The sequence below is a fragment of the Rhizobium sp. CECT 9324 genome (assembly GCF_918741265.1).
GTDB lineage: Bacteria > Pseudomonadota > Alphaproteobacteria > Rhizobiales > Rhizobiaceae > Allorhizobium.
The window spans coordinates 1-44,908 of record NZ_CAKKMZ010000005.1 but is presented as its reverse complement, the minus strand read 5'-3'; the positions used below and the strand labels follow the sequence as shown (position 1 = coordinate 44,908).

Annotated in this window: 56 protein-coding genes, 1 tRNA gene and 1 pseudogene; 57 read left to right on the top strand and 1 reads right to left on the bottom strand. The window is 59.1% G+C overall.

All coding sequences use genetic code 11. The features are described 5' to 3' along the window. From LQ231_RS27180 to LQ231_RS27070, 23 genes are all read left to right on the top strand, one after another. The coding region (locus tag LQ231_RS27180; protein WP_230175456.1) for a hypothetical protein at positions 1-3,134 on the top strand (3,134 nt) is incomplete at its 5' end. A gap of 9 nt (positions 3,135-3,143) precedes the next feature. Next, positions 3,144-4,397 (top strand): tail fiber protein, encoded by a 1,254-nt coding sequence (locus tag LQ231_RS27175; RefSeq protein ID WP_230175454.1) that lies wholly within the window; start codon positions 3,144-3,146, stop codon positions 4,395-4,397. Between the two features lie 9 nt (positions 4,398-4,406). Continuing rightward, a complete protein-coding gene (locus tag LQ231_RS27170) occupies positions 4,407-4,913 on the top strand; it encodes a hypothetical protein (RefSeq protein ID WP_230175452.1) in 507 nt (168 codons plus the stop codon). After that, positions 4,913-5,260 (top strand): hypothetical protein, encoded by a 348-nt coding sequence (locus LQ231_RS27165; protein WP_230175450.1) that lies wholly within the window; start codon positions 4,913-4,915, stop codon positions 5,258-5,260. The genes LQ231_RS27170 and LQ231_RS27165 overlap by 1 nt, the downstream gene beginning before the upstream one ends. Positions 5,261-5,421: 161 nt before the next feature. After that, positions 5,422-5,661: a hypothetical protein gene (locus LQ231_RS27160; RefSeq protein WP_230175448.1), complete on the top strand. Its 240-nt coding sequence runs from the start codon at positions 5,422-5,424 to the stop codon at positions 5,659-5,661. Continuing rightward, positions 5,658-6,002 carry a hypothetical protein gene (locus LQ231_RS27155; protein WP_230175447.1) on the top strand — a complete coding sequence of 115 codons (345 nt, stop codon included), beginning with the start codon at positions 5,658-5,660 and terminating at the stop codon, positions 6,000-6,002. The genes LQ231_RS27160 and LQ231_RS27155 overlap by 4 nt, the downstream gene beginning before the upstream one ends. Next, positions 5,963-6,421: an NUDIX domain-containing protein gene (locus LQ231_RS27150; RefSeq protein WP_230175446.1), complete on the top strand. Its 459-nt coding sequence runs from the start codon at positions 5,963-5,965 to the stop codon at positions 6,419-6,421. Before LQ231_RS27155 ends, LQ231_RS27150 begins: the two co-directional genes overlap by 40 nt. After that, on the top strand, positions 6,421-6,945 hold the full coding sequence (locus LQ231_RS27145) for an AAA family ATPase (RefSeq protein ID WP_230175445.1): 525 nt from the start codon (positions 6,421-6,423) through the stop codon (positions 6,943-6,945). Before LQ231_RS27150 ends, LQ231_RS27145 begins: the two co-directional genes overlap by 1 nt. Next, positions 6,938-8,932, top strand: a complete 1,995-nt coding sequence (terL, locus tag LQ231_RS27140; protein ID WP_230175444.1) for a phage terminase large subunit — start codon at positions 6,938-6,940, stop codon at positions 8,930-8,932. Before LQ231_RS27145 ends, terL begins: the two co-directional genes overlap by 8 nt. Before the next feature lie 260 nt (positions 8,933-9,192). Beyond that, positions 9,193-9,357 carry a hypothetical protein gene (locus LQ231_RS27135; protein WP_230175443.1) on the top strand — a complete coding sequence of 55 codons (165 nt, stop codon included), beginning with the start codon at positions 9,193-9,195 and terminating at the stop codon, positions 9,355-9,357. A 1,420-nt stretch (positions 9,358-10,777) separates the two neighbouring features. After that, the gene (locus LQ231_RS27130) at positions 10,778-10,927 is read left to right on the top strand and encodes a hypothetical protein (RefSeq protein WP_230173185.1); all 150 of its coding nucleotides are present in this window, start codon (positions 10,778-10,780) and stop codon (positions 10,925-10,927) included. 44 nt (positions 10,928-10,971) lie between these two features. Next, positions 10,972-11,277, top strand: coding sequence for a hypothetical protein (locus tag LQ231_RS27125; RefSeq protein ID WP_230173183.1), 306 nt, complete (start codon positions 10,972-10,974; stop codon positions 11,275-11,277). Beyond that, entirely contained in the window at positions 11,274-11,579 is a 306-nt protein-coding gene (locus LQ231_RS27120) for a hypothetical protein (RefSeq protein ID WP_230175442.1), read from the top strand. Before LQ231_RS27125 ends, LQ231_RS27120 begins: the two co-directional genes overlap by 4 nt. 9 nt (positions 11,580-11,588) lie before the next feature. After that, entirely contained in the window at positions 11,589-11,810 is a 222-nt protein-coding gene (locus LQ231_RS27115) for a hypothetical protein (protein ID WP_230173181.1), read from the top strand. After that, positions 11,807-12,133, top strand: a complete 327-nt coding sequence (locus LQ231_RS27110; protein ID WP_230173180.1) for a hypothetical protein — start codon at positions 11,807-11,809, stop codon at positions 12,131-12,133. The genes LQ231_RS27115 and LQ231_RS27110 overlap by 4 nt, the downstream gene beginning before the upstream one ends. Then, positions 12,130-12,489: a hypothetical protein gene (locus LQ231_RS27105; protein WP_230173179.1), complete on the top strand. Its 360-nt coding sequence runs from the start codon at positions 12,130-12,132 to the stop codon at positions 12,487-12,489. Before LQ231_RS27110 ends, LQ231_RS27105 begins: the two co-directional genes overlap by 4 nt. Before the next feature lie 48 nt (positions 12,490-12,537). Further along, positions 12,538-13,446, top strand: a complete 909-nt coding sequence (locus tag LQ231_RS27100; protein ID WP_230175440.1) for a hypothetical protein — start codon at positions 12,538-12,540, stop codon at positions 13,444-13,446. 584 nt (positions 13,447-14,030) lie between these two features. Next, positions 14,031-14,240 carry a hypothetical protein gene (locus LQ231_RS27095; RefSeq protein WP_230173177.1) on the top strand — a complete coding sequence of 70 codons (210 nt, stop codon included), beginning with the start codon at positions 14,031-14,033 and terminating at the stop codon, positions 14,238-14,240. A 36-nt stretch (positions 14,241-14,276) separates the two neighbouring features. After that, the gene (locus tag LQ231_RS27090; RefSeq protein ID WP_230173176.1) at positions 14,277-14,630 is read left to right on the top strand and encodes a hypothetical protein; all 354 of its coding nucleotides are present in this window, start codon (positions 14,277-14,279) and stop codon (positions 14,628-14,630) included. Between the two features lie 177 nt (positions 14,631-14,807). Next, positions 14,808-15,275: a hypothetical protein gene (locus LQ231_RS27085; protein ID WP_230173175.1), complete on the top strand. Its 468-nt coding sequence runs from the start codon at positions 14,808-14,810 to the stop codon at positions 15,273-15,275. A gap of 310 nt (positions 15,276-15,585) precedes the next feature. After that, complete coding sequence (locus tag LQ231_RS27080) at positions 15,586-16,002, top strand: hypothetical protein (RefSeq protein WP_230173174.1); 417 nt, start codon at positions 15,586-15,588, stop codon at positions 16,000-16,002. Further along, positions 15,971-17,227 carry a site-specific integrase gene (locus LQ231_RS27075; RefSeq protein ID WP_230173173.1) on the top strand — a complete coding sequence of 419 codons (1,257 nt, stop codon included), beginning with the start codon at positions 15,971-15,973 and terminating at the stop codon, positions 17,225-17,227. Before LQ231_RS27080 ends, LQ231_RS27075 begins: the two co-directional genes overlap by 32 nt. After that, positions 17,224-17,664 (top strand): hypothetical protein, encoded by a 441-nt coding sequence (locus LQ231_RS27070; RefSeq protein ID WP_230173171.1) that lies wholly within the window; start codon positions 17,224-17,226, stop codon positions 17,662-17,664. The genes LQ231_RS27075 and LQ231_RS27070 overlap by 4 nt, the downstream gene beginning before the upstream one ends. Here the strand turns inward: LQ231_RS27070 and LQ231_RS27065 are convergent. Further along, positions 17,628-17,712 (bottom strand) — tRNA-Leu (locus LQ231_RS27065). The two genes, LQ231_RS27070 and LQ231_RS27065, sit on opposite strands and share 37 nt — an antisense overlap. A gap of 823 nt (positions 17,713-18,535) precedes the next feature. Here LQ231_RS27065 and LQ231_RS27060 point away from each other — a divergent pair. The 34 genes and pseudogenes from LQ231_RS27060 to LQ231_RS26895 all read left to right on the top strand — a co-directional run. After that, positions 18,536-18,739 (top strand): hypothetical protein, encoded by a 204-nt coding sequence (locus tag LQ231_RS27060; protein WP_230169817.1) that lies wholly within the window; start codon positions 18,536-18,538, stop codon positions 18,737-18,739. 46 nt (positions 18,740-18,785) lie between these two features. Then, positions 18,786-21,305, top strand: coding sequence for a DNA-directed RNA polymerase (locus tag LQ231_RS27055; RefSeq protein WP_230169816.1), 2,520 nt, complete (start codon positions 18,786-18,788; stop codon positions 21,303-21,305). A gap of 131 nt (positions 21,306-21,436) precedes the next feature. Further along, positions 21,437-21,745, top strand: coding sequence for a hypothetical protein (locus tag LQ231_RS27050; RefSeq protein ID WP_230169815.1), 309 nt, complete (start codon positions 21,437-21,439; stop codon positions 21,743-21,745). Positions 21,746-21,761: 16 nt separating this feature from the next. After that, on the top strand, positions 21,762-22,382 hold the full coding sequence (locus tag LQ231_RS27045; protein WP_230169814.1) for a hypothetical protein: 621 nt from the start codon (positions 21,762-21,764) through the stop codon (positions 22,380-22,382). Continuing rightward, a complete protein-coding gene (locus LQ231_RS27040; RefSeq protein WP_230169813.1) occupies positions 22,382-22,618 on the top strand; it encodes a hypothetical protein in 237 nt (78 codons plus the stop codon). Before LQ231_RS27045 ends, LQ231_RS27040 begins: the two co-directional genes overlap by 1 nt. 86 nt (positions 22,619-22,704) lie before the next feature. Next, the gene (locus LQ231_RS27035; protein WP_230169812.1) at positions 22,705-23,190 is read left to right on the top strand and encodes a hypothetical protein; all 486 of its coding nucleotides are present in this window, start codon (positions 22,705-22,707) and stop codon (positions 23,188-23,190) included. A 73-nt stretch (positions 23,191-23,263) separates the two neighbouring features. Further along, positions 23,264-23,470, top strand: coding sequence for a hypothetical protein (locus tag LQ231_RS27030; RefSeq protein ID WP_230169811.1), 207 nt, complete (start codon positions 23,264-23,266; stop codon positions 23,468-23,470). Then, complete coding sequence (locus LQ231_RS27025) at positions 23,467-23,970, top strand: N-acetylmuramoyl-L-alanine amidase (protein WP_230169810.1); 504 nt, start codon at positions 23,467-23,469, stop codon at positions 23,968-23,970. Before LQ231_RS27030 ends, LQ231_RS27025 begins: the two co-directional genes overlap by 4 nt. 27 nt (positions 23,971-23,997) lie before the next feature. Next, positions 23,998-24,243 (top strand): helix-turn-helix domain-containing protein, encoded by a 246-nt coding sequence (locus tag LQ231_RS27020; protein WP_230169809.1) that lies wholly within the window; start codon positions 23,998-24,000, stop codon positions 24,241-24,243. A 91-nt stretch (positions 24,244-24,334) separates the two neighbouring features. Further along, positions 24,335-24,514, top strand: a complete 180-nt coding sequence (locus LQ231_RS27015; protein WP_230175438.1) for a hypothetical protein — start codon at positions 24,335-24,337, stop codon at positions 24,512-24,514. Further along, positions 24,511-24,723 (top strand): hypothetical protein, encoded by a 213-nt coding sequence (locus LQ231_RS27010; protein WP_230175436.1) that lies wholly within the window; start codon positions 24,511-24,513, stop codon positions 24,721-24,723. The genes LQ231_RS27015 and LQ231_RS27010 overlap by 4 nt, the downstream gene beginning before the upstream one ends. Further along, positions 24,716-24,958: a hypothetical protein gene (locus LQ231_RS27005; RefSeq protein WP_230175435.1), complete on the top strand. Its 243-nt coding sequence runs from the start codon at positions 24,716-24,718 to the stop codon at positions 24,956-24,958. Before LQ231_RS27010 ends, LQ231_RS27005 begins: the two co-directional genes overlap by 8 nt. Further along, positions 24,955-25,323 carry a hypothetical protein gene (locus LQ231_RS27000; protein WP_230175433.1) on the top strand — a complete coding sequence of 123 codons (369 nt, stop codon included), beginning with the start codon at positions 24,955-24,957 and terminating at the stop codon, positions 25,321-25,323. Before LQ231_RS27005 ends, LQ231_RS27000 begins: the two co-directional genes overlap by 4 nt. 3 nt (positions 25,324-25,326) lie before the next feature. Next, positions 25,327-27,003: a toprim domain-containing protein gene (locus LQ231_RS26995; protein WP_230175431.1), complete on the top strand. Its 1,677-nt coding sequence runs from the start codon at positions 25,327-25,329 to the stop codon at positions 27,001-27,003. A 1-nt stretch (position 27,004) separates the two neighbouring features. Then, entirely contained in the window at positions 27,005-27,313 is a 309-nt protein-coding gene (locus LQ231_RS26990; RefSeq protein WP_230175429.1) for a hypothetical protein, read from the top strand. Between the two features lie 319 nt (positions 27,314-27,632). Beyond that, positions 27,633-27,845, top strand: coding sequence for a hypothetical protein (locus LQ231_RS26985; RefSeq protein WP_230175427.1), 213 nt, complete (start codon positions 27,633-27,635; stop codon positions 27,843-27,845). Next, on the top strand, positions 27,842-30,058 hold the full coding sequence (locus tag LQ231_RS26980; protein ID WP_230175425.1) for a DNA polymerase: 2,217 nt from the start codon (positions 27,842-27,844) through the stop codon (positions 30,056-30,058). Before LQ231_RS26985 ends, LQ231_RS26980 begins: the two co-directional genes overlap by 4 nt. 255 nt (positions 30,059-30,313) lie before the next feature. Continuing rightward, complete coding sequence (locus LQ231_RS26975; protein WP_230175423.1) at positions 30,314-30,589, top strand: hypothetical protein; 276 nt, start codon at positions 30,314-30,316, stop codon at positions 30,587-30,589. Then, positions 30,589-31,452: a hypothetical protein gene (locus LQ231_RS26970; RefSeq protein WP_230175421.1), complete on the top strand. Its 864-nt coding sequence runs from the start codon at positions 30,589-30,591 to the stop codon at positions 31,450-31,452. The genes LQ231_RS26975 and LQ231_RS26970 overlap by 1 nt, the downstream gene beginning before the upstream one ends. Beyond that, a complete protein-coding gene (locus LQ231_RS26965) occupies positions 31,445-31,636 on the top strand; it encodes a hypothetical protein (RefSeq protein WP_230175419.1) in 192 nt (63 codons plus the stop codon). Before LQ231_RS26970 ends, LQ231_RS26965 begins: the two co-directional genes overlap by 8 nt. Before the next feature lie 11 nt (positions 31,637-31,647). Further along, positions 31,648-32,106, top strand: coding sequence for a DUF3310 domain-containing protein (locus LQ231_RS26960; protein ID WP_230175417.1), 459 nt, complete (start codon positions 31,648-31,650; stop codon positions 32,104-32,106). After that, a complete protein-coding gene (locus LQ231_RS26955) occupies positions 32,106-32,345 on the top strand; it encodes a hypothetical protein (protein WP_230175416.1) in 240 nt (79 codons plus the stop codon). Before LQ231_RS26960 ends, LQ231_RS26955 begins: the two co-directional genes overlap by 1 nt. A 2-nt stretch (positions 32,346-32,347) precedes the next feature. Next, entirely contained in the window at positions 32,348-32,551 is a 204-nt protein-coding gene (locus tag LQ231_RS26950; RefSeq protein ID WP_230175414.1) for a hypothetical protein, read from the top strand. A gap of 221 nt (positions 32,552-32,772) precedes the next feature. Next, positions 32,773-34,410, top strand: coding sequence for a portal protein (locus LQ231_RS26945; RefSeq protein WP_230175411.1), 1,638 nt, complete (start codon positions 32,773-32,775; stop codon positions 34,408-34,410). Beyond that, positions 34,403-35,305 (top strand): hypothetical protein, encoded by a 903-nt coding sequence (locus LQ231_RS26940; protein WP_230175409.1) that lies wholly within the window; start codon positions 34,403-34,405, stop codon positions 35,303-35,305. Before LQ231_RS26945 ends, LQ231_RS26940 begins: the two co-directional genes overlap by 8 nt. Before the next feature lie 10 nt (positions 35,306-35,315). Next, a complete protein-coding gene (locus LQ231_RS26935; RefSeq protein ID WP_230175407.1) occupies positions 35,316-35,846 on the top strand; it encodes a hypothetical protein in 531 nt (176 codons plus the stop codon). A 60-nt stretch (positions 35,847-35,906) separates the two neighbouring features. Continuing rightward, positions 35,907-36,878, top strand: a complete 972-nt coding sequence (locus LQ231_RS26930) for a hypothetical protein (protein WP_230175405.1) — start codon at positions 35,907-35,909, stop codon at positions 36,876-36,878. Positions 36,879-36,941: 63 nt separating this feature from the next. Beyond that, the gene (locus LQ231_RS26925) at positions 36,942-37,538 is read left to right on the top strand and encodes a hypothetical protein (protein WP_230175403.1); all 597 of its coding nucleotides are present in this window, start codon (positions 36,942-36,944) and stop codon (positions 37,536-37,538) included. Continuing rightward, positions 37,538-39,919 carry a hypothetical protein gene (locus tag LQ231_RS26920; protein ID WP_230175401.1) on the top strand — a complete coding sequence of 794 codons (2,382 nt, stop codon included), beginning with the start codon at positions 37,538-37,540 and terminating at the stop codon, positions 39,917-39,919. Before LQ231_RS26925 ends, LQ231_RS26920 begins: the two co-directional genes overlap by 1 nt. Then, positions 39,916-40,401: a hypothetical protein gene (locus tag LQ231_RS26915; protein ID WP_230175399.1), complete on the top strand. Its 486-nt coding sequence runs from the start codon at positions 39,916-39,918 to the stop codon at positions 40,399-40,401. The genes LQ231_RS26920 and LQ231_RS26915 overlap by 4 nt, the downstream gene beginning before the upstream one ends. After that, positions 40,380-40,868 (top strand): hypothetical protein, encoded by a 489-nt coding sequence (locus LQ231_RS26910; protein WP_230175397.1) that lies wholly within the window; start codon positions 40,380-40,382, stop codon positions 40,866-40,868. The genes LQ231_RS26915 and LQ231_RS26910 overlap by 22 nt, the downstream gene beginning before the upstream one ends. A 9-nt stretch (positions 40,869-40,877) precedes the next feature. After that, the gene (locus LQ231_RS26905; protein ID WP_230175395.1) at positions 40,878-43,823 is read left to right on the top strand and encodes a M15 family metallopeptidase; all 2,946 of its coding nucleotides are present in this window, start codon (positions 40,878-40,880) and stop codon (positions 43,821-43,823) included. A gap of 4 nt (positions 43,824-43,827) precedes the next feature. Further along, the gene (locus LQ231_RS26900; RefSeq protein ID WP_230175393.1) at positions 43,828-44,463 is read left to right on the top strand and encodes a hypothetical protein; all 636 of its coding nucleotides are present in this window, start codon (positions 43,828-43,830) and stop codon (positions 44,461-44,463) included. A 9-nt stretch (positions 44,464-44,472) separates the two neighbouring features. Then, a pseudogene (locus tag LQ231_RS26895) lies at positions 44,473-44,908 on the top strand (hypothetical protein); the annotation flags it as partial.

Here is a 44,908-nt window from a genome sequence, read left to right as displayed (position 1 = left end):
GCAAGGGGGCTCTGGCTTCCACCGTCGTCCTCGATCCCCATGAGGAGCGTCTGTCAGACATCATCGAAGAGTTCCCGACGCTCCAGAACCCGGTGACCGACTATCTGGCTTCCGACCCGGAGGACTCCACCGCCGAGGGCCGCTTCAAGAATGCCATCGAGTCCATCGGCCTGGACTTCGCCCTGGTGGGTGCCGTGAAGGTGGTCAAGCTCCTGAGGGCGGGGAAGCAGGATGAGGCCCTGAAGGAAATCAAGAAGCTGGAGGCCAATGATGTCGATCCTCTACGGCCAGATCCTATGGTCAACGTGGCAGATGAAGCCTCGCCGGTCGCCGCCGATGGTGAAGCCCCCGTACGAGCCGACGCTGAAGATCCAGGTGTACCGACCACCGGCAAGCTTGATCCCCAGGCCGCGCCGAAAGAAGACGTAACCGAGCAGATCGGCATGGGTCAGCCCATTGGTCCCAACGGCCAGCGGATCATCCCGACCGACGTCAAGGAGCCGGGTGTACTCCGCGTAAAGGAGGTCACCGACAAGGAACTGGACGACATCATCCGGGGTAGTCAGGCAGACACCCGTGCCATCAAGAAGTACGGATCGTTGTCTGAAGCCCGCGCCAACGGTTACAAGTTCGGAGCCAACACAAAGCTCCCGTGGCAGAAGCTCCGGGGTACCACTGAGGTCATGACGTTCGTGCGTCAGACGGCCAAGGTCCTGAAAGGACGCTATGATGTGGCTAAGGGTGGAGCCCGCCTGGGAGACGCCCGCGTCCGTGACGTAACCAATGAGCTTGCCGAAGCCTTCAATGAAGACCCAGCAGTAATCCTGGGACAGATCACGGAGATGGGTGAGAAAGCCGCCCAGGTGGTCCCCTACATGGAAGCCTCACTCCGTATTGGCAACAAGATGTTCCTGGATGCAGACCGTTTGGCTTCTGACATCCGCATGGGCAACCTCGACTCCTTCGCGGGGAACGCCGAGGCGGCACAGGTTGAACTCAAGGCGAGGATCGCAGCGGCGGTTGACGTCATGGCGAATGCCAACTCGATGCTGGCGAACTCAGGCCGTGCTCTACGCCGCGCCCGCAAGCAGTTCCGGGTGAGGGACGCAGACCTTGCCTCCATCAAGAACCTGGACCCGGCGAAGCTGGCGATCATCATGGAGAAGGCAGAGGGTGACCCGCGCAAGATCATGATGCTGGCAAACCGGAAGTGGTCTGACAGGGTGATGGATAACGCGACGTGGCACCTGACCAACGGTCTCCTCTGGCTCTGGCCTACCCACCTCGTCAACATGACCACCAACGCGGCGATGCTTGTCGCACGTCCCACGGAGAAACTCTTCGGGTCTACGGCACTCCGCCTGATCACTAAGGACGCAGGCAAGCGGGCAGAACTCTCGTCGGTCTCTAGGCAGGCACTTCGGGAGTATACCTATACGATGACCTCCCTGGCTGACGGGTGGTTTGCAGCCGTGGAGGCGTTCCGTCGAGGTGACTCCATCCTCTCTCCACACAACACGGAGTACTTCCAGGGTGGTACCAACACCATTGGAACTGAGGTGCTTCCGTGGCGTCCGGTGAAGAGTATCTGGGACCTCACCTACAATGCGTGGGTATCCGCCAACTACCGAAACATCGTGGGTCTCCCTACACGGGCTCTCGGTGGTGCCGACGAGATGTTCAAGACCATGCGGTACCGTGCAGTGGTACAGTCGAAGGCCGCGCTCGATGCCGCCGATATGAACCTGAGTGCGGCAGACGCCAAGGCCTACATCCAGAAGGCCCTCGACATGGCCATTGATCCTGACACTGGTCGGGCTCTCGATGCCAAGGCCCTGAGGGAGTCACAGATGGTCGGCTTCCAGCAGGATCTCGACTATGATGTGACCATCGGCGGCAGCTTGGGACGCTCCCTGGTTAGTGCTCGCCGCGTGGCTCCGGCACTCTCCCTTGTGCTGCCCTTTGTGAAGACCCCGGTGAATGTCATCCGGTACGGCATCAAGATGACTCCAGGCCTCAACTTGGCCCAGAAGGAGTTCCGCGATGCTCTGCGTGGAGTGGCCGGTACGGAGGCACAGGCCCATGCCAACGGTCAGATGATCCTCGGAAGCATGTTCGCAAGTCTGGCAGCAGGACTGGCACTCAGCGGCAAGTTCACTGGATCTGGCCCAAGCGACTTCAAGCTCAAGCAGGAGCTTATGGCTACTGGATGGCGTCCATATTCCTACGTCTATGAGGATGAGGACGGCAACACCAAGTACTTCCAGGCAGGCCGCTTTGATCCCGCTGGCATGGTGATGGGTATGGTGGCCGACGTGGTCTACCAGTCTCAGATCGATCCTGACCGGGACATGACTGAGGCGGCTGGCGCAATCGTCATCGCCCTCGCTAAGAACCTGGGGGAGAAGACCTTCCTTCTCAACCTCAACACGGCCATCCAGGCGGCTCTGGAACCGGACAAGAACCTCGCGAAGTGGGCAGGCAGAACGGCGGGCTCGATGCTCCCTGCAAGCTCTCTCATCCGAGGTCACAATCCGGACCCGTACCTCCGTGAGGCGAGGGGCTTCGTAGACAGTATGATGCGTGGGGTACCAGGACTCAGTGAGACCCTCCCCAAGAACTATGACGTCTTCGGAGACCCGGTGGAGAGAACTGTAGGCCTCATCGGCTCTCAGAACTCAGACATCGTGGAAGCGGAACACAACCGCATCATGCTCCAGACCAGCAAGGGTCTCGGGAAGCCGGACCCCAAGTTCGAAGGTGTGGATCTCCGGGACATCACCCTCAATGACGGTCTCAATGCCTACGAGGCGTTCCAGCAACTCAGCGGCCACCTCCCAGGACGGAAGTCCCTTAGACAGGTGCTTGAGCAAGAGATCAGAAAGGCCGGGTACCAGGATCTTCCGGATGGAGAAGCAGGGATCAAGGGTACCCGCCTGAACCGTCTCGGGGCGCTCGCCCAGAAGTACCGTGAGGCCGCTCGCAAGGAGCTTGTCCGCAAGTATCCGGAACTGAAGCCGTACATCAAACAGCGTCAGAAGGAGGCCCGTGGTGCCCTCATCACGAACCGTCAGACACGCCTCAATGGCGAACCTGGGGCCAGGGATCTCCTGGAGGCCCTGACACCAAGATAAGGATACAAAATGGCGTATAGCTACAATGAGGTCGGGGCAGTCAGCCCCGGCCAGGGCATAGCCGTGCCCTTTAAGTTCATCGACCGGGACCATGTGAGCGTCCTGGTGGATGGGGTGGTCACGGACAAGTACTCGTGGCTGAACAACGGAATGCTCCAAGCAACTGTTGGCTTCCCTTCTGGACAGGTTACCCGCGTCGAGCGAAACACTCCGGTGGCAATTCTCCAGGCGGTCCTCGAAGGCACAGCCGTCTTCGACTTTGAGGGGACCAACAACAACTTCAGCCTCCTTCTTTTCGTTCTCCAGGAGTACGCCGACAAGGAGACAACGCGAAACGAATTGGTCCAGGAACTCTTTGAGGGATTTGACCTCGTTGCCGAAGCCGTCCAGGAGGCGAAAGATGCGGCAGACCGTGCAGCCGACGAGGCCGCACAAAGTGCGCTGGCGACGATCCAGTCCGTAATCAACCAGATCCAGCAGACCGCAACCGCTGCACAACTGGCGGCAGATAATGCCACCTTGGCGGCTGAGAGTGCATCACTCCTTGCTCAACAGGCGGCGGAGAGCGCGGAACAAGCTGCATCCTTTGATCCAAACTTCTATTACAAGAAGACCGAAACCTACGCCAAGTCGGAGACATACTCCAAGGCCGAGACGTACTCCAAGTCAGAGACCGACACTGCCATCGCGGCGGCAGGGGTCCCAATTGGCGCATCCATCTATTGGAACAGTCCGACACTACCAAACGGATTCCTCAAGGAGAACGGCGCTGCCATCTCCCGCACGGTGTACCCGGAACTCTTCGCGAAGATCGGGATAACGTTTGGTGCCGGTGACGGGTCCACCACGTTCAACCTTCCGGACAGTCGGGCAGAGTTCATTCGCGGACTTGATGATGGTCGCGGGGTGGACGCAGGACGTGTTCTTGGCTCCTGGCAGGCCAGTCAGAACCTAAGCCACAATCACACGGGTACGACCGACACCCAAGGTTGGCACGGACACACTGGCTCGACCACGGCAAGCGGGGATCACACACACGGTGTTCCATCAAATGGCGCTGACTCCAATGCTGCATATGCTGACCGTGGTACCTCTGCCAGTAATGAGGCTTGGATCACCACGTCCCCAGCGGGCAACCACGCGCACTCTCTCTACATCGACGGTAACGGCAACCACGCGCACAACCTCACCATTGCGGCCAGCGGTGGGGCAGAGGCACGCCCGCGCAACGTGGCGAAACTCGTCCTGATCCGCGCTTTCTAAGGAAACCACATGAAGGTCTACAATTACGACCCTGACACCAGGGAATACGTCGGCTGGAGTGAAGCCGATGAGAGCCCGAGGCAACCGGGGGTATGGCTCATTCCTGCCTTCTCCACCGACACTCCACCTCCTGACCAGAAGTCGGGTTTCGTACGGAAGTTTGTGAATGGGGCCTGGATCTATTCACTGATCGAGCCCGAAGAGACAGACCCGGAGACGCCGCCTGATCCTGAACCGATCGATCCACTCACTCTCCCGATGGACCGTCTGACGTTCTGGTTGGTCGCAGCTTCGGCAGGGGTCTCGAAGTGGTCTGTTCGCGACCGCGTTGCAGGACTCCCGGAGGAGACGGTGGTCCAGAGGCGGGACAAATACGAGGCTATCGCATGGCTCGAAGAGGCCAAGCAGTACCGCCGCTATGACCTACTCCTCATGACCTTCGCCGAGGCTGAGGGCATCACGTCCGACATGCTGGACACTCTTTGGAAATGGGGCATCCACCAACAGGAGACATAATGGAAGACGATGAAGAAGACCTTGGTGCCCTGTTCGACCAGACGGGGAACGCCAGGGATGACGAGGCGCGTCCGACCGCAGGCCATAATCGAGGTCAGGCCGAGGACGATGCACTCGACGAGCTGGACCTAGAGGACATCATGAAGGAGGCACGACGTGACCTCCTCAAGGACCTCCTAAGGGCCGTCCGTGGTGGGTACGCAAGCCCCGCCGAGAAGAACACCCTCCGACAGATGCTCAAGGATAACGGCATGGTCATGGGTGACCCAATGGAAGGAGCCACTGGTGGCGAGAACAAGAAGAAAGCGGATCTCCCAACCTTCGACACTCCCGACTACGACCGATGAGCTACTCCCGCACTTCAAGTCCCTCCAGCGGCAGCACCAGATCACCATCCGAAGGATCGAGAACATTCAGAGGCAACTCGACGCGCTTCCCGAAGAAGCACCCGAGGAGCCAGCGAGACGGTCCCTGGTGGTCTGGTTCCGCGATCTCATAAGGATCTGACATGGCCGATGAGAGCCTACTCCGAGACCTCTACGCGGGGATCGCAGTCCTGAAGTCCCAGCAGTCAGAGATCAACCGTCGTCTGGGCAGCATCGAGAAGAAACTGGAAGAGGAAGAGGATGCGGCAGGCGAGAGTCTCGTGAGTTGGAAGACCTGGGCACTACAGACGGTAGGACAGGTACTCATGGTCACGGCTCTCGTCGCCATCGGAAAGGCAATAGGCGTGGAGTTCTCCTGGTGACACCGAAGCAGCGAGCCCAGTACATGTGGTCCTGCATCGAGAAGAACCGGGACGCCTACGTCTCATGGTACCTGATGCTCTCGTACCTCTACTACCAGTTGGACATCACGATCCTCCCTGACGAGGACTACAACACGCTGTGCGTCAAGCTCATCAAAGAGCTTCCCAGCATCGCCCACAGACACAGACACCTAGTCGATGAAGACAGCCTCAGGGCCGGTACCGGGTACTCCATAACGGAGTATCCGACCATCGCCATGAGCGCCGCTATCCGACTGGCGAAAGAGGACAGATACCTACAGTGGAACAAGAAGAGAAGAATCTGGGAGAAGCGAACGTAGTTTACGACAACACTCCCACAGTCGTCGCCGTGATCGTCCCGAAGGGATACAAGACGATCCTCATGGTGCGCCGTGGGAACGAGCCGAAGAAGGGCCTCCTGGGTCTGCCCGGTGGCTATCACATGCGCGGTGAAACGTGGCAGATGGCAGGAGCCCGAGAGGTCTACGAAGAGACCGGCTACGTCCTGACAAATCCCGAAGCCTACATGAAGCTCCTGAGTATGGAGACTGACGAGTACGGGAACAATCTGGTTATCGCGCTCTGGGAGGGACCAACCTTCCTCGATAGCACCTGGAGCCCCGACCCGGCTGAGACCCAGGAAGTTGTTTTCCAGGACTACCACATCCGGGACACCGAGTTCGCCTTCCCGCGTCACTGGTTGGCAGTCAAAGAGTACTTCGCGCCGGGGGCAGTCTGATGGAGGTGACCAAGGTCATTAATCTGTTCGCTGGTCCTGGGGCAGGGAAGTCCACAACGGCGGCAGGCCTATTCAACGTCATGAAGATGAAGGGCCACAAGGTGGAACTCGTTATGGAGTACGCCAAGGACCTCACCTACGAGCGCAATACGTCCCGCCTTGGGAACCAGATGACGATCCTGGGCGAGCAGTTCAACAGGCTTCACCGTCTGGTCGGACAGGTGGAGTGGATCATAACCGACTCCCCGCTTCTGCTAGGCACGATGTACGCCCAAGGTCCATTCAAGTCGGCTGGCTTCACTGGGACGGTCCTCTGGGCCTTCGAGACTTTCAACAACCAGAACTTCGTCATCAAGCGGACCAAGGAGTATCACCCGTGGGGCCGCAATCAGACTGAGGAGGAGGCCAGGGTAATCGACGCCAAGGTCACAGCCCTCCTGGACGGCCTGGGGATGCCATACGAGATGGTCGAGGGGGACGGCGAAGCCCCGATGGAAATCTATCGGAGGATCATGGATGTCTGATCTGCCCGAGCCATCGCCAGAGGTGAAGAAGGCCCTCAAGAAGTTCGTCCAGGTCCAGAAGCGGAAGCTGGGGAAGGATTGGAAGGAGAAGCTCTCTGCCGAGTTGACCGAGGAGACCACCAAGGCCCTCGCTCCGATCTTGAACATAAAGGACCCCCTGAAGGAGCCCCGCAAGGAGCGCCTCAAGTCCACCACCACTCACCACAACGTCGAGATTTTCAATGACCCCGTCAAGGATGACTTCCGCGTCTTCCTGACAATCCTCTGGCGGCACCTGAAGCTTCCTGACCCGACGCCGCTTCAGTTGGACATCGCCTACTACATGCAGCACCACCCCCGATCCGGGGAGATCGACCACCTGATCATCATGGCGTTCCGTGGTGCGGCCAAGTCGTGGATCACGGGTGCATACGTTCTATGGACGCTCCTCCGGGACCCCCAGAAGAAGGTCCTGGTCGCGTCAGGTTCCGCACGTCGTTCCGTGGCGTTCGTCAACTGGTGTCTCAACCTCATTGCCGAGATGCCGATCCTCCAGCACCTCCGTCCCAAGCCAAACCAGCGGCAGTCCTCCCAGGCGTTCGACGTGGGGCCTGCACGTCCTGACCAGACTCCCTCAGTGTTCGCTGTAGGTGTCACGGCGCAGATCGTCGGCTTCCGTGGTGACTTGATCGTCGGGGATGACGTGGAGACGAACACCAACTCCATGACCCCCGACATGCGGGAGAAGCTGGCAGACTCCGTCCGAGAGTTCGACGCCATCATCAAGCCGGGTGGACAGATCATCTTCCTGGGTACCCCCCAGACGGAAGCCTCGATCTACAACGTCCTTGAGAAGGAGCGCGGGTACGTCATCAAGATCTGGCCTGCACGTTACCCCAACGGCAAGCAGCGTCGATCATACGGCTCCAGGCTGGCCCGCTGGGTTAGCTGGATGTTGGAGAAGGACCCAACTCTACCCGGCACCTCAACCGAGCCTACGCGCTTCAGTGACGAGGATCTGAGGGCACGAGAAATGTCCTGGGGCAAGGCGGGCTTCGCCCTCCAGTTCATGCTTGATACGAGCCTTAGCGACGTCGAGCGGTACCCCCTCCGACTTGGCGATATCATGTGCATGTCTCTGGATCGCAGGACCGGGCCAGACCTCGTCTCCTGGGGCTCTGGGGACCACCTGGCACTCAAGGACGTCCAGACGATCAGCTTCGATGGGGACCGCGTCCACAGGCCTGCCAGCGTCTCTGACAGCTTCTCCAAGTGGGAGCAAATCGTTGCCTTCATCGACCCCTCAGGCAAGGGCAAGGATGAGACCACGCTTACGATTGTCGCCGTGCTGCACTCCACCGCGTACTGCCTCAAGCAGGCGGGCTGGCTGGACGGTCACGGGGAGAAGACCCTGAAGGAGATCGCCAACCTCCTGGTCCAGTTCAACGTGATGACTTGTCGCGTCGAGGAGGACTTCGGCCAGGGCATGTTCGCCCAGCTTCTCCAGCCCCACGTCAAGAAGGCCTGGGAGGAGACCCTGAAGCAGCAGCCCCGGCACCCCGAGGACAAGCGGAAGGCGACAGAGATCGTCACCGAGCGGGCCAAGAAGCAGCAGAAAGAACTCCGCATCATCCAGACCCTGGAGCCCGTCTTCGCGGCCCATCGTCTCGTGGTGGCCAAGGAGGTCTTCCTGGAGGACTACGCCACTACCCAGTCCCGTGACGGAACCGAGCTTCGGGACCGCTACAGCCTCATGTACCAGATCACACGTCTGGCCCGTGAGAAGGACTGCCTCACGCACGACGACCGCGTGGAGGGCCTTGCTGGGGCCGTGAGCATGGTCCTGGAACGGTTGGGCCTCATGCCCGCCGAGCAGGCTGAAAAGGCCGAGGAGGAACGCCGGGAGAAGGAACTGGCGAAGTTCTTCAAGGACGCCGATGAAGTCACCGGAGGCGGGGCCGGAAGACGTGCTCTCAGGCGTGGTCTTCGAGGTGGTGGTAGGCGCTAAAAACTTACAACCTGGAGAGGATTAATAGGCCTGTACTTAGAGGAGCCCCCCTAGGTAGCTACTACAGGGGTAAGACCTACAGGAGTTGGGAGAGACCATGTCTCTTCCTCTCCACCCCTTCAAGTTTGCCACTAAAGGCTTCTCTCTCAGTAGTGCTCAAAGTGACCTACTTCCTGTCTCCTCCTCCATGTCCTCCCTCATGTCTCCCCCTCTTGTATAGCGGGGTGGGATGGTAATCCTCCCTACTCAAGGTGCTCAATATGACCGACTTCCTGTTTCTCCTCCAGTATGACCCCAAGTTCCTCCTCCGGTACTACCTCGTGGTAGCCCAGGAGAAGGTGCAGGGTGCAATGAACTCCCTCCAAGTCCACATGGCCCGCCTCAAAGGGTATGGTGCTCCACTTCCCGGATCGCTCCAGGGGTAGCTCACGCGAGCCATCCGATTTACGTGACAACGCTGCGACTTCCCCCCTCTGGGGGTACGGCTGGGTAACGTGATAACATTACATGGCGGTGGCGGCTTCCAAAGGCCACTAGGCGGGGGTGCGCGGGGTGTAACCCATTGAGTTTCCTACACTTTGGACTTGCTTATGGATCAAGTACGCCCGCCACAAGCCACCATTCAGGCCCTAGGGTTGCGCATCATGCATGGCTCGCGGGGTACACTATGCGACATTGTGGGAGGTCGTTCTACAGATCGAATCAGTGACTCTTTTCGGTGACTTTGAGCATTCACTCATGGGGACCATGGGGAAGGGGTGAGGCATGGCCACCATCCACCCTAGACCATGAGGGCGACACAAGGCGGTCACTCTGAGCACTAGTGATGGTCTAGCGCCCGCATGGCCTGCCCTCATGTCCTGACCTCATGGCGCACCCTATATAGAGGCGTACGGCCTGCCCTCATGTCGTGGCCTGATGGTCCACCGGGAGACGGCGACACTATGGCGTTACATATGGTCTAGCGTGGCCTAATGAGGCGTAAGGCAGGGCGTAAAGGGAGACATTAGGGTAGAGATGATGCAGAAAGAACGACATTAAAACAGATACTTAGCGTTTTTATTCGCTATCAGTGCATTTTTCTGTTTACACACTACGACAAAGCACATAGTGTGGTTTTCACAAGAGAGGCGGTGACGCACTCTTGGGGGTCTAGGCCCCACGGTAACTGGCATGGCCGCCAAGCATAGAGAGCCAAGCCCCAGAGTGTGAGGAGCGCTTTGTATAACCTAAGGATGGCCCACGCGGAACGCGGGAAGGGAGAGACGCCAAGGGTGAGAGAGGTCTAGGGGTAAGCATCCCCTACTGACGAGACAAGCAAGTCGAAACCTCAAAGGCGGTCACAATGCGCAAGCTACGCTTTGCATACTACGCAATTACATGCGGCATGGACACGGCGCGGACGCTACAGCGTCTTGACGACATTCTGGCACGGATGAAAGCAGCAAGGAGCTACTGACAATGCGCACCATCTATCTAGGCGACACACTCCGCCGCAACCCTGACCAAAAGCCGACCACGCGCATTCACCACAAGACAGTCCAGATGGAACGCGCACCACGCGGAAACGACATGCCAGTCTTTGACAGATGGTCCTCAGGTGGTCGCGAGGACTATGAGGCCCCGACATACAGGGACGACGATGACGTGGTCCTAGTGAGACGCGGACGCGGGGCATACAGCAGGGCTTGAAGGCACCACAAAGGGCAGGCTTGCCGGAGCATACCGGAGCGCCCCGTAATGCGACCGCCACGCGATCCCAAAAAATCGTCCTCGTCGCTTCGCGACTCGGAGGGTGCCCCAAAAGACCCTCCTCATCACTCAGCTAACCATGGAGCCAGCACTGTGACGAAGTTGATCAACGCCTACCGCAAGGTACCCACTCCGACCAATCGAGCACGACTCCAGAAGTACCTGGAGAAACACCCGATGGCAGTAGTCATGGCCACGAAGGAGGAAGCTGAGTTCCTCAAGACGAACGACTTCCGCTTCTGACAACACTACGCATCTACACACCATCCAACCAAGGAGCCATAACCATGAGCGATAACCTGAAGTACGTCCGACAACTCCTCAAAGACGCAACCGATGCAGGCTTCACGCTGGTCTGCACGTACGGACACGGCGAGGACCCCGACTATACCGGAACGGACACCAAGTTGGCTCTGGAGGCTCTGACGGCCTGCGATGAGATGTACCTCCTGATCAAGCGGGACGGTAACACGGTGTCGCGAGCCTTCATCATCCCAGACGTGGTGAGTGACCCTGAGGAAGTCATCGCGGACTACGCGGGTGGCTGGATGGACGCATGGTGCAACGCCAACGTGAGGGAAGCGGCGATATGACCTGCCTCGACATCACCACAGACCACAAGTGGCGTCCGTTCAAGTACGACTACGAGGTTCCCACCAAGGTCCTCGAAGACAAGTACGAACACCTGAAGACAGACGAGGGGTATGAGCCCGACGGCTACTTCAAGTACCGGAACAACTGGTACCACCTTTCGGACTTCGCAACGATGCCCGAGAGGGACGTCACCGAGAAATGGCCCTGGCAGGCATGTCACGCAGATGGCTTCTTCTCAGGCGTCCTCATAGAGGTATCCAAAGATGGCGAGGAGTATCGGGTCGCAACGTACACAAACTGAGGTGACACTATGACAAGGTACACAGAGGAGGTCACGCGGGACGGCATCACGTACCGAGGTGTCCTGACCGAGCATCACCAGTACTGCGAGGAGAGCGTGACGGCAGATGGCGAGACCATCCACTGGGCTGACTTCCACGCGGTCCAACTCGGAGACGCTTCCCGGAGCGGCTACGTCAAGTCAATGACCAGCAGCATCGCATACAAGCACAGCAGGAGGACAGAGGCATGAGCAAGGAGCTGACTTTCGCCTACATGGAGATCCGCCCAGTCCATGAGGCTCACGGCCAGATCGTGAGCTACCCAACGTTCGAGGCGTACAAGGAGACAGGCAAGGAGGCCGACTACTGGACCATCTACGGGATTTCACCGGAGCATGAGGCGACCGCTATCGGCGACTTCAAGACCTTCAAGGATGCCGCGAAGATCATGTGGGCGATCTACGCACCACTCTGGAAGGCGCGAGATGCACACGCAGAGGGAGCGGAAGTCGAGGACGTGGTGTCCATCCTTGAGGATGCCATCAACCAGTGCAGCAACGAGGAGCGGATATGAGACGCTGGAAAGATCCACACAACAACTTCGGCGTTCTTTGGACAGCCGCAACCCGGAACTTCACCGTAGAGTGGCGCACGGAGCAGTCCTTCGAGAAGTACGATGGGGACGACGAGGACGGAAGCATACAGGCTGACTTGGACAGCGGCGAACTGGTCATGTTCGACAGCAGCATCAGGGTCCTGGATCACTACGGCAAGGAAATCGCAGCCGACTACCTGGGGGCCAGCGTCTACAAGAGCGGCGAGGTCCTGAAGTTCATCCACGATGGGTACTTCATGGACATGCTGAACATGGCCTGTTTAGGAGCGCGAGAGCACTACCAGAAGAGACCCGTACTACGCCCAGCAGCGTAAGACAACACTACGCATCTACACATCATCCCAACATCCAAGGAAGACACAATGAGCACTCACAACGAGGTTGCCCACGCTTGGGCCAATCAGACCGGACGCCATCGTAAGGGCTTTTCAATGTTCTACGAGGGCACCATCATCTATTCTTGGGGCCATCACTTCCCAATTGCGCGGATTGTAGAGACTGAAGAAGGCCCAGTGGTCCTCATGACCACCGAAGGATACTCGGTGTCCACCGCCAAGCACATCACCTACACCCGCCGCGCAGTCCAGCACATGAAGGTCTTCGACGTTCCCGGAGTCCGAGACATCGACTGGGGACTTCACAACGCACGGAACTACGTCGAACGGATCGTGGATCGCCTGGAGAAAGCCAAGCGAGCCCGCAAGTACGGCGACATGCACCTCCGCGAGGCACAGGACCTTATCGCTCAGGCCCAGGAGTACATCCGCCTGTTCAAGGTGGAGGGCTTCGAGTCCTTCAACTGGGAACCTGATGCCATCGTCGAGGGTGTCCGCGAGGCAGCAGCCATCCGCGCCGAGGCGGAAAACCGCGCCAGGATCGAGCGTGAGGCAGAGAACAGGCGCATCCGCCGAGAGGAGGTCTGGCCTGAGGTCAAGAACTGGCTGCGCGGCCAGAAGCAGACCATCGCCACACGGTACTACACCACCCGCCCGCTTCCCCGGATCATCGAGGACCGCGTCGAGACGACCTGGGGTGCATCCGTCCCATTGGAGGTCGCCAAGTCGCTCTACTGGCTGGCCGTCAAGTGCCGCCGCGAGCATCGCGAGTTCGTCCCCACCAAGACGATCCAAGCGGGAGACTTCAGGCTCTCTTCCATCAAGCCCAATGGGGACTTGGTGGTCGGGTGCCACGACATACCGTTCTGGTTCATGCGGTACGCCGCCTGCCGGAACAACATTCCAGCAATCCAACCACAAGGAGTTCCAGCTTGAGACACCTCCTGGAAGACACAGCAGCGTTCCTAGGCCTGATGACACTCGTGGCCGTAAGCGCCCTCATCCTCGTCTCTTTGACGTAGACACTACGACATTCCACACTCACAGAAGGAGAACAGTCATGCAATCTACAGCACTCACAATCTACAAGCCACCGGGACTCCCAGCGCTGGTTAACGAAGCAATCTTCACGGCCACTGCACTGGGTCTTGTTGGCACAGGTCGCACTCCGCAAGACGCTCGACGTGACCTCATGGAGAAGATCAGGCAGTCGGGAGAGCAGTGATGGATAAGACCCCATTCACTCCCAAACCCAACTCCTTCTTGGCACGTCTAGGAGTCCACTTCGTGGTCCAGCCTGGAGACAAGCCGATGGTAATCGGGCGCATCTCTAGGGTTGCGAAGAACAGGTACCAGTGGGTGCGCTACGCCAAGCCAGTACCCACCACGACCACCATGAAGACAGAGCCCGCCATCGCGGAGAAACACCACGTTCCCCGTCTCAACACTGCCATCTGGGCAGTACGCCTCAGCCACACCAACGCGACAGCCGCAACCAGCTAACACTCAAGGAACACACCGTGAAATCCCTCCACCAGCGTCTCACCACCCTCGACCAGCAGGGCCGTCAATACCTCCTCGACTACATCACCATGAGGAATGGCTTCGTGTACCGGAACGCCCATGTTCTCAGCCACAATGAGGAGTCCATCTTCATCAACCAGGAGGGGAAGAACGAGACGTTCATAAACATGGAGGACATCTCCACGGCCCAGATCATCAACCTCTAACCTACCACCAACCAGCCATCGAACAGGAGAACCATCATGGCCACAGAGAAAGACGCAAAGAACACCGAGAACAAGGACACCAAGGCTCCCCAGCAGGAGGAGCAGAAGGCTCCCGCCGTATGGGGAAGCTTCAAGATCGAGACTGGCATCGTACCGGAACGCGCCGGAGGCATCTCGAAGTACGACTGGGCATCGTTCCCTGCGCCAACCAAGCCGGATGACCCGCAGACCTGGCCCTCGGTCTTCATCCCAGACATCGGCGGCAAGACCATCTACAATTCCATCAACAAGTATCGCGAAAAGGTCCAGAAGGACGGCGGTACGGCTCCAGAGTTTACCGTCTCGGTGTCCAAGGACCCCAAGGGTGTGCGGGTTATCCGCAAGTCATAACGCCTCCCAGAAAATGAGGTGTTAAATCTCGCATTATACTACGCCTTGACACACAGTGTGGATAGGAGTATTGAAGTGCAACAGTTTCGCTTGACCTCCAGTTGAGCATCCTTGGGGGTTGGTCATGTCCTTCAGGCCAGCCCCTTTCCTTTTCCTAGAAGGACCGGAGAAGAGAATATGAACCGCATTGCAATCCATAAGGCAAACCACGAAGGCGCATTCCACATCGACGGCCTCACGGGTCAGGTGGTGACGCCTGTTGACGAGCGTCCCGACTGGGCAGAGGGATTCGCCGTTGCACTCCTGGGCGAGCGTACCGGGTGGTATGAGCAGCGCCTTGGTCAGCAGCTTCCCGAGAGCATCCGCAAGCCGGAGATGATCGACGCATCGGACCTGGGCTGGATCGCCTTCGACCACGAGGGCTCCGAGGTGGAGATCGAGGCAGACGCCGACCACCGCATGGACGTACTCGCAGGCATCCTCAACATCGACCGCGAGGACTTCGATGGGGAGAAGACCATCGGCAACGTCCTGGCCGAAGCTGAAGCCATCCACTCGTACAGCACCCACCCGACCGATGAGGCGACACTTGCTGAAGTCGAGGGCAAGAGCTTCGAGGAGGTCGCCAAGGCCGCTCAAGGCTAACCAGACGAGAACGCGAAGGAGGGGGCCAGTCTTGGCCTCCTCACCATCCAATCATCCATCTATCCATCATACACAGAAGCGTAGAATATGACCATTCTCCCGGTGTGCCTCCCGTCTATCACCTCGCTCCAAGATGCCGTGACGTTCGGGCTGAAGGCCTTTGAACCCGTTGACCTCTATAACTTCCTAAAGGACTATGCGGAGGGTAGAGACATCACCACATGGCTTGTCGCCTGGGTAGAAGATGGGGCTTGCGCACACTACGAAATGGCAGTATGTGTGGAGTCGCGTACAGATGGAGATGACACTCATGGCCACAACTTCCGACAATCGGGACACCTTGCGAGCTTACCTGGAGGCAAACCGCCGAGTTCAAGCCGCGCAGACTGAGGACACCCAGTACATCCCGATAACAATCCTCAACTCCTTTCTCGGAGTTGCTCTCTGGGGCGGGCTCACTTCTAAGGACGAGCCTACCCCACTTGAGGTGATAGCCGAACGTCTTTGCATCACGCCTCAGACACTCTCGACCCACTTACGATATCTTGGAGACAAGTACCGTGACGGTAAAGAAGGTATGGGTCTCGTGGAGCTAGATACCTACGTGCTCAACCGCCGAATGAAAGTCGCCAAGCTCACACCGAAGGGCAGGGCACTAGCCGACCAACTCATGTACATCCTTAGGGGAGCGACCAATGACAATCCGCCCCAGGGGCAAGGTATTTGAAGTCACGATCAACCGGGCTTCAGCACTCCCAGGTTTCACCCGCATCCGTAAGAGCGCCAAGACATTGGCCGAAGCGGAAGCTCTCGAAGTAGAGATCGAGACGGCCATCACCACCTACGGCAAGTGGCCTGTCTCTCCTACCGACAAACCCCTCCAGGTCCAGGCCGAAAGAGGACTCTACGCCGCCACCGCAGAGACCATCACGCGAAGCTTAGTGCGTCGTTCGGGAACTCTCCGTGAGGCCATGCAGATCGCCCTCGACACCCACTGGTACGGCACCCGGTACCACGCGTCAGTCCAGTACGTGGTTCCCCTAGTAGTGCAGTTCATGGAGGAGCGCGGGAAGCCGGACATTGACGCCATACTGTCTGAAGACATCGATGCCCTAGTGGTCCACCTAAGAGCTAAGAACCTAGCCCCCTCGTCCATCAACAAGTACCTGGGATCTCTCAGGGTTGTGAACGACGTTGCCCTCAAGCGCATCCCTCCACTCGCAACCGTGAAGCTCCCCATACCGCACGTCTCGGGGAAGCGGATAGAGAAGTGGTGGCTCAGGCCCGATGATCACCGAAAGGTCGTAACTTCCCTCCGAGATCCACTCGATGGTGACCTCATCACGGACCCGATGTTCGCTGACATAATCGACATCATCGTCTACCAGGGTCTCCGCGTCGAGGAGGTCCTCAGGATGGATGCCCGCATGTTTACCGGACTGGACACCAAGTCACCCTGGTTCAACCCAGCGGGTACCAAGACGTCTGACGCACAGAACGCCATCCCGGTCTACCCAGAGAGCATGGAGCCGATCCAGAGGTCCATCCAGAGGCAGAAGGACAACAGGTGGGGACGAATGTTCCCGATCACCCCACGGCAAGCAGGCGACAGATGGAACCACGTCAGGGAGTATCTGGGGGTAACCCACATCCCAACGGCGACCATGAAGTCTCTCCGCCGTACGTTCGCTTGGTATGCCAACTCTCGGGGTATGCCGACCGCGACCCTACAGAAAGTTCTTCGCCACAAGGGCATCGCCACAACGGCAGGGTACCTGGAGCTAGTAGGGGCAGGGGAGCTTGAGCAAAGCCGCCAGTACTTCACCGCACCGCAGCCACAGCAGGAGGCTCCACGAGGGAGCAACGTTGGGGAGATAATCAAGGCCTACGCTATGACTCCAGGGATCACCCCGGAGGAGGTCGCACGGTTCGCAAAGGAGTTGATGACTTGAAAGACAAGTACATAGACGAGAAGTTCGGGTACTGGTTCGTGTTCGGGGAGGGTCCAAACGGTGTGGACATCACGAGTAGCGACCAACAGATGGACACAGGCCCAGTGCCGAAGAGTGTCGCAGAGATCCTCATCCGAGAGCACAACAGGGTGCAGGCTCAACTGAGGGCGCTGGCCCAAGCCTTTGACCGTGCGTCACCGTCTGCATTCTCCGCATTCTGGTACGGCCAACCAACCGCGACTACCAAAGAGGCAATGGACGAGTCGCCCGCACTTTGTGAGCTTGCGTGGACAATCTACTGCGAGGAAACAGCGGGCGACATGCACGTAGTAGACTCTTGGGAGGCTCTACCCGTTCAGGTGAAGGAAAGGTACTTCAAGGAGGCCATGACGGCTCCGTATGGTGCCCCGCGCCGGAATCGAACCAGCACTCCGTGAGGAACCGCATTTTGAGTGCGGCGCGTCTACCAATTCCGCCAGCGGGGCATTATAGTGTCTCCATTAAGCGGAGACATTGGACGTGTCAACAGTATCACGACATGGAGTTTGGCTGGCAATTGGCTTGGCCATCTGTACCTACTTCCTGGGGCAGCAGGCAGGACAAAGTAAGGGCGAGGATAGGATGTCATCCGCTATCAACGGTGCATTCTCTCAGTGCCAGACCCAGGGTAGTTGGCTGTTGTGTCCGTCCCACATCCGCGCTATAGCCGCCACCGAGTGAAATGCCACAAACGCCACAGTGGCAGAACCTAACCCTTTGTAAACATTGAGTGTGCCACCGTCCAACACAGGACTCAAAAGCAACTCCCCATACTACGATCTTGCACACAATGTGCCGAATATGGTAAGGACCTCAGTCATGCGCTTCTGCATCGTCACTACGCATCTACAGACCCTGGTCGCTCGCATCCGCCGAGTTGTGCCACCGAATGCCACAGCCTGGAGACCCTACGCTTCGACCGGAAGCAACCTCTCTCAGGACGAAAAGTGGAGGAGCCTCAAGCTCCGTAAGCGGCGCATGAAGGTGGACTCTGAGGGACGTTGGTGGCTGATAGAGGAGCGCCAGTGCATGTACACGGGAGCCATCTTCCGGAGAACTAGAAGGATCACGGAATGAAAGACCACCACTGCCGAATCAAAACAGTGACCCTACGTCCTGGACGAGAGGTATTCCCTGCCGCCCAGAAGACCGTACGAGTTACTCCAGGGGACTACTTCCGGAAGGTATCCGCTCTGGTCTGGGAGCGTACCGACCTCTCTACCTACGTCAGAACTTCACGCTGACACTACGCATCTACATGGAGTCGAAATGATCAAAGCAGCAGCATTCACAATCTTCATCGTATCCCCGCTCGGGCACGTAGAGCCTCTCACACAGAGACCCGACCAGTATAACCGCTTTACCACGGAGGAGGCGTGTCAGGAGGCCAAAGTTCTGGTGAAGGACGCCCTGAAGCAGGAGCAGATGAACCTCCATCTTGCCTGCCTACCTTCGTCGTTCCAGAGGGACTGACCTCTCTTTAATTGCACACTACGACATTACAGCACGAGGAATATCCATGAACCAGCACGTCGAAATCGCGGCACACCTCCACACTCGCTGGGAGGATCAAGTGGCACTCGAAGAGGAGATGCTGACTGAGGGGAAGAAACGCGCCCAGCAAAGGATCGACAAGGCCAAGGAGAAGCAGGACATGACACGCCTGCGTCCGTACCGGAGTCTGGTCACCGAGTGGGTCACGCCAGTGGCAGACGGCCTGAAGGATTGGATCACGAAGGCAGGGACTAAGCGCGGCGTGAAGCCCATCGCACTACCACGTCTTCAGGAGCTTGACCCCGAAGTCGCCGCCCTGGTCGCGCTCCGAGCGATCCTCCGCATGATGGCCATTGAGCAGCGGCACGTCCTGGCCATCGCCGTAGAGATCGGCACATGGTGCGAACATGAGGCCCGCTGCAAGAAGTGGAAGGAGGAGGAGCCGGAGGACTGGAAGAAGACCGCCGCACACTATGCCGAGCGAGGCTCCAACGCGGCACACCAGCGCCGTTCCCGTATCTCCCTATTCAACAAGTACATCTGGGAGAAGATCGGATGGATCGAGTGGACCGAGACCGACCGTCAACGGGTAGGGCTGGAACTCATCAACATCGTCATCACGAAGACCCGCCGCTTCTACATCGCACAGGACCCGTCCTGGGTACCTAAGAAGGGAAAGAGCTACGGCTACATGAAGCGTCCTTACATCCTGGAGGCAGACGAGGGTCTACTCACATGGATTAAGACGGCGATGGACGGAGAGCTTGTCTTCGCACCGACCTACATGCCAACCCTCATTCCGCCCTTGTCGTGGACCGGCCCGCGTGACGGCGGATACTACACACCATTCGTGAAGCCACCCTTCATGATCCGCTTCAAGGCGAACCACCAGGACCAGCGTCAGAACGCCCTGGAGGAGTACGAGGCGCTGGACATGCCGGAGGTCTACAAGGCCCTCAACCGTGTGCAGTCCACACCGTGGAAGATCAACCAGCGGGTACTCGACGTAGCCAAGTACTTCTGGGACCGCGACCTCGCGCTTGCCGGTATCCCACATCAGGAGGAGGAAAACGTAGAGGAACGTCCAGCCCACCTCACAGACGAGGATAAGGGGACGGAGGAGTACATCGCCTGGGCACGTCGAGCCTCCGCCGCAAGGGCCAGGAATGCACAGCGGATCTCCGTCGCGATGTCCTTCGAGAGAACCCTCAATATGGCCGTCCGCTTCAGCAAGGAGCCTGAGTTCTTCTTCCCGCACATGCTGGACTTCCGGGGACGCATGTACCCGATCCCGTCCGATCTCTCTCCTCAAGGGGCAGACTTCCACCGAGGCGTCCTGACGTTCTCCCGTGGGAAGCCAATTGACGGTGACGATGCACAGTGGCTCGCCATTCACCTCGCTAACACCTTCGGGGTGGACAAGGTGGCATATGATGACCGCGTGGCATGGACGACCGAGAGGAACGACATGTGGAGGTCCATCGCGGCTGACCCGACCGGCGACCGGAGGTGGATCGGAGATGATGACGACGACAACTGGCAGCGCCTTGCGGCAATCCTAGAGTGGGCGAGGTGGCTCGAAGAGGGGGAAGGTATGGTTTCCTCCCTCCCAATCCGCGTGGACGGAACCTGTAACGGTATCCAGCATCTCAGCGCCATGGTCCTGGACGAGAAGGGTGCCGCCTCGGTTAACCTGATCCCTGGCGACAAGCCGAATGACATCTACCAGGACGTGGCCGACAAGGTGACCGAGGAGCTATTCCACCGGATGCCGGATCGCTTCGCCGGTCTCTGGCTGGAGTTGTTCGATGGGAGGGCAAAGCGCGATGTTACCAAGCGCCCCGTGATGATCCTGCCGTACGGTGGGACCAAGAACGCATACTTCCGGTACACCCTGGAGTGGCTCAAGAAGAATGACCCCGATGGGATCATCAAGGGGCTAGATCGGGAGGACAGGAATGCCGCGATCACATACCTGACAGACATCCTTTGGGTCTCCGTATCGGGTACCGTGACTAAGGCCGTCGAGGTCATGACGTGGCTCAAGGACTGCGCCAAGGTGGCATCCAAGAAGGGCCTTCCTCTCTGGTGGAGGACACCGGCTGGCTTCTACGTGCGCCAGTTCTACGCGAAGATGCAGGATGATCAGATCAAAACCAACCTTGATGGGCAGACTATAAAGTTGTCCACCCGAACAGAGACTAAGGAGCTTGACACAGCAAGTCAGGCCCGAGGGATCGCTCCGAACTTCGTCCACTCAATGGATGCCGCCGCCTTGATGCTCTGCGTCAACATCGCCGCTGATCGTGGGGTGGAAAGCTTCACGTCAATCCACGATGCCTACGGGACCGTTTGCGCGGACATGTGGCACCTCGAAGCATCGATCCGACAGGCCTTCATATGGACCTACTCCGAGCCCGTCCTGGAGAACTTCCTGGACGCCTGCCGCCAAGTCGCTGGCCCTCGCGCCGAGTTTCCCCCGCTGCCCTCCTTCGGCAACCTAAACCTAGAGGACGTCGCCTCTTCGCTCTATTTTTTCGCCTGACACTACGACATTACAAACAATAGGACTGTACTTGAAAATCCCATATCGCCAGCTTCCTTCACGACAACACAACGTCCAACACTACGACATTGTTCCGTGATGGGGCTGGCCTTTTCAAGCGAGCACGAGGAATGACCAACTCACTGTCTAACCGCCTGGACCGCGACAAACTCTTGATGATCCCCAGGGACAGGGTGGCGAGCGTTGCTCACGCCCTTCTCAGCGGAGCCAACCATGAGCCCCCCGCCGAACTGACAGCAGGGATCGCCGTCCTCTTCTACGCAATCGCGGAGCGCAATGGCACCGACCCGGAGGAACTCTACCACCTGGGCCGGAAGCTGATCACCGATCCCTCCGCCTATCACGACAAGTCCAACGCCCAGATGGAATCCCTCCGCGACTTCTTCGGTCTGAGGGTCCGCAACGAGCCCGTCATCTAAGGAGACACCGAGACACATGGCAAAGTATCACATCTCGCCGGTAGGCCCACTGATCCACCCCTGGCTCAACAAGCCTGACACCAAGTTCAATTCCGATGGTCTCTTCCACACCGACCAGCGCCTCTCTGGTGACGCCGCCGAGAAGCTGGCAGCGAAGATCGAAGCCGCTTGCGTCGCCGCACTCCAGGAGCACACCCAGGAGATGAAGCCGGGTGAGGCCAAGAAGTGGAAGCTCTACGTTCCCTTTGAGCGGATCGAAGATGACGAGACCGGCGAGCCGACCGGAGACGTTGTGTTCTCCTACAAGCAGAACGCCAAGATCCCCTCGAAGAAGGAGACCTCCGGCTTCAAGGACGTCAAGATCGAACTCCGTGACTCCAAGGACAACGTCATCGACGTGTCTGTCTGGAATGGCTCCGAGGGCCGCGTGATGTTCTCGATGCGCCCCATCGTCATGGTCTCCTCCAAGGAGGTCGGGGTACGCCTGGACTTCGCCAAGGTACAGATCACCAAGCTGGCCAGTGGGTCCGGTGGTGGCGGTCGCGGCTTCGGTGAGGTCGAGGACGGCTTCGTGGCAGACGGTGAAGACCAGGGCTTCGGCCAGTCCGCCGACGAGGAACAGGGTGGTGACTACTGATGGGGAAACCTCGTCACCCGTTCAAGCGGGGTCAGACCATCCGCTGCATCCGCGCCCCTGAAGTAGGCATCCCGATCACCGAGGGGGAGAACTACACCGTCAAGCGGGCCTTCATCGGAGACCCAGACGGATGCGAGCGGACTGAGATCCCAGGGATGGAGAACACTCCTGGTGTCGAACTCGTGGAGCTTCCGGAGAACTACTTCACCGCAGATCGTTTCGAGGAGGCGCACTGATGGAGACTCTCCTCGTCTGCATCATTCTCGGTGTCATCGTGGCGGGTATCATTGAGGACCGCTACGGGTGGGACATGGAGACCTAGATGGGAGTCTCCAAAGGTAACTGGCGACAGGCACGGAAGGTGAATGCCCCCAAGACATCCCAGGAGGTCGGACTTCGGTTCGGCTTCCGGTCGGGACTTGAGGAAATGAACGCGAAGTTCCTGGAAGACCAGGGGGTGAAGGTCAGTTTTGAGTCGTTCAAGATACCATACACGGTACCCGAGACGCGGCGGAACTACACCCCAGACTTCCCACTGCCAAACGGCATCATCGTTGAGACCAAGGGCAAGCTGGAACCTAAAGACCGGGCCAAGCATATCCTCATCAAGCTTCAACATCCGGATCTCGACATCCGGTTCGTCTTTCAGCGGCCCTTCGACAAGATCATCAAGGGCTCCAAGACGACCTACGCAATGTGGGCTGAAAAGCATGGCTTCAAGTGGGCCAGCCGGATCATCCCCAAGGCCTGGATCGAGGAGCGGGGACCGAAGCGCAAGCCTGAGGATATTTTGGGTCTTGTGAAATAATTCCTATCGACAGAGGGGCAGAGGCACGTTAGGAGAATGTTCCTAGTTTGTTCTACCCAGAGGAGATTGAGTAATGCTTCCTACACCAACCCCACCGACCCTCAAAGATCGCCTGAACGCAACCCAAATGTCGCCCCTGGGTGGCGGGACCGATAGACAGGCCATCGAGTACGCGATGGGCCACCTGGAGGACTTCGAAGCGTTGAACTTCCTCAAGGACTGGCTCAAGGGGAAGGTCTGGCCCGAGTTCAAAGCGTGGGCAAATGGAGAGACAGATTGACCGTACCAATCAAGTACAAGACGCGGGAGAAGACCAAGAGGGTCATCCTGCACGACAGCCACACCAGACCAGATGTGTGCTGCACCGAGGACGTTCCGAGATGGTCCGTCCTGGCCCATGAGGGTGGCCTAAAGATGGGCATCCTTTCCATCGGCTACCAGTTCATCATTGAGCGGGACGGCAGCGTCACAGAGTGCCGCCCGCGTGACCTCGTAGGCTCCCACACCCCCGGCCACAACATGGACTCCATAGGGGTCTGCCTTGTAGGTGGCCGCGAAGAGGACGGCGGGGAAGGGGTGGACAACTTCACCCAGGAGCAGCGCCGAGCGTTCCTCCGACTGTTCAACGAACTGGTGCAACACTACGGCCCATTGGACCTGAAGGCGCACTCTGAGGTCCAGAGGTTCCGTCACCGCGACCATCCTCCGTGCCCACCCATCGACATGGATCTCCTCCGGGAGGACGTGGCTCTCTTCGCCCAGGGTATCGACTTGGGCTGACACTACGACATTACAGGAAGACAGCAAGTGACCCAGAACTTTCTCTCGGACGCCACGATCTACAACCTCTCTCCCCAACAGCGGCTCATCTACGACTACCTGATGACTGGCCGTGCGCTGACACGTCAGGTCGCGATCAACACGCTCAACGTCCAGGAGGTGACCACACGCATCTCCGAACTGAAGCGCCTCGGGCTGGAGATCAAGTCCCAGTTCAAGAAGGACTTCGGCGGTACCCGCTACAAAGCCTACTGGGTGGAGACCGAGAAGTGACAGCAGACGCAATCGTTGTGGTGACGATCTACCTGACCATCGTCCACATCCTAGCCTTCAAAGGCCTCCTCCACTTCATTACGGGGGACTGATGAACATCGACATCAAGAACTTCGGCCACTACCGGGTGACATCCCACGGTGGCCGTTCCTACCAGCTATTCAACCGAAGCACTGACCGCGTGATGGACATCAACCGGGACGACTGGGTGTACATCTCAGAGGTCGGTCTCGACGCCTGCATCCAGGTCGAGAAGGAGAAAACCGAGTGACCGAGAACAAGAAAGCAGCACAGGCCATTGCCTTGGCGCTCATCGACAAATGCGCAACGGATCTGCCCAGCGCACTTTATGAGGTCGCTACCATCATGGGCCGGGAAGTCACCATGACGTTCTCCGCCAAGCCGCTCATTGAGGACGTTGACGTGTCACTCAACCTGAGCCCGAAGGTGGGCATTGAGGGGGAGAGCGTCGTTGGCTGAACAGAAGAAGACATTCAAAGACACCCTGAGTGCTCTCCAGGTGTCGAAGAACAACTCAGACCTGGAGAACCTCGCACGGGCCTATGAGGCAGTGGACGCCCAGATCATCGAACTGGAGGGTCTCCGCCGTCGCATCGAGGCCGCAGCCGGTGACATCGAGTCGGGCACCAAGATGCCCGTCGAGGACGTCCGCAAGCTCTACGACGAGGCAATGGGTAGGGGGAAGCGTCTGTGACCCAGAACCGATATGCGTACCGGCTCCGTGGGGGCCTTCCAGTCGGACGGGTCACTTCGGACTACGCCGCCAAGGCACCAGCCACATCCGCCCTCTACGACCACATCCGTTACCTTGCCCGTGAGAAGGCGCGGAAGGAGGAGAACTACTCAGGCGGCTCCCTCACCAATGCGGAAGTCAAGAAGATCGCCGCCGAAGACTACCAACTGATCACCTATGTCCTGGTCGAGGAGACCGAACTGAACGACCTCCAAGAATCCGCCGACTGGCTCCGTCATCTGGAGAACGCCGGGGTGGACAACTGGGAAGGCATCTCGTTCGCCTACGAGCTTCAGCGTGAAGAGAAGGGCGAGGAAGAGGACTAACCGATGCGCGACGGGAGCGGCACGGTCATCTCCAAGGGTTACTGTGCAGACTGCCAGTCGAAAGACAACCTCGCGACATACGCGGATGGTCACCAGTTCTGCTTCTCCCCTGGATGTGGCCTGAAGAAGAAAGCAGAACACGGAATGGAAGACACGACCTACGAGCACAAGCCGAGGCCGAAAGCGAACCAACTACCCTTCACCACCGCCCACATGCCAGAAGGCCTGAAGAAGCGCCGCCTGAAGCTGGAGACCCTGAGCCGATCCGGGTACTTCGTCCACAAGGAGAACGGCAAGACCCTTCACGTCTGTAACTACTACTCCCAAACCGGGGAGTTGGCGTACCAGAAGTTCCGGGACCAGGAGAAGAACTTCTGGTTCGTCCCGATGATGGACAACCCTCCCAAGATCTGGGAGTGCCAGCTATTCGGTCAGACCATCTATGGCGACAAGTTCGACAAGAAGGTGGTGGTGATCGAGGGCGAGATCGACAAGATGACCGCCGCCCAGGCCGCAAACTGGAAGCTGGCCGTGGTGTCGGTTCCTGCCGGGGTAGGCTCAGCCCTCCAGGCCGTGAAGGCGAACTACCGCTGGCTGGACCGCTTCGAGGAAGTCATCTTCTGGATGGATGGTGACGATCCGGGACAGAAGGTCATCCCCGACCTCTGCGCCCTGTTTCCAGGCAAGGCTAAGACCATCAAGGTTGAGGGCTTCAAGGACGCCTCCGACATGGCCCAGGCTGGCCGTGAGGGAGACATCTACGGGGCCATCTGGTCTGCCGTACAATACACCCCCGAAGGCATCGTCAACGCGGCTCTCTGTGCCGACGACATGAACGAGCCGGAAGGGGAGATGATCGCGGAGTTCCCTTGGCCAATCGTCCAGGAGAACACCCGAGGCATCCGGGAGGGGGAGGTAACCTACCACGTCGCAGGAACCGGGATCGGGAAGACCTCGCAGATCGTGGAGATCCAGGACCTCCTCCTCCAGAGGGGCATCAAGTTCGGCGTCATGCGCTTCGAGGATACCCGCCGCAAGGCACAGTTGGACCTCATGTCCCTCCGTGCAGGCAGGCGTCTCCACCTTGACCCACTTCCGGTCGAGGAGATGAAGGAGCTTCACACGGCAGTCTTTGGTGCTGGACAGGTTGAACTGTTCGACCCGGAGAAGGCACGGTGGGACTTCGAGTCCATCCAAGGATACCTCCGCTACATGGTCATGGCACTTGGGTGCAAGGTGGTCTTCATCGACCCCCTCTCATTCATCGTCGCCGGTACCAATGAACGGGATGAGCGCAAGGCCCTCGACAAGGTGGCCTACGAGTTCGCCCAGTTCGTCAAGCACACCAAGGCCAACCTCCAGATCGCTCACCACCTGACCAGACCGGAAGGGAAGGCTCACGAGGAAGGCGCGGAGATCAGCGTCAACCAGATCCGTGGCTCAGGCGGTATCGCGAACTTCTCGATGCTCATCATGGGCTACGAGCGCAACCAGCAGGGCGAGCGTCCGGACCTGACCCGTATCCGCGTCCTCAAATGCCGCTGGACCGGATGGACAGGCATTGCGGACACCCTCAGGTGGGACCCGGAGTTGGGACGCCAGATCGTGACCGACGAGCCATACCCAGACAGCAAGGGAAATGATGCACCAGCCTTCGGGCCGGTCGAGAAGGAATACTAATGTGAGCGAACGACTCCAGAGAGAACTCGATGAAATCCGCAAGGAGGTCCACGTCCAGGGGGTACGGCTCACGCTGGCCCAGTCTTGGGTCTCCTTCCTCCACTTCGCGTACGACGCACTCCTCTACCATGGGGTCAACTACCGGGTCCTGCCGGAGTACGCCAACTCCACCGAACTGGATGATGCCAACAAGCTGCCGGTCACCCAGGCCCGCACCAAGATCGTCCTCTGGCTGGAGAGGCTGAAGAGTAGCATCAACGCCACCGTTCGGCGGAAGAACTTCAAGGTCCACGAACATGACCCTTCGTGACCGCCATGGAAGAACGTGAGGTCAGAATGACCGCCAAGAGGATCGCCAGCGAGTTGATCCTCCTCCCGAGGGAGCATCGCGGCTCAGCAGAGTACACCGAGGAATACCTGAAGACGGTCTCCCAGTGCCGCCTCTGGAGCCGCCTGATGTGCGCCTACTGCGACTGTTACAAGAAGGAATGAAGAATGAAGTTTGGAGCCCTATTCAGGCTTTCGAGCTTCTGGATGGGTCTCCACTGGAGTCCGTATAACCAGAGGCTCTGCATCAATCCGATCCCCTGCGTCACCTTCTGGGTGGTATTCCCTGGAGGTAAAGTACCGTGAAAGTTTGGATACTCACTGGCCGCACGGAAAGCGGCGACGACGTTGGACCTTTCGTGTTCTCCCACAATCCGACTGATGATGAGCAACTGGAGGTCCTCAAGAAGACCTACCCCTCAGACTTCGAGATGTCCGAAGAGGAGCTTGAGGAGTATCCGTTCGGGTACATCTCCAAGACCTCCGTCGAAGAGTGTGAGGTCATCACGCGATGAGGCTCTGGTTCGACATCGAGACGAACGGGCTCATGCCCGAGGTAGACACCCTCCACTCCCTGGTCCTAAAGGACATCGACACGGGCGACGTATGGTCTGCATCCTCCCAGGACCAGCATGACCTGAAACTGGCCGTCAAGGAACTTGCCGCCGCCGACTATAAGTCAGGCCACAACATCATCTCCTACGATACCCCGGTGATCCAGCACTTGTGCCCAGGCATCGAGTTTAAGGGGGTCCAGCGTGACACCCTCATCATGGCGAAGATGATCTGGCCGGTGGACAAGCTGAAGGATCTGGACTTCCCACGATGGCGCTCAGGGAAGCTGCCCGGTCACATGATCGGCGCACACCGTCTCGAAGCCTGGGGCTACCGCATGGGGCTCATGAAGGGCGAATACTCGGGAGACGTGAAGAAGCTCTCCAAGGAGTTCCAGGAGCACGGCGACCTATCGCTCATCCCTGAGTGGGCTCACTGCCTCCTCGACGTGGACTCCAAGGGCAAGCCCTGCCTCAATCCGTGGAAGGCGTGGAACCAGCCGATGCAGGACTACTGCGTCCAGGACGTGGAAGTCACTCAGAAGCTCTGGGAACTCATCCAGGGACACTTCGACGGGACCGGAAAGGCCGCGCATGGCGTGGCGTGGTCCGAACGCTGTATCGACCTGGAGCACCGCGTCTGGTCTCACATCGACCAGGAGGAGCGTCGAGGCTTCGGCTTCGACCGAGACGAGGCCGTCAAGTTGGCCAGCAATATCAAAACCCGCCAGAACGTCCTCGAAGACGAACTGGTCAAGGTCTTCGGCTCATGGTGGCAACCCGATGAGGTTACCCGCCCTGCCAAGGACAGGAACGTCAAACGCAATGACCTACCCAATATCACGCAGCGACGAGTTAGCGAGAGAACGGGGAAGGAGCTTGCTCCTTATGTCGGCCCTCCACTCGAACGGTACAGTACGGATGCTCCCTACACCCCCATCACCCGTACCACCTTCAACCCGAAGTCAAGACAGCACCTTGGGGAGCGCCTCCAGACCGTCTTCGGATGGAAGCCAGTAGAGTTCGGTGGGAAGAACAACGATCAGGCCAAGGTGGATGAAACCACCATCAAGGGCATCTCCGAGAAGGTCCTCAGTAGGGAACTTCGGGAGATCATCCTGGAGTTCCTCGTCAACTCAAAGACCCTGGGCCAGCTTTCCGATGGGAAGAAGTCCTGGATCGATCTGTGCCGAGACGACGGGCGTATTCACGGACGGATGGACACCCTCGGTACCGTCTCTCACCGTGGCGCTCACATGGACCCGAACAAGGGTCAGGTACCCTCAGTCAAGAAGGAGAAGGATGGCGATGGAAACGAAGTCCCGATCCTCGGATGGAAGGGTGGATACGGTGCAGAGTGCCGCACCCTCTGGAAGCCGGGCAATCCTCGTTGGTGGCAGACTGGCGTTGACGCTTCTGGCCTTGAGCTACGCCTCCTGGGACACTACCTCGCGCCATTCGACGGAGGGCAGTTCGCGGAGCGGGTATCCACCCCCGGCCTCGACATCCACGCGGAGAACGCCAAGGTCACCGGCCTGAGCCGTGCAGACACCAAGACCGTCACATACGCCTTCCTCTATGGCGCTGGCCCGCTCCTCATCGGACTGGGAGTAGGCGTCCCCGAGGAAGACATCGAGGCACTTGGAACATCCTCCGCAGCCAAGAACTATGTGACGTTCATGAAGCGGATCATGAAGTCTAAATTCATTCAGCCCGACCTCCACACTCTGGCGCACGTCGTCAAGGGTCAACAGGTCCAGAAGGCGTTCCTTGAAGGTATCGCCGGTCTGAAGGACTTCAAGAAGGACGTGACCGAGCGAGCCACCGCACAGGGCTACATCGTGGCCATCGACGGGCGCAAGCTCTACATCCGTAAGCCACATGCAGCCGTCAACCAGCTTCTCCAGGGAGGTGGTGCCGTGGTCTGTAAGGAGTGGATGCTGAAGACAGACGAGCTTTTGCGGACACACTACGACATTACACCCGATGTGGACTATGGCCAGATGGGCTGGGTCCACGACGAACTGCAATTCGAACATCGAGAAGAGGCCTATGGACAGTACATCCAGCAAGCCTCCCAGAAGGCCATCGAGTGGGTTGCCGAAAGCCTCAGCTTCAAGGGCAAGCTCGCCACGGACGGTCGGACAGGACGCAACTGGAAAGACTGCCACTGAGGGCCGCTCCCGTTCGGTTCCTATAGGGGGCTACTTCGGGGACATCCCGGAGGAGATTTGGGAGGTGGTGGACCGTGCTTGGTACGATCCGCCGTCTATCTCATCCAACTACTCGCGCGAACGCGCACAATTCATCGCCCTGGCAGCATCGCTAGGGTGGATCAGCATCATTGCACCGGACGGATATTCACTGAGTAGGTCATGGCATGTGACCGCTCCCGGCCTCGCTGCGTTCAAGAATAAGGATACGTTCAAGTGACATTCTTTCTCTACTGGCTCCTGACCGCCGTCTTCGTGATGGTGTCCCTCGTCGCCCTGGGCCTGCGCCTCAACCGCATCGAGTCGAACTTCCTGCGCCGCCTCACGCTATTGGTAGTCGTGGTGGTCTGCTTCCCGGCCTTCATCCTCCTCGCCCTCATGGACTACTTCCTGCGCTGGATGGAGGGTGCTTTGGGTACCGCCGAGGCGGCCAAGAAGTTCCTCCACGAGATCGGCCCAGGCTTCTACGCAGACGTACGGGACACTTGGTGATGGCTGGCCGCACCGTCCTATTGGTGGATGGGGATACCCTGGCCTTCCGTGCCGCTTCAGCCTGTCAGCATACCGTCGAGACCCCCTCCGGCCACATCGAGTACTTCGCTCGACGGTGGGAGGGTGAGGCAGTTCTGGACAACATCATCTCCCGCCTAAAGACCCGCTTGAGGGCAGACGAGATGATCTTCTTCCTGTCCTGCCCATCGGCTGACAACTGGCGACTGAAGGTGGACCCCAACTACAAGTCCAACCGTAAGGACTCCGTCAGGCCGCTCCTCCTGGAGCCGCTCAAGGAGTACCTCCGCGCCAACTACGAGGCCAACCATGTGGCCTTCATTGAAGCCGACGATGCGCTTGGCATCTGGGCGACCGACCCCGAGAAGTTCCCCGGCGACCGCAAGATCGTGGTTGGCCGAGACAAGGACTTCAAGACCATCCCAGGCGACCATTACCAACTCCTGGACGACGACGAGAATGGTGAGCCCAACATCCGGACCTGGACCAAGATGGATGGCATCAAGGCCCACTACGCCCAGGCCCTCGCAGGGGACGCCGTGGACGGCTATCCGGGGTGCCCAGGTATCGGCATGACCCGTGCCCTCAAGATCGTAGAGGAGCCAGAGCGTCTGGTCCCAAAGGAAGGCGTCATCACCCGAGGCCCGAACAAGGGGAAGAAGGTGACCAAGTGGCACTCCGCTGGCCCATGCTCCATCTGGGAGGCCGTTGTGTCTCAGTACGAGAAGGCCGGTCAAGGTGAGGCCGAGGCCCTCCAAAATGCCCGTGTCGCGAAGATCCTCCTCCATGGGGACTACGACTTCGAGACCCACACTGTGAACCTCTGGGTGCCGTCAGATGACTAAGGCGGAGCGGCTCAGGAAGTCCCTCCAGGAAGACATCGACTCCATCATCCTGCGTCTGAACCGGCTGAAGCTGGGACAGGAGCGAAGGGTGGATTGCGATGCCATGGGCATCATCAACTGCATCTCTCAACTCAACTTCGAGAAGTCCCGGCTGGAGAAGATCATCATCTCATCCGTGGACTAGAAGGAGACACTTTGAAACTGAACATGACACTTGCACAGAACACACGTCTGCGCACCGACGCCGAGAAGGCTCTCCTGTTCTCCCTCTTCCTCCACGTCAACCGGGAACTGAATGACTTCCAACGTGAAGTCCTGACCCTCGTGCTCGACCACGAGAAGGGGACCCGTGAAGACCTCTCCAATGCAGTCCTCCAGATCAACCGTCAGGTCGAACTCCTCGGGGCCTCTGGATGGACACCGGATCGGAAGGTAGGGGACCAGGTACTCAAGCCAGACCACTACGACCGTTTACCGATGGAGCCGACCTATTTCATCGTGACCTCGGGCGGCTTCAACTGGTGCGTCGAGAACTTCATCAAGTACATCACCCGGTATCGCTTCAAGAATGGTCTCGAAGACCTGAAGAAGGCGATGCGGAACCTCGCCATGTACATCCGGCTCCTGGATGGCGACTCGAAGTGGAGCCGCTGATGGCATTCGACCCGTCATACAGCCGACCGAGTCCCCGGAAGGATCAGTCGAAGACCCCGAGGGTCACAGCAGACCTCGTGGACTGGCTCCAGAAGACCTTCCCGCCGATGTGCATCAAGGAGAACCAGAGCGAGATCTCAGCGCATCGCTACGCCTCACAGGTGGAGCTTGCCCAGCGGATCATCGGCTTTGCCAGAAGCGCGGACGACCACCCCGGCTTCAGCATCCAGGAGGACTGACCATGTGCATTGGAGGCAAGCAGCCCGAGGCTCCCGTCAACAAGCCGAACTACGCCCCTGAGGATGCCTGGAAGCACTTCGAGAGCACCAAGACGAACGAGAACGGCGAGACCACTGCGATCACGCCGCCCCAGGACGACACCACCAAGGAGAAGCCCACCTGGATCACCATGGTGAAGCCGTCCCAGAACCCAATAAGGATGTAGCCGCACAATGTGCACGAGCAAACCGAAAGTAACCCAGGCGGCAACTCCCGCCCCTGCACCGGCCCCTCCGCTTGAGCCCGCAGAAGTCCCGGAAGTGGGTGAGGCCCGTCGCCGTCAGAGCGAGCAGGCATACGGCCAGGAGGCTCCCAACTACCGCGTCAAGCGGACCACCAGCGTCCCGAGCGTGAACCCGAACCGACCAATTACCATGTGAGGTGCCCATGGAAAACCTAAGCGACACCTCCCTAGGGGTTACCGCCGAGGACTTCTACGAAAGCCAGCGGGCGGGACGGACAGGGCCGGTGGAGTTGGGTAGGCGTCTAGCCGATATTTCCAGCCCCTCGACGTTCCCTCCTGAAGACTGGAAGTCGGGTGACCCACTCGCCATCCCAAACCAGTCAGTCAACTCCTACGCCCTCAACACGCTCGCCTCCAAGATGATGCTTGGGGCCTTCCCTCCCGGACTCCCAGGATGGAAGTCTACGCCGGTAGAGCACAAGATGGACGAGGACATCCGGTCAGATCCAGCCCTGTATTCCCAGGTGGTCTACTCCCTGTCACGGCGCGATGAGACACACCGAATCCGCCTGGACTCCACCAAGACCCGGTCGGCGGGGACGCTGTACTTCAAGCTCCTCCTCCTGACTGGCAACGCCCTGGTCCTCTGGACCGACATCGACAACCCCGTGATCTACAACATGCACCGTTACGTGGTGAAGCGTGACGCCAAGGGTATCCCGATTGCCACCGTACTGAAGGACTCCGTGTCTCGAATGGTGGCGGATGAGGACGTCAAGGAGGCCGCTGATCGGAACCGATCCGGGGACGAACAGCACTCCAAGAGTCACTGGGATGATGAGATCACCATCTACCACGTCGAGAAGCTCATCAACCGAAGGGGCAAGCTTCAGTACGTCTACTGGCAGGAGGTGGAGGGCGGAGAGGTCATCGAGGATACCGTTGCGTATTCCGACTTCGACACCCCGACCATGTACCCCGGCGGCATGATCCCCGACTACGGCTCCGACTGGTTCCTACCGTACTGTGCCGACTACGAGGGTGACATGCTGGCCGTCGAGAACTTCGCGGCTTCCCTCCAGGACGGTGCAGCAGCAGCAGCCCGCTTCCTGATCCTCGTGGACCCGACAGGTCAGACCGACCTGAAGGACGTCCTCGACGCGGAGAACCTGGAAGTCATCCCTGGGCGCGAACAGGATGTGAAGACCCTCCGTTCCGACAAGGGTGGGGACCTCGCAGTCGTGGCCCAGGAGATGGAGAAGGCCGCTCGACGTCTCGGACAGGCATTCCTCATGTTCTCGTCCGTACAGCGACAGGGTGAGCGGGTGACCGCCGAGGAGTGGCGCATCCTGGCCCAAGAGATCGACCAAGCCATGGGTGGTCTCTACTCCAGCGTGGCCCAGACCTCTCAGCGGTACTTCGTACTCCGCTTCATCTTCCTCCACGAGGAGAGCGACAAGTCCATTGGGAAGCTCCCGAAGGACCTCGTCAACGTGTCAGTCGTCACCGGCATCGACAGCCTTGGACAGTCCACCGAAGGGACCAACCTGAGGGAGTTCATGGTGGAGGCCGGAGAGGCGCTGAACAACCCGGTGGTCGAGAAGTACCTCCATGTGGACGACTACCTACGGCGACTGGCCGCAGTGAAGAACGTCAAGTCGGAAGGCTTGGTGAAAGATCAACAGACGCGGGACCAAGATTCCGCAAACGCACAGAACTCCTCAATGCAGCAGACCATCATGGACAAAGCGACCGGACCCCTCGCGAAGGGCGGAGCCGACATGATGGCCTCGATGCTGGAGGGTGGGCAGCTACCAGAAGGAATGATGCCGAATGGCTAAGGAAACCGCAGAATACAGCATCTCGGACAGCGCAGGCATGTCTCTCTCCATGGGGGACGATGGCGATGTCATCCGCACCACCCGTAAGGCCCTGGAGATGGACACCTCGGACGTCAACATGGAGGACCTGGAGGATGACAATGAAGGCTCTCTGGAAGGAAATGAAGGCCTGGACGGCGAAGTCGATGCCGATGGCGATGGTGATACCGATGGAGACTCTGAGTCGGAGGCTGAAGGTGAACTCGGGGAGTTCGATGCGGACAACCCGGAGGTAGTCGAGGCATTCGAAGCCCGCTACGTGACCGCCGAGGGCAACCTGGACGTCGAAGGCGCACTCAGCGCCGAGTACTTCGCGAATGTCGAGAAGGGTGTCGATGGTCTCAATGAGGCCACCTATGCGTACCTCGAAGCCAAGGGCATCTCGAAGGCGACCGTCAAGCAGATCGAGGCCATGGCGGCGACCAACAAGGAAGCTGCCCAGAAGGGTGTCGCGGCACATGATCTCCGCCTCTTCGAAGTTGCCGGTGGTCCTGACGCTCTCAACGAGGCACTCCAGTGGGGTAAGGCAGGCGGCTACACGGCAGAACAGGTGGCCCGCTTCAACAAGATCGCCAACGGCAAGGACCTGGACGCCAAGGAGGAGGCAGTCGCCGCCCTCATGAACCGCTACCAGCGTTCGGACGTCTTCAAGACAAAGCTCGAAGCTGATCGCGAAGCTGCCACTCCGAAGATCCCCAAGCGGGATGCCACCAAGGGGCAGGGACGTACCCAGGGCGGCGTGAAGCCGTACGAGAGCCGTGCCGAGATGCGGAAGATCCGTGATGCGCTCCGTGACAATGACCAGAGGGGCTGGGCACTCCACAACCAGCGCCTCAAGGCCTCCAAGTTCGACTGAGGGGTAGATCATGTCCCTCCTTACATACATTCCATTCGGGGAGCTTCTCGTGAAGGAGGTTTCCGGGTGGTTCCAGCGGCGTGACACTATACGTGCTGCCAAGCTGGAAGCCGAGGTGGCAGAACTCAAGGCCAAGGCCGAGATCGCCGCCTACAAGGTGAAGGCCGACATCGAGTGGGACCTGAAGTGGGCAGACCAAGCGGGATCTTCCTGGAAGGACGAGTTCATGCTCATCCTCTGGGCGACACCCATGATCGGCCTCTTCATCCCCGGCATCCAGGCTCACGTCATTGAGGGCTTCAACTACCTCAAGGCGTTCAACGCAGACATCGGCTATTGGTATATGGCCGGTTGGGCAATCATCTTCTCAGCGGTCTTCGGCTTCAAGCAGGCGGCAGCACTCATGCTCCCAGGTCAAGCCGGGAAGATCGCAAGCATCCTTTCCAACATCCCGGACGACATTCCAGAGGCAGTGGTCGAGAAGGCCCAATCCTCCGTGGACTCCGTGCTGAAAGAAGGCCTCAAGCGCCTGTCCAAGTGACGGCTTGAGGTTCACCCCTATGGGTCCATGAGACCCTCTATCCCCAATGAGGAAAACTGAATGACGACTTTCTCCAACTCCGCTTCGTTCACTGCATCGCGCTCAGCGCCGGGTAAGAAGCCGGGTGGCTCCGATGACCGCGAACTGTTCATGCGCAACTTCACGGACTACGTCCTGGAGTCCTGGGAGCAGACGTTTGACTTCGAGAACCACACCTTCGTCCGTCCGATCTCCGCAGGCAAGTCCGAGGTCTTCCCGATCATCGGTCGCACCTACAACGCCCAGGAGCACGTACCGGGTGAACTGATCGTCGGCGGCACCGAGGAGCACAACGAGCGCGAGATCAGCCTGGACGCCGTCCTGTTCGACTCCAAGTTCATCGCGGAGATTGACGAACTGATCGCTCACTACCCGCTGGCCCGCCCGTACGCCCAGATCCTGGGTGCGTCCCTGGCCAACGAGTCGAACAGCCGTATCGGTCGCTCGATGATCAACGCCTCCCGTCAGCAGGCCGCTCTGGGTGGTCTCAGCGGCCACGCCGCGCCGGGTTACTACTTCGATGCCGCAGTTCGCACGGACCCAGCCAAGCTCGAAGAAGCTGCCTTCAAGGGTGTCGAGTACATCCGCACGAATGACGTCGGTGGTGGTCAGATGATCTACTGGCTCCCCTGGCAGCAGCAGCTTCTCCTGGCCCGCTACACCGGCATCGACACGGTGGACTCCTCGGGCTCAGGCAACCGCGCAGCCGGTACCGTGGGTCAGCTTGCAGGCCTGGGTGTCAAGGGTACCAACTCGCTCCCGAAGACGAACGTCACCACGGGCCGCACCAAGTACCAGGGCGACTTCACCAAGACGGTCGGTTGCATCTCCAACCCGATGGCAGTCGGTACACTCCGCCGCCGTGGCATCAAGACGACCATGAGCGAGAAGGACGACCGTCTGGGTACGCTCCTCATCGCCTCCAAGTTCGAAGGCCACGACTGGCTCCGTCCGGAGTGCTCCTTCGAGGTCACCGAGGCTGATCGAGTCTAAGACAAACGAGGCTCCAGGGTCACACCTGGGGCCTCACCCTACGACATTCCACGAGGTGACAATATGGCTTCCCTTCTAGCGCCCAGCAGGATCACGTCCCTGGACGCAGTCAACCTGATGCTCCGCAACATCGGGGAAGACCCGGTGTCCTCGCTGGGCTCCACCGCCAAGCCTACCGCCCAGAAGGCCGTCGCGATGCTCGCAGAGGAGAGTATCAACGTACAGTCAGGCGGCTACAATTTCTGCGTCGAGCGAGAACTCACGCTTCCGCCAAACATGGATGGGGAGATCGTACTCCCTTCCAACATCCTGTCATTCCAACCCGTGGGCCGCTCCCAGATGATGGTGGTCCAGGAAGGGGAAGACGGGAAGCTCTACGATGCCGAGAGCAGTACCTACCAGTTCCCCAGCGCCGTCTCTTTGATGGTGGTCTTGGGGAGACCATTCGACACCCTACCGCAGCCCGTGAAGTGGTTCATCACTCTCTCTGCCGCCATGCGGTTCGCGAACTCTGAGAACCCAGGTGGCGCTGCCTTGAGGGTGACGGCAAGTGACGTCGAGCAGGCCAAGGTTGGCTTCGAACGCTTCGACCGAAGGCTCCGCAAGGGAGGACTCCGGCAGCATAACCCACACTTCAGACGGATGAGAGGAAATAGGTGATGGCGATTGAGTCTGCGACACATCCAAGCCTGATCCAGGGTATCAGCCAGCAGTCAGACTTCTCCCGAGGGACGGCAAGCGCCGAGGACCAGGAGAACTGTCTCAATGAGGTGCTTGATGGAGTGGTGAGCCGAATGGGCTCCAAGGTGGTCGCGGCCTTCTCCGCCTCATATGCCGACCCCTTCGTCCATGAGTTCCGTCATTCAGACACCGAGAAGTACATGGTGCTGATCGAGAACGGGCAACTTCGGATCATCAATCGTGCAGTGGTCCCGGCAGTAGAGGCCACCATCACGGGTGATATCTCCTCCTACCTCAGCCAATCGGGGGTAGCCCGGAAGGCGTTCCAGGCGATGACTGTAGGGGACACCACCTTCCTGCTTAACCGGCAAAAGATCGTCGCGATGGGGGCAGCCCGGAGCGCGGCAAGGTCCAGCCAGGGGTGCGCTTTCATTCGTGCGGGCGGCTACTTGGTGACCTACACCATGTCCGTGGTTGTCGGAGGCGCAGTCTACTCCACCAGCTACATGACACCAGACAACAGTGTCGGATCGAATGCCCAGTTCATCGTGACAGACCAGATTGCGGAACAGTTCCGTGCATCTTTCACCAATACGATATTCCCGCAGATTGCGGCGGCAGGCAGAGGAAGCTTCACCGTCGAGCGGTACGGAAGCACTCTGGTTTTCGGGGCCAACGTACCTTTCAACCTCCGCAGTACAGACGGGGCAGGGGACACCCACATCCGCTCTTTCGTGGATGACGTGAAGTCCATCGCCGAACTCCCCCAGAAGTGCAAGCCAGGGTACACCGTCATGGTCTCCCCAAATGGCGCGGCAAAGGGGGAACGGTACTTCCTCCAGTATGTGGGCGACATCGACAATGGCCGCTGGGAGGAGATCGTAAAGTGGGACACCGTCCTAGGGCTCAATGCCGCCACGATGCCGCACCTTCTGGTCCTCACCGGGCCGAACCAGTTTGAGGTCAAGCAGGCGACTTGGGGAACCAGGGTGGCGGGTGATGGACAGTATACGTCTCAGAACCCGTCCTATGTTGGCTACCCGATCCGCTCCATCCAGTTCATAAGCGGGCGCTTGGCGGCGGTCTCAGAGTTCAACATGACGCTCTCCCGGTCGAGGAACGCCTTTGTATTCTTCCCCGATACATCACAAACCACCTTGGACACTGCACCCATCGACTACGACATCTCCAATGGCTCCTCAACGGCCATCGAGTACGGCGTCTTGGCCGGAGGGCGACTACAGTTCTGGGGGGATGGTCAGCAGACCTACCTGGACTCTGGACAGGATGCTATCCGTGAAGACACCACCGAAGTGCTCCCAGTGTCGAACTATAACTACGACGGTGAGACTCCTCCACGGCCAATCGGAATGTCATCTATCCTCTTCGGGAGTTCCGTAGGGCGATGGTCGAGGGCAATGGAGATCTTCCTCCGCAATGGTCTACCTCAGGGCGAAGTGGCAATCACGTCCCATGTCCCCAAACTCCTAGACGGGAAGATCCGGTGCATCGCAGCCAGTGAGGTATCCGGCAAGGCATTCTTCCTGACCACTAGGAGGCTGACCACCGCGTACCTCTACCAGTGGTACAACCAGGGCACCGACCGGGTGCAATCTGCATGGAACCGTTGGGTATTCCCGGTCCCAGGATCGATCATCTGGGCGGGCATCGACGGGGATACGGCGCACTTCCTTCTCCAGTGGAATGGAGTGATGACCTTGGAAACCGTACGCCTCGACTCCCAGGGTGACGAGGAGGAGGAACTTTTCCCTCTCCGCCTAGATCACCGTGTGGACGAGACCAGAGGGGTCTTTAGTGATGACCACTTCCTGGTGACCCTTCCCTATCCGGTCCCCGAGGACAAGCGTCATCTCTTCCAGGCCTACGAACGGCTGGACATTCTGAACTTCTCCCAGCGGGGACGTAGGCTACAGAGTGAATGGGTCAGCGCTACCACCGTTAAGGTCTTCTCCGATGATTCATCCCGCAAGTTCTTCTTCGGGACAGTCCCGGTGGCACGGCGTAAACCCTCCCGCTTCTACGCAAGGGATAGGAATGACTCCCCGATTGTCCACGAGAAGCTCCTGATCCGGGACCTCAAGACCTCACATAAGGACACGGTCACCTACGACGTCATCCTGAGGAAACAGGACGGAACGTCCACCACCCAGACCTTCAACGGTCGCATTATCGGGGACCCGACCATCGTCAACAATCAGGTTCCCGTAAAGACGGGGAACTTCAAGGCCACCATAGGCACCGAGAGCGAGGAGGCTGACATCGAACTCGTCAATCCAACCCCGTTCCCATGTGTGTGGACGGCCCACAAGTACCACTATGAAGTGACAGTGAAGGCATGAAGATAACCGTCGAGACTCTAACACCAGACCACCTCGTCCCAATGATGGATGACATCCGCCCTGAGGACTACAGAGAGTGGTACGCCGGGACAGGATCGGCAGACATCGCCGCCTGCCTCCAGCCGGTCTTCGAGGAGCGACGGTATGCGCGGGCGGCGGTAGGGGAAGACGGTAGGGCACTCCTCATCTGGGGAGCGGACGACCTAAGCCATAATGGTACAGCCTCCGTATGGATGGTTGCCACCTCTACCGCCGAGCGCCACGCGATTTCACTCCACCGAGCCCTCAAGAAGGAGGTTCCCACGCTGCTAACCCAGTGGGAGCACCTAGAAGCTTGGTCCGACAGTCGCAACACGAGGCACCATACCTGGCTCGAATGGCTGGGCTTCGAGTTCCAGCGTGAGGACTACCTCCAGCCCCTCGGGCTTCCCTTCAAGCTCTACACAATCAGGAGACCAACATGTGCGTCCAGGCCGCAGTAGCCCTCGCAACCTCCGTGGTCTCTTTCGCCGCCGCCGATGCAGATTACAACAACCGGGCGGAACAGTGGAAGCAGAACTACGTCAATGCCCTGGCCTCCGGTCGGGATGAACAGAGGCAACTCCAGATCCGCATGATCCAGGAGCAAGCCGGTCACCAGCAGCAGCAGCAGTTGGCAGAAATCGAAGGCGCAGAGGTCGGGGCCGAGGCAGAAGTCTCAGCCGCAGCGGGAGGTGTCTCGGGGATCTCCCTGGACAACATCCTCACCGGCATCAACCAGAAGATCGCCACCAAGCAGGCGGCAGAAGACACCAACTACATGAACACAGTGGCGCAACTTGGCGAGAGCCTGAAGGCCACCAACACCAACATCGAGAACCGCATCAACTCCGTTGCCAAGCCTACAGCACCGAACCCATTGGGTTACGCCCTCCAGGGTATCGGCGGGGCTTTGAAGTCGATGGAATAAGGAGACACCATGGCACGACCACAGGTTCGGGAGGTGTCGGGTCCTGAGCGTATCCAGGGGGTAGCATCCCCCGTAAGTACCTACGTCAGACCGGCTGACCCAGGAAGGTCCTCGCTGCATGACCTTGCAGAGGGACTAGCAGCATTCGACCAGGGGCTTGGTGGCTTCCTTGACAAGCGCAAGCAGGAGACCGATCAGGCCGACAAGGCCAAGGCCATCACCGACTTCCACCGGAATAACCAGAAGGCCTACGGCGATGCCGTCCGAGAGGGTCTCATCCCACCTACTGCCTCCAAGTCCTACGTCGAGTGGTACAAGAAGCAGCAGGGCCATCTTGCAGGCCTCAAGCTCACCGACAAGTTCTCCATCGACTACCAGCAGTGGGAAGGTCGGGACGGTGCAGACCCAGAGGCATTCGGTAAGTTCGTCTCCGGGTGGATGACCCAGAACGTTGGCCAAGAGCAAGACCCGTCGATCCTTGAGGGGCTCGCGCCGCACTTGGACAACCTCGCCTCCACCGGCTACCAGACGTTCAACCAGGAGCGAGCGACGGCTCTCCGCAGCAAGGCTCAGGCCACCTCAGGCGCAATCGTCACGGATACCCTCATGCGGGGCAATGACGCGGGACGTGCAGAGGGCTCAGTGGACTATGACGGTCTCTGGTCCAACCTCATGACCCAGCGCCAAGAGGCCATCGACACGGGGGAGAAGGCGGAAGACTTCGACAAGCTCATGGTGGACTCCATCATCCTCCAGGCGGAGGAGAGCGGTAACGCCGAGATGCTGAACCTCCTCGACCGGGCGGCTCCTGGTGAAGAACTCCCGATGTCACGCAAGCCGGAGATCCGAGAGAAGCGCCTCAGGGCCATGGACCGGATCACCAACAAGCTTGCATCCCTGGCAACAGATGACGCCCAGCTCCGTGAGAAGCAGGAGAAGCGTGCGCACGAGGAAGGTCTTGCCCAGGCCGTTCTCGCCCTGTCCAGCGGGGAGGAGGTCCCAGAAGAACTGGTCCAGCAGCTTTCCCGCCGCGATGGTGAGATCCGCTACAAGCTGGCGAAGTACAAGAAGGAGTATGGTGATCTCGAAACAACCGAAGATCCTCAGGCTCTCATGCTTCTCTATGAGGAGATCGACTCGGGGGCCGGTAAGGACTTCGTCCTGGAGAAGCGCCGCCAAGGTGTGATCAAGGACCCGGCTACCTTCCTGAAAGCAATCGACCGGGTAGACTCTGTCAAGAAGGCGACCGGCGATGGTGGCGTTCTCACCTCCCCAACCTACAAGGACACCGTCAAGTTCATCACGAATGCGACAGGCGTAGGGGAGTTCTCCGCACTGGATGGCGTCAAGGGTCTCTCCAGCGAAGGTATGGAAGCACTCTATGACTACCGCAACATGCTCCTTCAGTGGGACATGCAGAACCCAGGTGCCTCCCTCTTGGAGAAGGAGAAGCAGGCGAAGGAGATCGGGGAGATCATCCGGTCACGTATCGTCACTGACCCGAGTGGTGACCTTGCCGGTACCTACACCTCTGAGGCAGATGTCGCCGCTACACAGGCAGACCCGGTGTCAGATCCAATAGCGGGACCAGTGGAAGGCGTACCAGAGGTACCCCAGGCTGGCGCTCCAGCGGCGGTCGAAGAGGAAGGCGGTTACCTACCTGAGCCCCTTCAGAACCTATGGGACTGGGTTGCCGGCGATGACGAGGAAGCTCCTCAAGAGTCATCCATTCCAGCGGCACCATTCGAGGGACTGAGCGAGACCACCAAGCAGTCCATTGCGGCGTTCGCCAAGAAGAAGGGACTGTCAGTCGAGGAGGCGTATGGTGTGATCTCTGGGCGGGCACAGAAGCTCGCTCCTCCGGGAGTTGACCCAACCGTCACGAACTCCATCTCGACTGACACCCAGGCGAAGCTCACGACTCTTCTCCAAGACCCGCCAAAGGTAGCCAAGCTTACGGCCTCCAACGTTCCAGTCGCTCCGCTCCTCTCCCTTATCGGGAACACCGAAGGGACGGACAAGGGTGACGGTTACAACGAAACCCTTGGCTATGGTGCCTACACCGGGGGGGACGTTGACCTTGTCAACATGACCCTTGGAGACATCGACAATCTCCAGACTGACATGCTCCGCCACCCTAACAACAAGTGGAACTCCTCCGCTATCGGTCGCTACCAGATCATCCGCACTACCCTCCGGGGTCTGAAGGAGGAGATGGGACTGACTGACGACATGCCGTTTACCCCAGAGCTTCAGGACCGCATGGCAATGCACCTCCTGGAGCGCCGTGGCCTTTCCAAATGGCAGTCGGGCCAGATGTCGGACGACCAGTTCATCAACGGGCTCTCCTCCGAGTGGGCATCCCTCCCCAAGGCAGACGGAAAGGGTACTTACTCAGGCCAGCGGGTTGGGACATCCACCAGGGGTATGCGGGGAGTCCTCGACAAGATCCGTGGAACCGAGGTGGCCTCCATCGACCCATCGATCGGTATGCCTTCCAGTGACCCCTACGCGAACATTCCAGATGTGGACGAAGGCGGGAATGCAGGCCAGCGCGAGAAGTTCATGGAGTGGAACCCCGATCCGGTCGGCAACCATGAGACAAACCTCCAGTCTATCGATCCGCAACTCGGTGACGTCGTAAGACGCGCCCAAGAGATCGCTGGCGTGAAGTTTGTCGTTGGCTCAGGCAAGCGTGACGAGGCACTCCAGAAGAAGGCCGTGGAGTGGGGATGGTCCAAGACCGAAGACTCCGACCACCTGGACGGTAGCTCAGTAGACCTCTGGCCTCTCGATGAGGGCGGGGCAGTCAAGTTCGACCCTGCCATGCAGCAGGAGATCGTCATGGCCATGAAGTTGGCCGCAAAGGAACTCGGTGTCTCCCTCGACATCGGAGCCGAGTGGAAGTCCTTCAAGGATAAGCCCCACTTCGGCATCAAGAAACGCAAAGGATAACTAAATGCTCGATTGGCTTCGCAGCCTCCTTCCCTCCCGGAAGGCGGAACCTAAACCCGTGCCTGAAGCTCCGGCCCCCAAGCCCGAGCCCGTGGACATCTACTTCGTGTACCGCCCTCTGTTCGACCTCCTTGGACACTCCGAGGGGACCGACCGGGGGGACGGTTACAACGAGACTCTGGGCTACGGGATCATGCTCGATGGCAAGGTCACCAATGGGGCCGGTCCTGACGTGGTCCTGACGGACAAGACCCTCAAGCACATCGATGAACTCCAGACCGCCATGCTCCGAGATCCGGACAACAAGCGGTGGAACTCGTCTGCCATCGGACGATACCAAGTGGTGAGAACCACCCTCCGGAAGGTGCGGAAGACGTTGGGTCTAGATGACACCATGAAGTTCTCCAAGGACCTTCAGGATGCCATCGCACTCCATCTCCTGGATGGCCGCGGTCTCTCCAAGTACCTCTCAGGCTCCATGACGGAAGACACCTTCCTGAACAACATGGCCAAGGAGTGGGCATCCATCCCGACCACCACGGGTACCGGCTACTACGGCAACCAGTCGAAGACCCCGGTCACCCCTTCCCAGGTCCGCGCAGTGTTCGCGGAAGTGAAGAAGCGTCTGCACAGCAAGTAAGGAAGATACATGGACGAGGAACTACTACTGAAGGCTCTCCAGGAGGCCGACGCGGAACTACCTGACGCCGAGCAGGATGACTCCTCGTCCATGACTCCGGAGCAGATCGAAGCCGACCGCAACTCTGGATTCCTTGGGTCCGTTAACGAGGCCCTCCAGCCTCCGGATATCTTTCAGTCTATGGCCGAGGGTGTCATGGAAGCGGGGATGCAGACCAAGGATTTCGTCTTTGGGGAGCCCAAGCAGGAGGACAAGTCGGCCTTCCGGGTGGCTCATGAGGAGAACTCCGAGCGTCTCAAGGAAAGCGGCTTCGTAAATTCGGCTACCTTCAGCATCTCCCAGATGGTCACCGGCCTCGTGGGCGCTGGCAAGCTGATGAAGCCCATCAAGTTCATTCAGAACCTCCGCAAGGGTGGTCTCGCAGCCAAGGCCTCAGTGGAGATCG

Excerpts from the sequence above, each read along its gene's own strand:
- LQ231_RS27175 (WP_230175454.1), top strand. The coding sequence starts at position 3,144 with ATGGCGTATAGCTACAATGAGGTCGGGGCAGTCAGCCCCGGCCAGGGC.
- LQ231_RS27170 (WP_230175452.1), top strand. The coding sequence starts at position 4,407 with ATGAAGGTCTACAATTACGACCCTGACACCAGGGAATACGTCGGCTGG.
- LQ231_RS27165 (WP_230175450.1), top strand. The coding sequence starts at position 4,913 with ATGGAAGACGATGAAGAAGACCTTGGTGCCCTGTTCGACCAGACGGGG.
- LQ231_RS27160 (WP_230175448.1), top strand. The coding sequence starts at position 5,422 with ATGGCCGATGAGAGCCTACTCCGAGACCTCTACGCGGGGATCGCAGTC.
- LQ231_RS27145 (WP_230175445.1), top strand. The coding sequence starts at position 6,421 with ATGGAGGTGACCAAGGTCATTAATCTGTTCGCTGGTCCTGGGGCAGGG.
- terL (WP_230175444.1), top strand. The coding sequence starts at position 6,938 with ATGTCTGATCTGCCCGAGCCATCGCCAGAGGTGAAGAAGGCCCTCAAG.
- LQ231_RS27135 (WP_230175443.1), top strand. The coding sequence starts at position 9,193 with ATGACCGACTTCCTGTTTCTCCTCCAGTATGACCCCAAGTTCCTCCTC.
- LQ231_RS27125 (WP_230173183.1), top strand. The coding sequence starts at position 10,972 with ATGAGCGATAACCTGAAGTACGTCCGACAACTCCTCAAAGACGCAACC.
- LQ231_RS27120 (WP_230175442.1), top strand. The coding sequence starts at position 11,274 with ATGACCTGCCTCGACATCACCACAGACCACAAGTGGCGTCCGTTCAAG.
- LQ231_RS27115 (WP_230173181.1), top strand. The coding sequence starts at position 11,589 with ATGACAAGGTACACAGAGGAGGTCACGCGGGACGGCATCACGTACCGA.
- LQ231_RS27110 (WP_230173180.1), top strand. The coding sequence starts at position 11,807 with ATGAGCAAGGAGCTGACTTTCGCCTACATGGAGATCCGCCCAGTCCAT.
- LQ231_RS27105 (WP_230173179.1), top strand. The coding sequence starts at position 12,130 with ATGAGACGCTGGAAAGATCCACACAACAACTTCGGCGTTCTTTGGACA.
- LQ231_RS27100 (WP_230175440.1), top strand. The coding sequence starts at position 12,538 with ATGAGCACTCACAACGAGGTTGCCCACGCTTGGGCCAATCAGACCGGA.
- LQ231_RS27090 (WP_230173176.1), top strand. The coding sequence starts at position 14,277 with ATGGCCACAGAGAAAGACGCAAAGAACACCGAGAACAAGGACACCAAG.
- LQ231_RS27085 (WP_230173175.1), top strand. The coding sequence starts at position 14,808 with ATGAACCGCATTGCAATCCATAAGGCAAACCACGAAGGCGCATTCCAC.
- LQ231_RS27080 (WP_230173174.1), top strand. The coding sequence starts at position 15,586 with ATGGCCACAACTTCCGACAATCGGGACACCTTGCGAGCTTACCTGGAG.
- LQ231_RS27075 (WP_230173173.1), top strand. The coding sequence starts at position 15,971 with ATGACAATCCGCCCCAGGGGCAAGGTATTTGAAGTCACGATCAACCGG.
- LQ231_RS27060 (WP_230169817.1), top strand. The coding sequence starts at position 18,536 with ATGATCAAAGCAGCAGCATTCACAATCTTCATCGTATCCCCGCTCGGG.
- LQ231_RS27055 (WP_230169816.1), top strand. The coding sequence starts at position 18,786 with ATGAACCAGCACGTCGAAATCGCGGCACACCTCCACACTCGCTGGGAG.
- LQ231_RS27050 (WP_230169815.1), top strand. The coding sequence starts at position 21,437 with ATGACCAACTCACTGTCTAACCGCCTGGACCGCGACAAACTCTTGATG.
- LQ231_RS27045 (WP_230169814.1), top strand. The coding sequence starts at position 21,762 with ATGGCAAAGTATCACATCTCGCCGGTAGGCCCACTGATCCACCCCTGG.
- LQ231_RS27040 (WP_230169813.1), top strand. The coding sequence starts at position 22,382 with ATGGGGAAACCTCGTCACCCGTTCAAGCGGGGTCAGACCATCCGCTGC.
- LQ231_RS27035 (WP_230169812.1), top strand. The coding sequence starts at position 22,705 with ATGGGAGTCTCCAAAGGTAACTGGCGACAGGCACGGAAGGTGAATGCC.
- LQ231_RS27030 (WP_230169811.1), top strand. The coding sequence starts at position 23,264 with ATGCTTCCTACACCAACCCCACCGACCCTCAAAGATCGCCTGAACGCA.
- LQ231_RS27015 (WP_230175438.1), top strand. The coding sequence starts at position 24,335 with ATGAACATCGACATCAAGAACTTCGGCCACTACCGGGTGACATCCCAC.
- LQ231_RS26995 (WP_230175431.1), top strand. The coding sequence starts at position 25,327 with ATGCGCGACGGGAGCGGCACGGTCATCTCCAAGGGTTACTGTGCAGAC.
- LQ231_RS26980 (WP_230175425.1), top strand. The coding sequence starts at position 27,842 with ATGAGGCTCTGGTTCGACATCGAGACGAACGGGCTCATGCCCGAGGTA.
- LQ231_RS26970 (WP_230175421.1), top strand. The coding sequence starts at position 30,589 with ATGGCTGGCCGCACCGTCCTATTGGTGGATGGGGATACCCTGGCCTTC.
- LQ231_RS26965 (WP_230175419.1), top strand. The coding sequence starts at position 31,445 with ATGACTAAGGCGGAGCGGCTCAGGAAGTCCCTCCAGGAAGACATCGAC.
- LQ231_RS26955 (WP_230175416.1), top strand. The coding sequence starts at position 32,106 with ATGGCATTCGACCCGTCATACAGCCGACCGAGTCCCCGGAAGGATCAG.
- LQ231_RS26950 (WP_230175414.1), top strand. The coding sequence starts at position 32,348 with ATGTGCATTGGAGGCAAGCAGCCCGAGGCTCCCGTCAACAAGCCGAAC.
- LQ231_RS26945 (WP_230175411.1), top strand. The coding sequence starts at position 32,773 with ATGGAAAACCTAAGCGACACCTCCCTAGGGGTTACCGCCGAGGACTTC.
- LQ231_RS26940 (WP_230175409.1), top strand. The coding sequence starts at position 34,403 with ATGGCTAAGGAAACCGCAGAATACAGCATCTCGGACAGCGCAGGCATG.
- LQ231_RS26935 (WP_230175407.1), top strand. The coding sequence starts at position 35,316 with ATGTCCCTCCTTACATACATTCCATTCGGGGAGCTTCTCGTGAAGGAG.
- LQ231_RS26930 (WP_230175405.1), top strand. The coding sequence starts at position 35,907 with ATGACGACTTTCTCCAACTCCGCTTCGTTCACTGCATCGCGCTCAGCG.
- LQ231_RS26925 (WP_230175403.1), top strand. The coding sequence starts at position 36,942 with ATGGCTTCCCTTCTAGCGCCCAGCAGGATCACGTCCCTGGACGCAGTC.
- LQ231_RS26920 (WP_230175401.1), top strand. The coding sequence starts at position 37,538 with ATGGCGATTGAGTCTGCGACACATCCAAGCCTGATCCAGGGTATCAGC.
- LQ231_RS26915 (WP_230175399.1), top strand. The coding sequence starts at position 39,916 with ATGAAGATAACCGTCGAGACTCTAACACCAGACCACCTCGTCCCAATG.
- LQ231_RS26910 (WP_230175397.1), top strand. The coding sequence starts at position 40,380 with ATGTGCGTCCAGGCCGCAGTAGCCCTCGCAACCTCCGTGGTCTCTTTC.
- LQ231_RS26905 (WP_230175395.1), top strand. The coding sequence starts at position 40,878 with ATGGCACGACCACAGGTTCGGGAGGTGTCGGGTCCTGAGCGTATCCAG.
- LQ231_RS26900 (WP_230175393.1), top strand. The coding sequence starts at position 43,828 with ATGCTCGATTGGCTTCGCAGCCTCCTTCCCTCCCGGAAGGCGGAACCT.